The following is a 42883-nucleotide window of genomic DNA, read 5'->3' on the forward strand; positions in this document are numbered from 1 at the left end:
CAGCGGGTCTGCGGGCGGGGGTCGGCCGCCATCGCCGCTCCCGTCAGCCGAGCTCGGTCAGGGCCGCGGTCAGCTCGTCGGCGGACGGCGGGGTGCCCTCGATCGTACGGGCGATCCGGCCCTGGTCCATCACGACCACACGCCGGCAGCTGCGGACCAGTTCGTCGACGTCGGAGGAGACCAGCAGCACCGCGGCGCCGTTCTCGGCGGCATCGGACAGCTTCTCCCGCATCATCGCGCGGGCGTCGAAGTCGAGACCGCGGCCCGGCTCGTTGACGATCAGGACGTCCGCCTCCTGCGTCATCAGCTCGTCCAACAGGAGCATCTGCTGCTGGCCACCGGACAGGGTCGAGCCGACGCTCTCCGGCTTCTCGCCGTGTCGCAGTGCCCGTCGACCGCGGAGCCGTTTGGTGGCGGACTGCAACTTCTCCAGCGCGCCCAGGATGCCGGCGATCCCCTCGACCTCGGACTCGAAGCTCGAGTCGTCGGCCCAGCCACCGGTCATCATCGCGCGGGCGACGGAGCGCTTCCGCTCCTCGCCGGTCTCCTCGTCGGGCCCGGCGAGGTAGGCGATCTTCAGCCGCGCGGCGTCCTCGGGGGAGGCGATGGCGCGGTTGTAACCGTTGATCCGCAGCGTCCGGAAGGTGCCGGGGGCGCGGCCGTTGAGGGCTCCGACGACCGCGTCCTGACCCGCCCGGCGGCCGCCGGTGATGCCGAGCACCTCACCGGAGAAGACGCTGAACGAGATGTCGTGCACCGGGGTGCCGCTCGTCCCGGGGGCGCTCAGGCCGTCGATCTCGAGGACGATCTGCTGGGACTCATCGACCGAGTCGTCGGCGTACAGCCGCCCGTCGTCGGAGGCGATGGCCCGTCGCCCCTGGCCCGCCACCGGGGCCGGCGCCGCGGGCTCCTCGCGGTCGGGTGCCGACTCCCGGACGATCGCCTGCTCGGCCTCCGTCGCGACGGTGGGGGCCACCTTGGTCCAGGTCGTGCCGGGGGCACTGGGGCTGGTCGCCCAGGACGTCCCCGCTCCGCCGGCCGCAGGGGCCGAGGGCTGGTGCTGCGGCGCCCGGGTGGGCGTGAACGCAGAGGCGTACGGCTGCGTCGGGGACGACGTGGTGGAGGCGGGCTGCGTCGAGGCCGGCTGTGTCGAGATCGGTGCGGTGGAGCCCGGCGCGGTGTACGCCGGGGGAGCGTACGACTGCGGGGCGTACGCTCCGGACGGCTGGTGACCGGCGGCCGGCGGCTGCGGGTCGGTGGCCGCAGCGGCCTCCTCGCGGGCGAACTCGTCGTCCATCCGGTCGGGGAACCAGGCCCGCCGGGCCGCGCGGGTGCGCATGTGGGCGGCGATCTCCTCGGTCGTGACCCGACGCGGGTCGAGGACCTCGGGGATCCGGCCGTTGCGGACCACGGCGATCCGGGTGGCGACCGCCTGCACCTCGTGCAGCCGATGGGAGACGTACAGCACCGACCGGCCCTGCCGGGTGAGGCGGCTGATGATGAAGTGGAGCCGGTCGATCTCCCTGACGTTCAGTGTCGCCGCCACCTCGTCCATGATGACCAGCTGAGCGTCCTCCGCGAGGAGGCGGACGGCCTCCACCAGACCCTGCTCGGCGTGCGCCAGCTCGCCCAGCGGGGTGTCGGGGTCGAGCCCGACGGCGGCGTCGTCGAGCAGCCACTGGGCCGGGCGGACGAGCGCGCGCTGCGGACGATCGGCCTGGTAGGTGTTGCGGAAGATCGCCCGGGCGACGGTCAGCTCCGGGTCCAGGGTGAAGTCCTGCTGGATGATGCCGACGCCGCGCGACTGGGCGTCGAGGGGGTCCTTCGGCCAGTACGGTGCATTGTTGAGCCGCATCGTGCCACCGTCGGCCTGCAGCAGGCCGGAGAGCACCGACATCAGGGTGGACTTGCCGGCGCCGTTCTCACCGACGATGCCGACGATGTCGCCGCGGCCGACAGACAGGTCGACGCCGTCGAGGGCTCGATTGCTGCCGAAGGACTTGGTGATGCCGACGATGTCGAGGAGCGTGTCCACGCGTTGTCCTCCTGGGAAACTGGGAGCCGGGGAGCGGGGATAGGGAGCCGGATCGGGGAGCCGGGGCGCTTCGGAGCCGGTGTCCGCGGCGCTTCGGAGCCGGTGGCCGAGGCGCGCCACCCCGATCTGCCACCCCAATCTAACGGACGGGGAACGGTCAGTGATCCACGACCGGATCGTCTGCGACGGTGAGCACCTCGGCGCCGTCGTCGGTGACGACCAGGGTCTGCTCGAACTGCGCACAGATGCTGCCGTCCTTGGTGAGCACGGTCCAGTCGTCGTCCCACTGGTACCAGTCGTGGCCGCCGAGGGTGATCATCGGCTCGATCGTGAACGTCATCCCCGGCTGGATCACCGTGGTGGCGAACGGCGAGTCGTAGTGCGGGATGACCAGGCCGGAATGGAAGGCGGTGTGCACGCCGTGGCCGGTGTAGTCGCGGATCACGCCGTAGCCGAACCGCTTGGCGTACTTCTCGATGGTGAGCCCGATGACGTTGACGCGACGTCCGGGCTTCACCACCTTGATCGCCCGGTCCATCGCCGCCTTCGTCCGGTCCACCAGGTCGACCACCTCGGGGGCGACGTCACCACAGAGGAACGTGTAGCAGTTGTCACCGTGCACGCCGTTCTTGTATGCGGTGACGTCGACCTTGACGATGTCACCGTCCTCGAGCGGGCGCTGGTCCGGGATCCCGTGACAGATGACCTCGTTCACCGAGGTGCAGATCGACTTGGGGAAGCCCCGGTAGTTGAGCGAGGACGGGTAGGCGCCGTGGTCGCACATGTACTCGTGAGCGATCCGGTCGAGCGTGTCCGTCGTGACCCCGGGTGCCACCGCACGGCCCGCCTCGTGCATCGCGTTGGCGGCGATCCGGCTGACCTCGCGCATCTTCTCGATGGTCTCGGCGCTCTGCACGTCGGAGCCCGTGTACACATCGATCGTGGGGTCGTCCTTCGCCTTGTCGGCGTACTCGGGCCGGTCGATGCCGGCCGGCACATGGAGGACAGGGGTCACGGGATACTGCTTCATGGGCGTCACGTGGCACAGGTTACTCGGCGGACCATCCCGTTCCCGGTGACGAGTCGGGGTCGATCCCGAGTGGTCCGGGTACGACGCGCGACGGTCGGCCAGGAGGCCCGACGCGGTCACGACGGATGGAACGTACGACGGGTGGAACGTACGACGGGCGGGATGCGGGACGAGTGCCGGGACGGGTGTGGGCGGTGCGGGGCGGTGCCATGCTGGAACCGGGCACGTTGACGTGCCGCCGAACCTGCTGCAGGGAGGACATCGTGACCGAACTGGAGGACACCTGGTGGTACTGCATGAAGCACCACGCGGTGGAACGCTACGGAGGCTGCCGGGCGGCCGACCGTCTCGGGCCCTACGGGACGCGCGAGGAGGCCACGCACGCCCTCGAGCGGGTCCAGGAGCGCAACGAGGCCTGGGACGAGGACCCGCGCTGGAACGACGAGGACGAGGACGACGACAAGGACGACCGGGCGGGGCGGTGACGGCCGCCGGCGTGCTGTGGTCAGCGCCGCCAGGGGGTCGGCGAGTGGTCGTCCGGTCGCGCGTCGTGCCAGGGCCGGGGAGCCTCGGGCGACGACGGGCTCCGGGACGGGGCCGGTCGTGACGCCGACGTGGCCCCGGTGGGGCCCGACGTGGTCCCGGTGGGATCGGGCTCGTCCCGGGGCGCCGGGGTGTCGGTGAACTTCGGCATCCGGATCGTCGAGGTGTCCTCGTCCCACTGACCCACGGCGACCAGGGCGAGTCCGCCGCCCAGGGGCACCACCTGGGGGTTCGTCGCGGTCACGTCGGAGGGGGACGGCTCCGGTGGCGACACCTGGCCCACCGGCTCGACCAGGTGCAGCGGCGAGCGCTGATCGGCGGGGCCCGGCTGCCCGGTCCGGGTCGGGCCCCGGCCGGCGGTGACGGGGGGCGTACGGGTCGCCGGCTCCTGGAACCGGCGTGGTGAGGGTGCCGGCGGCATGGTCGTGCGGGGCCTGGCCGCCGAACCCTGCGGCCACGGTCGGGACGCCGACGCGGTGGAGGACGGGCGCGGGAACGACGAGGCACGCAGGGCCCACGGGCCGACCACCGTCTGCTCGGACGGTGTCAGCGTCTGCGGCGGTGTCTGTGGCGGCGCCTGCGACGGCGCCGGGGACCCGGGCCGGGACCCCGGCCCCGACGTGGACCGGGCCGGTCCGGACGAGGACCGGGAGGTGGGCACGGACACCGGTCGGGCCCGCCCCGGCATCGGGGACTGTGACCGGGGGCGGGGCAGGACGGCCCACGGCGCGGGACGTTCGTCCCGGCTCCGGCTCCAAGCCCGTAGGCGCCTCTGGGTCACGGCTCGACTGTACTCGGGGTGGCCGGGGGGATCGACCCACGGGGATCGACCGCGGACGTTGTTCCACCGGGCTGTGTATCACCGTTCACTCGGTCATTCCACTGGGCTGTGTATCACCGCTCAGTCGGTCATTCCACTGGGCCGGTCGACACACCACTGAAACACGATTAGCGGCAGACTGTCCGCATGGACAAGCAGACCGAGTACGTGCTCCGATCGCTCGAGGAGCGCGATGTCCGATTCGTACGTCTCTGGTTCACCGACGTGCTGGGGTTCCTGAAGTCCGTCGCGATCGCTCCCGCCGAGCTCGAGGGCGCGTTCGACGAGGGCATCGGCTTCGACGGGTCGGCGGTCGAGGGCTTCGCCCGCGTGTATGAATCCGACATGGTCGCCCACCCCGACCCGTCCACCTTCCAGCTGCTGCCGTGGCGCGAGGAGGCCGGCGGGACGGCCCGGATGTTCTGTGACATCCGCCACCCCGACGGGTCGCCGTCCTGGGCCGACCCGCGCTATGTGCTCAAGCGCGCCCTGTCGCGGGCCTCGGACATGGGCTACACGTTCTACTGTCACCCGGAGATCGAGTTCTTCCTGATCGAGGCGGAGCGTCAGACCGGCCGGGAGCCGACGCCGATCGACCACTCCGGCTACTTCGACCACACCGCCCAGCCGCAGGGCACCGACTTCCGCCGGGCCGCGATCACCATGCTCGAGCAGATGGGCATCTCGGTCGAGTTCTCCCACCACGAGGCGGGGGCGGGCCAGCAGGAGATCGACCTGCGCTACGCCGACGCCCTGTCGATGGCCGACAACATCATGACCTTCCGGGTGGTGGTGAAGGAGGTCGCGATGAGCAAGGGCGTACGGGCGACGTTCATGCCCAAGCCGTTCACCGACGAGCCGGGCTCGGGCATGCACACCCACATGTCCCTGTTCGAGGGCGACAACAACGTCTTCCACGACGCGTCGGCGGAGTACAACCTCTCCAAGACCGGGCGGCACTTCATCGCCGGTCTGCTGGCCCATGCCGCCGAGATCACCGCGGTCACCAACCAGTGGGTCAACTCGTACAAGCGTCTGGTGCACGGCGACGAGGCCCCGTCCTTCATCAGCTGGGGTCGCAACAACCGTTCCGCCCTGGTCCGGGTGCCGATGTACAAGCCGACCAAGGGCAGCTCGGCCCGTGTCGAGCTGCGCTCCATCGACTCGGCGTCCAACCCGTACCTGGCGTACGCCCTGGCGCTGGCGGCGGGCCTGGACGGCATCGAGCGCGAGCTCGAGCTGCCGCCGGAGGCCGAGGACGACGTCTGGTCGCTGACCGAGCGGGAGCGCAGGATGCTCGGCATCAGGACCCTGCCGCGCAGCCTGGAGGAGGCCATCGAGGTGATGGAGGGCTCCGAGCTGGTCGCCGAGACGCTCGGCACCCATGTGTACGAGTTCTTCCTGCGCAACAAGCGCGCCGAGTTCGAGTCCTACCGCCACCGGGTGACTGCCTACGAGCTCGACACGATGCTGCCGAACCTCTGACCCCTTCCCTCGGGGCTGACCCCTTCCCTCGGGGCTGTCGCCTTCCGCGCGGGGCGGTCGCCGTGGCCGGGCGATCAGGCGACCAGCGGCAGCAGCGGGGACAGATCGGTGCGCAGGCCCGACGCGCTGATCGCATGCCGGGCGACGGCGTCGGCCCAGTCGAGTCGCCCGCTCATCACCCGCAGGAAGGTGGTCGCGTCGGTCTCGACGATCGCCGGCGGCGTGCCCCGGGTGTGGGCGGGCTCGGGGACCAGCGCGACGCCCGATGCGGCCCGGGCGGGATCGCCGATCTGCACCGCCGCGTACGGCGGGATGCGGACCTCGATCGCCTTACCCGGGGCCCGGGCGGCGAGGATGTCGGCCAACGTACGGACCGCGCTCGCCGTCGCCTCGACGGGCGGGGCCGCGACCGCCCGCCCGCCCTGCCCGAGGACCCGGGCCAGGTCGTCGTGGAACAGCACGATCTCCAGCACCTGCACCCGCAGGAAGTCGAGCAGGCTGAGCTGTCCCGCGCCGGTGTCCACCAGCGGTGGCAGGTCACCGTCGAGCAGCCCGGCGACGAGGTCCTCGATGACCGCCACCAGGTCCTCGGCCGGTACGGCCGCGGTGTCGTGTCCGGCGGTGTCGTGTCCGGCGGTGTCGAGGACACCGTCGTGGTGGTCCCCGGAGGATCGTAGCTGGGCGGCGTACCGCTCCAGGTCGACCGGCCGGGTGGTGGTGGGGCGGGTGGCCGAGGGCGAGGTGGTCGACGGCCGGGCCACCGAGTGCCCGGTCGACGACAGGTGCAGGTCGCCCCTCACCTCGGTCAGCCGCCTCAGCGCCTCGGTGCACAGCAGGTGGATGTCCCGGTCCGGGTGGATCGGCAGGGCGTGCTCGGCCGGGGTGAGCCCGACGACGACGTCCGCCACGGTCCGCAGTGCCTCGGCGAAGGTACGACGCAGTTTCTGGGTCCGGCGCTGGGCCTTGATCGTCGATGTCACCGCAGCGACGCTACCCCGCGCGGATGACCGTGGCGTGGCGATGCGGCCGTGGGGGCCGAAGGGTGTGTCGTACGCTGCAGCCTGGGCCGGACCACCGGGACGACGACACGGCAGGACGTACGATGCGAGGCATGGATCGGCTGGAGACCACCGTCGGGCGACTGGCACGTCTCGGCTTCTCCGACGCCGGACGGGCCGAGCTTCTGCTCGGCGGCTGGCCCACCGGTGCGGAGGCCTGTCTCGAGCTGCTCACCGACGCCGCGGACCCCGACCTCGCCCTCACCGGTCTGCACCGTCTCGTGGAGGAGCAGCCCGACCTGCCCGCCCGGATGGTCGACGATCCCGACCTGGCCCGGCGTCTCGTCCACGTCCTGGGCGCCAGCCTCGGTCTCCAGCAGCACCTGTTCCGCTTCCCCGGCCACATCGACCTGTTGTCCGGTCCGCTGGAGCGGACCCCCGCCGCCACCCTGCGATCCCGGCTGCTGTCGGCCGTCGGGGCCGACGAGGCGTCCCCGGCACCGGTCGCGACCCGGCTCAGCGGCGACGAGCTGCGCGTCGCCTACCACTCGGCACTGCTGCGGATCGCGGCGCGTGACCTGTGCGCCGCCGACCCGGTGGCCATCCAGCCGACGATCTCCGCCGAGCTGTCCGACCTCGCCGACGCGGTGCTGGAGTCCGCCCTGGCCGTCGCCCGCGGCCAGATCGGCGCCGAGGAGGCGGCCCGGCTCCGGCTGGCCGTGGTGGCTCTGGGCAAGACCGGGGCGCGCGAGCTGAACTACGTCTCCGACGTCGACGTGCTCTACGTCGTGGAGCCCGCCCCGGCGCTGGACGGGGTGCCGCCGCTCGGCGGCGACGCCCTGGCGACCCTGGGGACCAAGCTGGCCTCGGCACTGCAGCGGGTCTGCTCGGCGCACTCCGGGGTCGGCACGATCTGGCCGGTCGATGCGGCCCTGCGCCCCGAGGGCAAGGCCGGCCCGCTGGTCCGTACGCTCGCCAGCCACCGCATGTACTACGAGAAGTGGGCCAAGGCCTGGGAGTTCCAGGCGATGCTCAAGGCCCGGCCGGCCGCCGGCGACCGGGACCTCGGCAAGGCGTTCGTCGACCTGGTCTCACCGATGGTCTGGCAGGTCGGCGGCCGCGAGGGGTTCGTCCACGACGTGCAGGCGATGCGCAAGCGGGTCGTCCGGCTCATCCCCGCCAAGGAACAGGGCCGCGAGATCAAGCTCGGCGAGGGCGGCCTGCGTGACACCGAGTTCACCGTGCAGCTGCTCGAGCTGGTCCACGGCCGCGCCGACGACCGGCTCCGCGAGCCCGGCACCCTGCCCGGTCTGCGGGCCCTGGTCGAGCACGGCTACGTCGGCCGCGAGGACGGCGCCGAGATGGCGGCCGCCTATCGCTTCCAGCGGACGATGGAGCACCGGGTGCAGCTCTACAAGCTGCGCCGTACGCACCTGCTCCCCGATGACGAGGCGGGGCTGCGCCGTCTCGGGCGGTCCCTGGGTTTCCGCCGCAAGCCCGCCGAGGACATCGTCAAGGCCTGGCGGGACAGCTCCCGGCGGGTCGTCGGGCTGCACCAGCGGGTGTTCTACTCGCCCCTGCTGGAGGCCGTCTCGCAGATCACCACCGAGGGGCTGCGGCTCACCGCGCAGGGCGCCGAGGACCGGCTGCGGGGCCTGGGCTACGCCGACCCGAAGGCCGCGATGACGCACCTCGCGGCGCTCACCCAGGGGATCACCCGGCAGGCGGAGATCCAGCGGCAGATCCTGCCGGCGATGCTCGGCTGGATGGCCGACGGCCCCAACCCGGACGCCGGGCTGCTGGCGTTCCGCAAGGTCTCCGAGGGACTCGGCCGGACCTCGTGGTACCTGCGCGCCCTGCGCGACGGCGGCGCCATGGCCGAACGGCTGGCGTTGGTCCTGTCCACCAGCCGGTACGCCACCGACATGCTGCTGCGGTCCCCGCAGTCGGTGCAGATCCTCGCCGATGAGGGGGAGGAGCTGCCCCGCCCGCTGGACAAGCTGGTGTCGGACTTCACCGCCGCCGCGCTCCGCCACGACGATGCCCGGTCCGCGACCGACGCGATCCGGGCGCTGCGGCGCGCCGAACTGCTCCGGGTCTCGATGGCCGACATCCTGCACCGGATCGACGTCGAGGGGGTCGGTGACGCCCTCGCCAACCTGGCCGCCGCGACGCTGGGTGCGGCCCTGCAGGTGGTCGCCCGGGAGGCGGAGCAGCGCGGCGAGCCGCTGCCGGCCATCGCGGTGATGGCGATGGGCCGGTGGGGCGGCGGTGAGATGTCGTACGCCTCCGACGCCGACTGCATGTTCGTGATGGAGGACGCCGACGACCCCGAGAGCCAGCGGCGTGCCATCGCCGCGGTCACCCGGTTGCGCGAGCTGCTCCATCAGCCCGGTGCCGATCCGGCGCTGGAGATCGACGCGGACCTGCGCCCGGAGGGCAAGGGTGGGCCGATGGTCCGCTCGCTCGAGTCGTACCGCGCCTACTACGGGCGCTGGTCCTCGACCTGGGAGGCCCAGGCGCTCGTCCGGTGCGCCGTCGGGGCGGGGGACCGGGCCCTCGGTGAGCAGTTGCTGGCGGTGGTCGAGCCGCTGCGCTGGCCCGAGGGTGGCCTCACCGAGGCGCAGGTCCGGGAGATCCGGCGGCTGAAGGCGCGGATGGAGGCCGAGCGGCTGCCACGCGGCGTCGAACGCTCCCGGCACACCAAGCTCGGGCCCGGCGGCCTCAGCGACGTGGAATGGGTCGTCCAGCTCATCCAGCTGCAGCACGCGTACGAGCATCCGGAGCTGCGGACGACGCGGACGCTGCCCGCGCTGCGGGCCGAGCGGGACCTCGGCCTGGTGTCGCACGCCGATGCGGCGGTGCTCGAGGAGGCCTGGCTACTGGCCAGCCGGATCCGCAATGTCATCATGCTGGTCCGGGGCCGGGCCTCCGACACGCTGCCGACCGACGGGGCGGATGCCGCGGCGGTGGCGGCGGCGATGGGGTTCGACGGATCGGGCCCGCTGAAGGCGCACTACGGCGAGGTCACCCACCGGGCGCGCGGCGTCGTCGAACGGCTCTTCTGGGGGGAATGACCGCGTCGATCTGCATCGGGGCGCCATGCCGTCAACAGGCACCGGGTGTCAACAGGTGCTGGGTGTCAACAGGCGCTGCGTGTCAGGTCACAGGCGCTGAGGTCAACGTGCACTGGGCACATGCATCGGGGGCCGTGCCCGACAGTGGTCGGAACGGCCCCCGATGACTGACGTCGGGATCAGGACTTCGCCTTGTGGTCGCAGTTCGGGCAGGTGCAGGCGGCTACAGTCGCTCCGCATCCGCACTCACACATCGCCTCGGCGTTCTGCGTGCTGTCAGCCATATGGTTCACCTTTCGCCGGAAATCTGCGTGGCTCAAGTCTGCCTCCGGTGGGGCGCGGCTGTCTGCAGAAACGCCCTGTTCGGCGTGACCGGATCGTGTCCTTCGTCACGGTCCGAGACGGGTGGGGCCGAGGTGGGTCGGTCGGCCCGCGGCAGGTCGATCCGAGGTGGGTCGGTCGGCCCGAGACGGGTCAGTGGACCCGCAGGTCGAAGCCGAGGTCGAGCACCGTCGCGGAGTGGCTCAGTGCCCCCACTGAGATGTAGTCGACACCGGTGGCGCCGTACGCGGCGGCGTCGGCCAGGGTCAGCCCGCCGCTCGCCTCGGTGCGGACCCCGGCCGGGCGCGCGAGCCCGACGGCGGCCCGCACCGTGGCCGGATCCATGTTGTCGAGCAGCAGCAGGTCGGCACCGGCCTCGATCGCCTCGGCCACCTGGGCCAGGGTGTCGCACTCCACCTCGACCGATATCCCCGGGGCATGACGGCGCACCGCGGCGTACGCGGCGGCCACCGAGCCGGCGGCGGCGATGTGGTTGTCCTTGATCAGTGCGGCGTCCCCCAGGCCCATCCGGTGGTTCACCCCGCCGCCGCAGCGCACCGCGTACTTCTGCAGGACGCGCAGCCCGGGCACCGTCTTGCGGGTGTCGCGGACCCTGGTCGAGGTGGCGGCCAGGGCGTCGGCCCAGGCGGCGGTCGCGGTGGCGACCCCGGAGAGCTGGCAGAGCAGGTTCAGCATGCTGCGCTCACCGGTCAGCAGGGTGCGCAGCGGCCCGGTGGCGGTGACCACCAGGTCGCCCGGCGCGACCCGGTCACCGTCGGCGCGTACGGTGCGGACCTCGACCTGGGTGCCCTCCCGGGCGGCCTCGGCGTGCAGCACCGCCGCAGCCACCGGGACGCCGGCCAGGCAGCCGGGCCGGCGGGCCAGCACATCGGCGGTGCCGGTCGCGGCCGCGGGCAGCGTCGCCTCGGAGGTGACGTCCGGCCCCCAGGAGAGGTCCTCGGCGAGCGTACGGTCCGCGATCTCGGCCACCAGCCGCGGATCGAGACCTGCGCCCGTCAGTGCGACGGTGACCTCCTGCGGCCAGGGGAACGGTTCGGTCATGCCAGGGCCTCCTGCAGGTGGATGGTCCGGGCCGGATGCCCGGAGGTTGTGCCGCTGCCCAGCGGCTGGACGGTGACGGCGGGGCTGCCGTCGGGGCCGAGGGCCAGGCACAGGTGGTGTTGCCAGTCCTCGGCAGGCTGCGGATGATCGGCGCGCCGGTGACAGCCGCGCGACTCGGTCCGCAGCATCGCCGCGGTGGCGACCAGCGTGGCAACGGTGTGCAGGTTCGTCATGTCGACGATGTCGTCGTCGAGCCGGACGTCGCTCGGTGCGGCAGGCCGCGCGTCGGCGTGGGTGCCCTCACTCGCGTCGGCGCCCGCACCACTTGCACCGGTGCTCGGGCCTGTGCCGGTGCCTACGTCGGTGCCGAGGGACGGCAGGTCAGCCAGCGCGGCCAGCGCACCGGCCAGGGCGGCGCCGGTGCGGGAGACCTCCACGCCGCGGTCCATGATGGCGCGCAGCCGGTCGCGGTGGGCGGGGTCGAGCAGCGTGGCGGTGCCGGGATGGGCCGACCGGCGCTCCGGGCCGGTGGTCCGCGGGGCGGGGGCGGTCAGGGTGCCGGTGCGCCAGGCGGCCGCCAGCAGCGCACCGACCCGGTCGCCGGCGACGAGCCCCTCGGTCAGCGAGTTCGACGCCAGCCGATTGGCCCCCTGGACCCCGGTCGCGGCGACCTCGCCGACCGCGTACAGGCCGGGCACGCTGGTCCGCCCGTCCAGGTCGGCGGCGATGCCACCGCACAGGTAGTGGGCGCCCGGGCGCACCGGGATCGGCTCGGTGACCGGGTCGACGCCGCGATCGCGGCACAGCTGCAGGATCGACGGGAACCGTTGCACCCAGGTGCGCTCGCCGAAGTCCCGGGCGTCGAGGAAGAGGTGCTCCTCCCCGGTGCGGGTCATGTGGGCCTGCATGGCGGCCGACACAACGTCGCGCGGCGCCAGGTCCGCCAGCGGGTGCAGCCCGGCCATCACCCGGCGTCCCGCGTGGTCCACGATCACCGCGCCCTCGCCGCGGACGGCCTCGGAGACCAGCACACCGCGGTCGCCGGGGACCCGGTGGGCGGGGTCGATCCACAGCACGGTCGGGTGGAACTGGGTGAACTCCATGTCGCGGACCACCGCGCCGGCCCGGTAGGCCATCGCGATGCCGTCGCCGGTCGCCACCGGTGGGTTGGTCGTCAACGGCCAGACCTGCCCGATGCCGCCGCTGGCCAGGACGACCGCGGCGGCCAGCCAGTCGCCGATCGTGCCGTCGTCCTGCCGCACCCGGACGCCGCGGGTCCGGCCCGCGGGGTCGGTGAGGATGTCGAGCGCCCGCAGGTGCTCCAGCACCTCCACCGACGAGCCGGGCGACCCGGCCGCCCGGCCCAGCGCGACAGCCAGCGCCCGCTCCACCTCGTGGCCACTGGCGTCGCCGCCGGCGTGCAGGATCCGGCGGGCGTGGTGACCGCCCTCCAGGTGCAGGTCGTACGCCCCCGAGTCGTCCCGGTCGAACCGGGCACCGAGCCCGACCAGCCGGCGGATCGCGGCGGGGGCGCCGTCGACGAGTTCGCGGACCGCGTGGGTCTCGCACAGGCCGGCCCCGGCGACGAGCGTGTCGTGCACGTGGGACTCGGCGGTGTCGGTGGTGTCCCAGACCGCGGCGAGCCCGCCCTGGGCCCAGTCGGTCGAGCCGTCGGTGAGCCCGGCCCGGGTGAGCAGCACGGCGGGGACGCCGGCGGCGGCAAGATGCACCGCGGCGGACAGCCCGGCGGCCCCCGACCCGACGATGAGGACCCCGGTCGAGCGCTGCCAGGCGGCCCGGGCCGTCGGGATGCGTACGGTCATCACTCACCCCGCCCGGAGCGGCCGATGGCGATCATCCGCTCGACCGCCGTGCGGGCCTTCGCCGCGATGTCGGGATCCACCTCGACCTCGTCGGTGCCGTCGCGCAGGCAGGTGAGGAGCTTGTCGGGGGTGATCATCTGCATGAACGGGCAGGCAGCCTTCGGGTTGACCGGCTCGAAGGTGGTGTGCGGGTTGGCGGCGCGCAGCTGGTGCAGCATGCCGATCTCGGTGGCGACGAGCACCTTGTCGGCGGTGGCGGTGCGGGCCAGGTCGAGCATGCCGCCGGTGGACAGCACGTGGGTCCGCTCGGCCGGCAGCTCGCCGCTCTCGGCGAGCCACAGGGCGCTGGTGGTGCAGCCGCACTCCGGGTGGACGTAGAGCTCGGCGTCCGGGTTGGCGTGCACCTTGTCGACCAGCGCGGTCGGGGAGATGTCGGCGTGGACGTGGCACTCGCCGAGCCAGACGTGGATGTTGTCCCGGCCGGTCATCCGCCGGACGTGGGCGCCGAGGAACTGGTCGGGGCCGAACAGCACCGGGGTGTCGGCGGGGATCGACGAGACCACCTCGACGGCGTTGGACGAGGTGCAGCAGATGTCGGTCTCCGCCTTCACCGCCGCGGTGGTGTTGACGTACGACACGACCACCGTGCCGGGGTGCTCGGCCTTCCACGACCGCAGCTGGTCGGCGGTGATGGTGTCGGCCAGCGAGCAGCCGGCCGCGGCGTCCGGGATCAGCACCCGCTTGGCGGGGGAGAGGATCTTGGCCGTCTCGGCCATGAAGTGCACCCCGCAGAACACGATGGTGCTCGCGTCGGACTCCGCGGCGATCCGGGACAGCGCCAGGGAGTCCCCGACGTGGTCGGCGACATCCTGGATCGGGGCCACCTGGTAGTTGTGCGCCAGGATCACGGCGTCCTGCTCGTCGGCGAGTCGGCGCACCTCCTGGCGCCAGGCATCCCACTGCGGGGGCGCCCAGGTGTGCCAGTCGGTACCGGGGTCGGTGATGGTCAAGGGGGTCGCTCCTTCGATCAGGTTTTCGACTATAAGGCGAAAACTGGGGGAACTGTAGCATGCGACACGTGGATGCTGACAAGGGGGGCGGGAGCGGTCCGCTGCGCGACGACGCCGGGGTGGCGAAGTACCGGCACGAGGCGATCGCCGCCGTGCTCCAGGTCCGGCCGGTGTCGGGGACGGAGGCGATGGCGCTCTCGGTCCTGGCCACCCGGCGGCGACGGGCGCCGTACGCCCGGCACTGGGCCCTGCCCAGCGGGCCGGTGGAGGTCGACGAGTCGATCGGGCAGAGCGCCCGGCGCCACCTGGCCGCCAAGGTCGATCTGGCCGAGGTGGCCCACCTCGAGCAGCTGGAGACCCTGAGCGACCCGGCCCGCGACCCGTACGACCGGACGATCGCCACCGCCTACCTCGGCCTGGTGCCCTGGACCAGTGACCCCGCCCTGCCGGCGAACGGCGGCTGGCTGCCGGTCGACGAGCTGCCGGCGATGGCCTTCGACCACGCCGCGGTGGTCTCGCACGCGGTGGCCCGGACCCGGGCGAAGCTCTCGTACACCAACATCGGCTTCGCCCTGGCCTCCGAGGAGTTCACCATGGCGCAGCTGCGCGATGCGTACGCCGCCGCCCTGGGCCACGAGGTGAGCGCCACCAACCTGCAGCGGATCCTGGTCCGGCGCGGACAGTTGGTCGCCACCGGGTCGCTGTCCGCGCCGGGCAGCGCCGGGGGACGGCCCGCGAAGTTGTTCCGCTTCACCAGCCGTGGGCTGGCCGTCACCGATCCGTTCGCGACGCTGCGGCCGACCGGGGTCGTGCACGGCTGAGTCGCCCGGGGTCGTACGCGGCTGGGCTGTCCGGGGCCGTACGCGGCTGGGCTGTCCGGGTGACGACCGCCACCCGCGGTGGAAGGATGGGTCCATGGCGGACGACGAGGTGGCCGACGATCCGATGCAGACAGAACCCGTGACCCGGGGACCCGCGGGCGGGACAACGCCGCGAGCCGGGGGCCTCGACGATGCCGACGCTCTGGACGGGGCCGACACTCTCGACGGGGCAACGGCGCCGGACGGGACCGCAGCGCCGGTCAGGACCGTTCCGGCCACCCGGGCGCTGACCGGACGATCGGGCTTCGGTGGGGCCCGTGCGCTGCGGGGCGCTCCCACCAGCGCCTTCGTGAAGGCGATCCGCAGCGGCAGGACCGACGTAGACCATGTCACGAGCGGGAGCAGGAGAGTGATGGGCACCAACGTGGACCAGACGAAGCCCGGCAACGGGAAGACCACGAACGGCAAGTCGGGCAAGTCCGGCAACGGCAAGTCGGGCAATGGCAAGTCGGGCAATGGCAACGGCAAGTCGGGAAACGGGAAGTCGGGCAACGGCAAGCCCAAGGTGATGGACCGCAAGGTCTACGAGGCCGAACTGCTGCGGCTGCAGGCCGAACTCGTCGAGATGCAGGAGTGGGTCAAGACCACCGGGCAGCGGATGGTGGTGATCTTCGAGGGCCGCGACGCCGCCGGCAAGGGCGGGGCGATCAAGCGGGTCAGTGAGTACCTCAACCCCCGGCTCACCGAGATCGTCGCGCTGCCGGCGCCGACCGAGCGGCAGCGGACCCAGTGGTACTTCCAGCGCTACATCCAGCACCTGCCCGCGGCCGGCGAGATCAAGCTGTTCGACCGCTCCTGGTACAACCGCGGTGGCGTCGAGCGGGTGATGGGCTACTGCACACCCGACGAGTACATCCGGTTCCTGCGGCAGTGCCCGATCTTCGAACGGATGCTGGTCGAGGACGGGATCATCCTGCGCAAGTACTGGTTCTCGGTGTCGGCCCAGGAGCAGTACCGCCGATTCGAGTCCCGGCTGACCGACCCGATGCGCCGCTGGAAGCTGTCGCCCACCGACATCGAATCGCTGACGAAGTGGGAGGACTACTCGCGCGCCAAGGACGAGATGTTCGTCCACACCGACCTGCCCGAGGCCCGCTGGCACGTCGTCGAGGCCGAGGACAAGCGGGCCGCCCGGATCAACATGATCGCCCACCTGCTCGCCTCGGTGCCGTACGAGCACGTCGAGCATCCGCCGGTGATGTTGCCCGACCGTCCCGCCTCGACCGGCTACCAGCGGACCGATCGTGAGCTCCAGCACGAGGTGCCCGACTACGCGGCCAGCCTGACCGACGAGAACATCCCCTCGCCATACGAGGATCCGGAGGACTTCCGGTAGTCAGGGCTTCCGGTCGCGCGGCCCCCGGGGCTGCCCTGCGCCGAACGGTCCGGGGCCGTCGACGCAGGGCAACCAGGACACAGCGCCCCGTCAGCCGGTTCCGGAGGCCTCCCGGCGATCGTGTCAGGAGATGCGTTCGGTGGTCCGGTCGGAGAACACGTGCACGGCAGCGGGATCGACCAGGATCCGCACCTGTGCGCCGGTCCGCGGCAGGCGACGGGCGGCCATCCTGACGACCACCCGGGGGAGGTCGAGGTCCGACGAGCCTGCGGCTGCATCGGCCGCGACCTTGCCGTAGAGGTAGGAGTCGGCCCCCAACTCCTCGACGGTCTCGGTGTCCAGCAGGACGCCGGCGCCGGTGTCGGACAACCTGGCGGCTTCCGGGCGGAAGCCGATGGTGAGAGAGGACTCGCCGGCGGCCCTCGCGAGTACGTCGCGGGGGATGTCGATCAGGTGGTCGCCGACCATCAGGCCACCTTCGACCACACGCCCCTGGATGAGGTTCATGGCGGGGGAGCCGATGAATCCTGCGACGAAGATGTTGGCCGGCCGGTCGTAGAGCGCCAGTGGGGAGTCGACCTGTTGCAGGATGCCGCCCTTCATCACGGCGACCCGGTCGCCCATCGTCATGGCCTCGACCTGGTCGTGGGTCACGTAGACGGTGGTGACGCCGAGGCGCTGCTGGAGGGCGGCGATCTGGGCGCGGGTGGTGACGCGCAGCTTGGCGTCGAGGTTCGACAGCGGTTCGTCCATGAGGAAGACCTTGGGGTGGCGGACGATGGCCCGTCCCATCGCCACGCGCTGGCGCTGGCCGCCGGACAATGCCTTGGGCTTGCGGTTCAGGTACTCCTCCAGACCGAGCAGCTTGGCAGCTTCCGTGACACGGACAGTCCGCTCCTCCTTGGGGACCTTCTGCATCTTGAGTGCGAATCCCATGTTCTCGGCGACCGTCATGTGCGGATAGAGGGCGTAGTTCTGGAAGACCATGGCGATGTCGCGATCCGCCGGTGGGACATCGGTGACGTCACGGTCACCGATGAAGATCTGGCCGGCATTGACTTCCTCGAGTCCGGCGAGCATCCGCAGAGAGGTCGACTTGCCGCAGCCCGACGGGCCGACCAGGACGACGAATTCTCCGTCACCGATCTCGAGGCTGAGGCCGTCGACGGCGGGGCTGGTCGCCCCCGGGTAGATCCGGGTGACGTCACGGTAGGTGACTGTGGTCATGTGCTGATGTCCTTCCGATGGGCAGGTACGTGCCCGACGATCCGAAAATGGAATGATCGAAGTGAATGATCCGGGTCCTCGAGCGGACCCCTGACAGTGGGCCTCCGCGGTGGCAACAGTGCGGAGGGGGGAGTGTTCAGTTCCCGGCGAGGCTCGGCACACCGTCGCTGATCTCGGTGCGCTCCTGTTTCATCGCATCCCCCGACGCCTGCCGCAGCACGACGCCGGTGCGGGGGCCGACCTCGACGGCTCCGGTGATCCCGGCTCCGGTCAGGACGTCCGTGCCGATGACACCGCTGACCACCTTCGGCTCGTCGGAATGGTTGAGCAGGAACAGGTGCCGTCCGCGCCGCACGGCCTCGACCCCGGCGGGCGGGATCAGGGCCTCCGGGGCCAGTCCTCCTCGACGCTCCAGCTCTGCGATCAGGTCGTCGCGGCCGTCCTCATCCAGTTCGGCGGCGAGGTACCAGGCCTCGCCGGTCCCGACCCGGCGGCGGGTGATCGCCGGGAGTCCGTCCACATCGACACCCCGGAAGCTCGCGAGGACCTCCGCCGAGTCCACCGCGATGCGCTCGGCCCACCGGTCACTGCGCAACGGGCGCCCCTCCGCGGGCCGACGATCGAGCCACCGTACGGTGCAGTCCGTTCGCGCGGTCACTGCTCCGCAGATCCGTGCCGAAGCCCCGACGGGTTCCCCCCCGACCGGGCCCTCGCCGCGTGGGATCAGGTCGAGCACCCGTACGCCGAGCAGCTTCGCCAGCGGTCCCAGGTAGCCACCCAGATACGCGCGACCGTCGTCGCGCAGGTAGCCGGAGCCGTGCGTGACGAGGACCGTCGAGCCGTTCCGGACCGCCTCGGTGAGGGGCGCGGCGGCCCGATCAGCACCGAGGAACAGCGAGGGGACCACCACCAGGTCGTACCCGGTCAGATCGGCGTCCACCTGGACGAAGTCAACGGTGTAGCCACGCTCGAACAGCGTCGCATGCCACCCGGCCACGGTCTCGAACGCGTCCCACTGCACCGGTCCGATCGCCGACTCGAGCGCCCAGGCGTTCTCCCAGTCCCAGACGATCGCGGTGCGCGCGTGGACCTCGGAACCACTGACGTCACCCAGTTGCGCAAGCAGCCGTCCGGTCCCCACGACGTCCGTCCACACGGTGGACTCCCGGCCGGCATGCGGAACCATCCCGGAGTGGAACATCTCCGCCCCCCCGGCGGATTGCCGCCACTGGAACTGGCAGACGGCGTCCGCGCCGTGAGCCACCAGATCCAGGCTCCACAGCGCGAACTGCCCGGGGCGCTTCGGCGCGTTGCGGGCCCGCCACTGCACGGCTCCGGGTGCCTGCTCCATCTGGATGAACGGTCGACCGTCCCCCAATGAACGCGCCAGATCGGCCTCCAGCGTGAGATGGCGTGCTGCGCGCGGGTCGGACGGGTCCGGATAGCTGTCGTTGCTGACGACATCCACCAGCTTCGCCCACTTCCAGTAGTCCAGCCCGGGGAGCAGGCCGAGGAAGTTGGTGGTGATCGGGACGGCCGGGGTGATCTCCCGGAGGATCCGGACCTCGTTCTCGAAGCATGCGAGCACCGCGTCGGAGGAGAAACGTCGCCAGTCCAGGCGATGGGCCGGATTGGCGAAGCTCGGGGTGGGGCCGGGCGGCATGACCTCGCGCCAGGCGCTGTAGTGCTGGGACCAGAACGAGGTGCTCCAGACACGGTTCAGCTCCTCGAGGGTGCCGTAGCGGAGCTCCAGCCATGTCCGGAACGCCGCCGCGGACTCCTCGTCGAAGCTCTCCGTCACGTGACAGCCGTACTCGTTCCCCACGTGCCACATCGACAGCGCCGGATGTGATCCGTAGCGCTCGGCCATTGCTGTGACCAACCGAGCACAGGCAGCGCGGAAGGTGGCACTGCTCGGGTTGTACTGCTGACGTGAGCCCCAGCGGAGGGGCGTGCCGTCGGCCGTCACCGGAAGCGTGTCGAGATGGTTCCTGCCCAGCCACGGCGGGGGTGAGGCGGTGGCGGTGGCGAGGTCGACGGCGATGCCGGCGGCGGCGAGTCTGTCCATCACCTCATCGAGCCACCCGAAGTCGAAGGTCCCCTCCTCGGGCTCCAGCCGGGCCCAGGAGAAGACCGCGGGGGTCACGATCGTGACCCCGGCCTCCTTCATCATCGCGATGTCGTCCTCGACGACAGCTGATGGCCATTGGTCGGGGTTGTAGTCCGCCCCGAAGTGAATCCCCTTGAACAGCCCGTACACCGCCGGCAACCTCCTTGTTGAGCCGTAGTGGAACGCGCGGCCTACTGCCGCGTAACACCACCTTGGTCATGAGTATCACGTCCTTAATGTTTGCGCAACCATCCAGAATGGTCCCGTTGGGGTGTTGTCACGGGGCCTGGGGAGGGTCGTCCGAACCGCGTGACTGAGGGGGATCGTACGGATCCGGTCGAGGTGGGGCCAGGGGTGGCGTCACCGGCTTGGATGTGTCAGGATGGTTGCGTAAACACTCCGTGGCCCGTCCGGGCCGGCTTCAACGAGGAAGTAGACGGTTGAGATGGCAACAATCGTGAGCAGTGGTGTCGCGGCCGGCGACACGGGTCCTTGTCCGAACAGACCCCGTAGAAGAGACTGGCGGGGGTGGATCTTCGTGGCTCCCTTTGTCGTCATCTTCCTCTTCGTGTTCGTCGCCCCCTTGATCTATGCGGCCGTTTCAAGCCTTTTCGCCTATCGGGCCTTCCAGGGCGAGACGGTTTTCGTCGGGATCGGCAACTATCTGAAGCTCTTTCAGGACGGGCTGTTCTGGGCCGGACTGTGGCGGGTTGTTCTTGTCCTCGCGGTCCAGGTCCCGATCATGCTGCTCATTGCGATGTTCGTCGCGATCGCGATTGACTCCGGACGCCTGCACGGAACGAACTTCTTCCGGCTGGCAATATTTCTTCCGTACCTCATTCCGACGGTTGTCGCCGCGTTGATATGGGGATTCATGTACGGCACCAACTACGGACTGGCCAGTCAGATCAACGTGATCTTCGGTACCCAGGTCAATCCGTTCGCGCCCCAGTGGATCCTCCTGTCGATCAGCAACGTGATCACCTGGACGTATGTGGGGTACAACATGCTGATCTTCTACTCGTCGTTGCGTACGATCAATACCAGCCTCTATGAGGCCGCACTGATCGACGGGGCGAGTGAATGGCAGATCGTCCGGTACATCAAGATCCCGCACCTGCGCGGATCCATCGCCATCACGTTGATCTTCTCGATCATCGGGACCTTCCAGTTGTTCAACGAGCCGAGCATCATGCAGAAGATGGCTCCCGCGGTGATCACGAACTCGTTCACACCGAACATGTACGCATACAACCTTTCATTCGGCTCCGGACAACAGGAATATGCGGCAGCGCTGGCCATTGTGATGGGTGTCATCACGGTCATCGTGGCTTACATCGTCCAGCTTCGAGGCCTCAATGCGAACGAAGGAAAGGCGTGAGTCGGATGAGTATCTCAGCCAGGTCGTCCATCAGGCCGAATAGCGCTCGCCGCGTCGTCGGAGTGCCGCGTACGAGCGTGAGGAAGCGCCCGACCCCCTCCCCGAATCAGCGCAAGAGCTGGTTGATCACCTGTGTCACCGGGTTCTTCCTCGTGTACGCGCTGTTTCCCCTGGTCTGGCTCCTCATCAACTCCATGAAGAACAGACAGGATTTTGTCTCGACCTTCGGGTTTGCTTTCGGTGAGAAATTCTCGCTGTGGCAGAACGTCGTCGACGTTTTCACCTACAACAACGGTATGTTCGGGCGATGGCTCCTCAACACGTTGTTGTACGTGGTGGTCGGCGGAGGTGGTGCGGTCTTCCTCGCGGTGTTCGCCGGTTACGGGCTCGCGAAGTACCGGTTCCCCGGGCGTGGTGCGGTCTTCATGATTGTGATGGGGGCGATCGCGGTTCCGATGACGGCGCTGGCGGTGCCGACGTTCCTCATGTTCGCCAGGATCGGCATTACGAACACCCCTTTCGCGGTGATCATTCCCTCTCTGGTTGCTCCGTTCGGTCTCTACCTCATGTACATTTTCAGTGCGGAGTCAGTTCCCACCGAAATCCTCGAGGCGGCGCGGATGGATGGCGCAAGTGAGCTGCGGACCTTCTTCCAGGTGAGCCTGCCGCTCCTGACGCCCGGCATCGTCACGGTGTCACTCTTCACGGCGACGACGACGTGGAACAACTACTTCCTGCCGTTGATCATGTTGAAGGACCCGAAGTGGTACCCGCTCACCATCGGATTGAACCAGTGGAATCAGCAGGCATTTATTCCTGGGGCGGAACCCGTCCAGAACCTGGTGGTGATGGGGTCGCTGCTGACCATCATCCCCTTGATCGTCACCTTCCTGTTCTTGCAGAGGTACTGGCAGGCCGGTCTCTCTGCGGGAAGTGTCAAGGAGTAGCGGCTCAAGTAGCGGATCCGCCAGAAATATTCGTCAGCAAAGAATCAAACTGCACAACAAAGATGTTGATGCAAAATGAGAAAGGTAAATCATGCGATTCAGCACCATGAAGCGTGCCCTCGCGGGAACGGTGGCGGCTGGGGTGACCCTCGCTCTGGCAGCTTGCTCGGGGGGAGGATCGCCGAACTCGACCACAGCCGCGCCCTCATTCGACGCCAACAAGCAGTACAACGTGTCCGTGTGGGCGTGGGAGCCCACGATCCAGCAGGACTCGAACGTCGTCAAGGCGTTCGAGAAGCAGTACCCGAACATCAAGGTCGCCGTCACGAACAGTGGGGGGCCTTCCGATGAGTACACGTCGCTGTCGAATGCGCTCCAGGCGGGGACCGGTCTTCCTGATGTCGGGCAGATCGAGTACTACGCGCTTCCGCAGTACGCCATCGGTAGCAACCTTGCCGACCTGACACGGTTCGGTGCCGGCGATCTTCAGGGCAAGTACACGACCGGCACGTGGAACTCCGTCAACCAGACCACGGCCAAGGGAGTCAAGGGCGTCTACGCTCTGCCGGTCGACTCGGGCCCGATGGCCCTCTTCTACAACGAGGCGACGTTCAAGAAGGCGGGTATCTCTGCGCCGCCGACGACGTGGGACGAGTTCTACCAGGACGCGGTCAAGATCCATGCGCTCGGTTCGAACTACTACATCACGACCGATTCGGGAAGTGACGCAGGCTTCCTCACCTCGCTCATGTGGCAGATGTCTCCCGGAGCCTTCAAGACCGATGGTCAGAACGTCAGTGTCAACTTCAGTGACCCGGGATTCGCCAAGTTCGTGGAGACCTGGCAGAAGCTCATCGACAACCATCTGATCTCGACCTCGGTCGCCAGCTGGTCGGATGAGTGGTTCAGGGGTCTCGGCGACGGCTCGATCGCCTCGCTGCCCATCGGGGCCTGGATGCCGGCGAACCTGCTTGCTCACGCGCCGGCCGCCAAGGGGAATTTCCGAGTGGCGCCGATGCCGTCCCTGGACGGAAAGCCGGTCAATTCTGAGAACGGAGGCAGCTCGCTGGCCATCATGTCCAAGAGCTCCCCGGACACCCAGGTTGCCGCGTACAAGTTCCTCGACTTCGTCAGCAATGGAGAGGGCGCCAAGCTCCGTGTCCAGGCCGGCAACTTCCCCTCGCTGCAGGCAACGCTGGATGACCCGTCGTTCCAGTCCTCGACCGGCGACTACTCCGCGCCGGACCTGCTCGGGTACTTCGGTGGCCAGCAGTACAACCAGGTGTTGGCCCAGTCGGCCAAGGCCGTGAACTCGGGTTGGAGCTACCTGCCCTTCCAGGTCTCGGCGAACTCCAAGTTCGCCGACACGGTGGGCAAGGCCTACAACGGCTCGGGTACCCCGCTGTCCAAGGGGCTCTCGGACTGGGCGGACGCGATCGTCGCGCTCGGCAACGGGCAGGGCTACAAGGTGACGAAGGTCGGCTGACCTCGGTCGGACCGGCAGGTCCGCCGTGGATGACTGAAACACTGAAGAGGGATCCGCACCATCCGGGTGCGGATCCCTCTTCGATTCCGTGTGTTCTTCGATTCTGTACGAGTCGATTCTGTGTGATGGGCGGGTCTCCTGCGCGACGGGAGAGTTGCTCGAACCCGGCCGCAGATCACCCTAAATTTTCGGCACTGTGGTGGACTGTCGCACGATGAGCTGGGTCGAGACGACTTCCTGTCGGGGTACCAGGTCGCCGTTGGCCACCGCGCTGAGCACCATGCTCGCTGCCACGTCTCCGACGATCGAGAAGTCCTGATCAATGGTGGTCAATGGTGGCCACAGGTACTCTGAATCGGCGATGTTGTCGAACCCCACGATCGAAACGTCGCCGGGGACGTCCTTCCCGTTCTCCCGGAGAGCCCGGATGAGGCCGAGGGCCATCGAATCATTGGCCGTGAACACCGCTGTGACATCATCACGGTTGGCGAGTAGTCGTCCGGCTGCGTAGCCGGACTTCGCGGTCCAGTCGCCCGGAATAATACGACGATCGTCCAGTCCGTTGGCCAGCATGACCGCTCGCCAGGCATCCTCGCGGCGGCTGGCCGCGAATTCGGTCTTCGGACCCCGGACGTGCCAGATGTTTCGGTGTCCCAGTTGGACGAGGTGCTCGGTGGCCAGGGTGGCCCCCTGTTCCTGGTCGACGTCGACAGTGGGCAGCTTCAATTCGTGGCCGGTCGAGCCGATGATGAGGACCGGGAGACCGGGGGGAAATTCTGCCTGGGCGCTGTCGATGAGCCCGGCCTCGAAGAGGAGGATGATGGCGTCCACAGCTTCGTCGGCAAGACGGTTGAAGGCACCGGAGATACTCTGCTCCGTACGATCCGGCGCGACGATGAGATTGACGGAGAACCCACGGCGCATCAATGCCGACGACAGTGAATCAACAGTCCGGATGTTCCCGTAACTGCTCAGCGTGAAGGTGATGATGCCCACCGAGTTGAATCTCCCACGCTTCAGCGCGCGGGCGGCTCCGTTGGGACGATAGCCGATGTGGCGCATGGCCTCGACCACCCGTTCGCGGGTCTTCGCCCGCACCCCCGATTCGCCATTGGCCACGCGGGAGACCGTCTGGGCCGAGACCCCGGCAACACGCGCGACATCCGCCATCGTCGGCCCGCGCTTCGCCACGTCGACTGTTGAGTCGTCGATGCGGGACGAGATCTCATCGAACACGTACACTCCGTCGTCCTTGTCGATACCGCCCATGACATTCGATTATCGTCGGCAGTTCGTGTTATCGCAAACACCTGAGGTCTGTGCATGCCACGACGGACGGCAGCGCGGGCCGCCATCGAGATGATGGCGGCCCGCGCTGGACGTCCTGCGGACCTTCCGCGGACCGGTCCTGATCCTGGGAAGGAGGTGGCCAGGGATCAGATGTCGAAGTACATATCGAATTCGTACGGGTGGGGCCGCTGACGCAGGGCGGCGATCTCGCCCTCCTTCAGCTCGATCCAGGTCTCGATCAGGTCCGCGGTGAAGACGTCGCCGGCGAGCAGGTACTCATGGTCGGCGCGCAGGGCGTCGAGGGCACCCTCCAGCGAGGCCGGGACGGTGGCGATGTCGGCGTGCTCCTCGGGCGGCAGCTCGTACAGGTCCTTGTCGATCGGCTCCGGCGGCTCGATCCGGTTCTGGATGCCGTCGAGACCGGCCAGCAGCATGGCCGAGAAGGCCAGGTACGGGTTGGACGACGGGTCGGGGCAGCGGAACTCGACGCGCTTGGCCTTCGGGTTCGGGCCGGTGATCGGGATGCGGATGCAGGCCGAGCGGTTGCGCTGCGAGTAGACCAGGTTGACCGGAGCCTCGAAGCCCGGCACCAGGCGGTGGTACGAGTTCGCGCTCGGGTTGGTGAAGGCGAGCAGCGACGGGGCGTGGGTCAGCAGACCACCGATGTACCAGCGGGCCATGTCGGACAGGCCGCCGTAGCCGTTCTCGTCGAAGAACAGCGGCTGGCCGTCCTTCCACAGCGAGGAGTGCACATGCATGCCCGAGCCGTTGTCCTCGAAGACCGGCTTCGGCATGAAGGTGGCGGTCTTGCCGGCCTCCCACGCGGTGTTCTTGATGATGTACTTGAACTTCATCACGTCGTCGCCGGCGGCCTGCAGCGTGTTGAAGCGGTAGTTGATCTCCTGCTGGCCGGCGTTGCCGACCTCGTGGTGCGCACGCTCGAGGATCAGGCCGGCGTTCTCGAGGTTGCGGACCATGTCCTGACGCATGTCGGCGAAGTGGTCCACCGGCGCGACGGGGAAGTAGCCGCCCTTGGTCTTCACGTGGTAGCCGCGGTTGCCGCCCTCGCTGGCGGTGCCGGTGTTCCAGGCGGCCTCTTCGGAGTCGATGTGGTAATAGCTCTCGTGCGCGTTGGTGTCGTAACGCACGTCGTCGAAGATGTAGAACTCCGCCTCGGGGGCGAAGAAGGCGGTGTCGGCGATGCCGGTCGACACCAGGTACGCCTCGGCCTTGCGCGCGATGTTGCGCGGGTCGCGGCTGTACGGCTCCTTGGTGATCGGGTCATGGACGTAGAAGTCCACGACCAGCGTCTTCGCCTTGCGGAACGGGTCGAGGTAGGCCGTGGTCGGGTCCGGGAGCAGGGACATGTCCGACTCGTGGATCTTCTGGAAGCCCGTGATCGAGGAGCCGTCGAACGCCAGACCTTCCTCGTACGCGTCCTTGTCGAACGACTTGGCGGGCACCGCGAAGTGCTGCATCACGCCGGGGACGTCGCAGAACCGGACGTCGAGTACCTCGACGTCCTGCTCCTCGATAAAGGCCAACAGGTCGTCAGCTCCCTGGAACATAGCGCCTCCGAAAATGGTAGGTAGTGGTGAACTGCGTGCTCAGCCTAGGAATGACGGATTTCTCGGCCGTTGCGCGAGTATTGCGGACATGTTACGGCTGGCGTGCCGGGGCGGATCCGCGGGGGTGGGAACGCTCGGCGCCCGGGTACCCTGTCCGCGTGACGAACAGCGTGGCGGGGGAGACCCCTGACGAGGAGTATCCCGGCAGCGCCCTCGGGCTGCCCGCCGACGGGGCGGGAGCGCTGGCCACCTGGGGTCAGCGGGTCACCGCCCTGGTCGTCGACTGGGCGGTGGCGATGCTGCTCGCCGTGCTGGTCACCTGGGGTGGTGTGCTGTCCAGCACCGGCCCGGCGAAGTTCGCCACCCTCGTCATCTTCTTCCTCGAGAAGGCGCTGCTCACCGGCCTGACCGGGTCGAGCCTGGGCCAACGGCTCGTCGGGATCGGTGTGACGCGCACCGACGGCCGCCCGATCCCGTTCGGCGTGGCGATCGTCCGCACCCTGATGATCTGTGTCGTGATCCCTGCCGTCGTCATCGGGACGGACCGGCGCAGCCTCAACGACATGCTGCTGCGCACGGTGGTCGTCAAGCGCCGCTGAGCCGCCTCGGGGGTGTCAGCACCGAGACGGTGTCAGCACCGAGACGGTGTCAGGACCGAGACGCCACGCCGGTGTCCAGGACGACGGTGTTCAGGACGACTGGACGTACGCGACGAGGTGGTCCCGCTCGCTGCGGAGCTCGTCGAGATGGGCCTTCACGACGTCGCCGATGCTGACCAGCCCACTGAGCCGGCCGTTCTCGACCACCGGCACATGACGGACGCGTTGGTCGGTCATCATCGCCGCGAGCGCCTCGACGTCCTCGTCGGGCGGGCAGGTGCGGACGTCCCTGGTCATCAGATCGCTGATCGGCGTCTCGGGAGCGACGACCCCGAAGGCGTGGGAGATGTCGCGTTCCGAGACGAGGCCGGCGATGGCGCCGGTGGGGTCGGTCACGACGACGCAGCCGATACCGTGGTCGCGGAGCACGTTGACGGCATCGGCGACTGTCGCGGTCACCGCGAGGGTGAGCACGGTGTTCCCCTTGCGTCGGAGCAGGTCGCGGATTTTCATGGCTCAGATTAACTCGACACTTCTTCTGTGGTCCAGATCACATTCCTGTGAAGTTCGGGGCGACCCGCCCGGCGCTCGTCGCGGCGGTGGCCCCCCGCCCGAGTAGGCTGCGTCGAGCCTGGGAAGCACACCTCCGCAGTGTCTTCGGGGTCAATGGGGGCTTCGCGGACCGGTGCGTGTGCTGACCGGGATCGACCGGCACCACCAGCCAGGAGGTCTCAACACAATGTCCACTGAAGCCATCGACAACGAACTCGACAAGGCCAGCACCATCATCCGCACCGCGTGGGGGGTCGGCGGGCTCGTCGCCCTCGTCATCGGCGTCCTGCTCCTTGTCTGGCCCGGCAAGACCGCAGACGTCGTCGCGGCGATCATCGCCATCTACGCCATCGTCACCGGTCTGGTCTACCTCGGCCTGGGGATCTTCGCGAAGCGCTACGGGGTCTGGGTCCGGATCGGTCATCTCGTTCTCGGCGCGCTGTTCATCGTCGGCGGTGTGATCGCCCTGGCCAATCTTCGCGCCACGACGTTGGTGCTCGCCGCCGTGCTCGGCATCACCATCGGCATCCTGTGGATCATCGAGGGTGTCACCGCGCTGACCCTGCTGCGTGGCGTGCCGTCCAAGGTGTGGGTGATCATCTACGCCGTGATCACGATCATCGCCGGCGTCATCCTGTTGTTCTCCCCGATCTACGGCGCGCTGGCGCTGTGGTGGCTGCTCGGCATCTCGCTGGTCGTGATGGGAGCGATCCAGATCGTCCGCGCGCTGCGGTTCAGCGCCGAGCGCCTCTGATCGTTCACCGGCGTCTCTGATCGTCGACATCGTTGTGGGGCCCCCGAACGGGGGCCCCACCACGTGTTTCCACGACGTGTTGGTCTCTCCGGCGGATCGCCGGACGGGCGGGGGCTGCCGGTCCGGCGCAGGAGAGGCACATCGGACCGCCGTCGTACCGCGTCGGTCTGCTGCTCGTCCGGTCGGTGGTCCCTGTCGTGCACCGGCCGGCCGGCGTCACCCGTTCGTCGTCGACCCGTCGAAGAGCATCGACAGTTCCAGCCAGCGCTCCTCCAACGACTCGGCCTCGTCCTCCCATCGGCTGATGGAGGCCATCTCCGCGGCGAGCCGCTGATAGTCGGACTGGTCGAGACCGGCGAGCTTCGTCCGGGCCTCGGTGGCCCGCTGGCGCAGCCGCTCGACCCGCCGCTCGAGGGAGGAGAGTTCCTTCTCGGCCGCACGGAGCTCCCGGCCGGAGAGGACGCCCGGTGCTGTTGCCCCGGCCGTGTCACGCTCGGGGGCCCGATCCGGCGTCCGATCCGTCACCGGCCGGTCGGCCGCTGTGGTCTCCTGGTCGGCCCGCAGCTTCAGGTACTCGTCGACCCCGCCGGGAAGGTGCCGCAGCCGTCCGACCCCGTCCGGTCCCGGGAGGATGGCGTACTGCTGGTCGGTCACCCGCTCCAGGAAGTAGCGGTCGTGGCTGACGACGATCAGCGTGCCAGGCCAGGAGTCCAACAGGTCCTCCAGGGCGGCGAGCATGTCGGTGTCGAGGTCGTTGGTCGGCTCGTCGAGGATCAGTACGTTGGGCTGGTCGAGCAGGATCAGCAGCAGCTGCAGCCGGCGCTGCTGGCCGCCCGAGAGGTCCTTCACCGGGGTCGAGAGCTGCGCGCCGGAGAAGCCCAGCCGCTCCAGCAACTGGGCCGGGGTGAGCTCCTGGGCCCGGGCCCCCGACCCGAGCGTGTACGTCGTCCGGAGCCGGCCGATGACCACCCGGACCGGTTCGTCGAGGTACTCCTCGAGTTCGTCGAGGCGCTGGGTGAGGGTGGCGGTCCTCACCGTGCTGCCGCGCTTGACCCGGCCGCCGGTGGGCTGCACCGAGCCGTCGATCAGGCCGAGCAGGGTCGACTTGCCGGCGCCGTTGACGCCGAGGATGCCCGTACGTTCCCCGGGCGCCAGCCGCCACTCGACGTCACGCAGCACCTGCCGGTCGCCGTACGCCACCGAGGCGTCGAGCAGATCGACCACGTCCTTGCCGAGCCGGGAGACCGCCAGGGACTGCAGCGCGACCGTGTCGCGGATCGGCGGGACGTCGGCGATCAGGGTGTTGGCCGCCTCGATCCGGAACTTCGGCTTGGAGGTCCGGGCCGGTGCCCCGCGACGCAGCCAGGCCAGCTCCTTGCGGGCCAGGTTCTGCCGGCGGGCCTCGCTGGCCGCCGCCTGCCGGTCGCGTTCCACCCGCTGCAGGATGTAGGCGGCGTACCCGCCCTCGAAGGGCTCGACGATCCGGTCGTGCACCTCCCAGGTGGCCGTGCAGACCTCGTCGAGGAACCACCGATCGTGGGTGACGACCAGCAGGCCGCCGGCGTTCGGGGCCCAGCGGCCCTTGAGATGCGCGGCCAGCCAGGTGATCGCCTCGAGGTCGAGGTGGTTGGTCGGCTCATCGAGGGCCAACACGTCCCAGTCGCCGGCGAGCAGCTGGGCCAGCGCGACCCGTCGGCGCTGACCGCCGGACAGGGTGTCGAGGCGGGCGTCCCAGTCCAGGTCGGCCACCATCCCGGCGATGATGTCGCGGATCCGCGGGTCGCCGGCCCAGGTGTACTCCGGCGCGTCACCGACCACGGCGTGCCCGACCGTCTCCTCATCAGGCAGGGTGTCGGCCTGGTCCAGCACGCCGATCCGGACGCCGTTGCGGACGGTCACCCGGCCCCCGTCGGGCGTACGCCGCCCGGCGAGCATGGCGAGCAGGCTGGACTTGCCGTCGCCGTTGCGGCCGACGATGCCGATCCGATCGCCCTCGTTCACCCCGAGGGTGACGGCGTCGAAGACCAGCTTGGTCGGATATTCCAGGTGGAGGCCCTCGGCCCCGAGCAGATGCGCCATAGCCACTCAAGAGTAGTCAGCGGACGGCACCGGTGCCCATCCGGGCCGGTCCGCTCGTACGGCGCCCGCTCGTACGGCGCCCGCTCGTCGGCGTGTCCGGCAGGTGCCGTACGGAGAGCGTCCACGGGCCGCTCGGGCGACGCCGGTTCGAAGGACGCCGGTCAGGCCAGCGCCCGGTCGGTAGGAGCCGGCGGGCTCAGCGGCCGCGCAGTGCGCGCTTGCTGCCCTTCACCTGGCGGGCGTTGGTGGGCATCGGCCCCTTCGGCATCGGCACCCGGGGACGGACGGCGTCGAGGGCCTTCACCCGCGAGGTGACCTCGGTGATCTGGTACTTGTCCAGCGACTTCGGCAGCTTGCGGATGTGCTTGGCGAGGTCGTCGAGGGACACCTGGCCCTCCTTGTCGCCCATCTGGATGACCCACACCGGCAGGTCGGAGATGAGCTGGGCGTGCTTGCGCTCCTCGGAGGCGAGCAGCGTCCGGAGCCGGCCCGGCTCACCCTCACCGATCAGCACGACGCCGGAGGGGCCGATCACCCGGTGGACGAGATCCTGCTGGCGGGTGCCGGTGATGCCCAGTTCGTGCGTCCACACCTTGTCGTTGAGCATGCCGAGGGCCGCGGCGGCCGAGCCGACCTGCCCGCGGGCCTGTTCCAGGGTGGCCTTCTTCATCCGCTGGGTCAGCACGAGGACCGCCAGGGCGAGGCCGGCCATCGCCCCGGTGATGATCCACAGCACGTACCCGCCGCGGAGCAGGACAGCGACCAGCACGGCGATCAGGATCGGCACCACGAAGGCACCGATCATCCATGGGGTGAGCTGCTTGTCGACCTTGGCCGTCGCCTTGTAGGCGTACGTGATCTGCTTCCACCAGCCCCAGTCGCGGGGGTCGTCGCTGTTGCGGCGGCGTTGCTTCTCGGCGCGGTGTGCAGCCTTCTGCTTCGCGGCCAGCTCCTTGGCGGCCTCACTCTTGGCCATCAGTCATCCCTTGCTGTCGTCGTGCTGTCGGATCGGTGGACGTACGGTCGGGCCCCGGACCGGGGTGAGGCGTACATCGCGTGGCGCGGCGCACGAGCCGCACCGTATGTGTAGCAGACCGGTGTACGTCGCCGGCGGCCGGTCCGCCGGTCAGGGGCGGTCAGCCCCGGTCACCGCTGGTCGGGTTGACGCCATGGATCTTCATCACCGCGCCGCCGTTGCCCCGGGCCTCGGTGGCCTGGCGGTAGAGCCGCCCGGCGCGGTAGGAGGAGCGGACCAGCGGGCCGCTCATCACGCCGGTGAAGCCGATCGCGCGCGCCTCGTCGGCGAACGCGTCGAACCGCTCCGGGGTCACCCAGCGGTCGATCGGGTGATGGCGCTCCGAGGGCCGCAGGTACTGGGTGATGGTGATGATCTCGGCGCCGGCGTCGTGCAGGTCGCGCAGGGCCGCGGAGACCTCGTCATCGGTCTCGCCCATGCCGAGGATCAGGTTGGACTTGGTCACCAGGCCCGCGGCCCGGGCCCGGGAGAGCACATCGAGGGAGCGCTCGTAGCGGAACGCGGGGCGGATGCGCTTGAAGATCCGCGGGACCGTCTCGACATTGTGGGCGAACACCTCGGGGCGCGCGTCGAACACGGTCTGCAGCGCGCTCGAGTTGCCCTGGAAGTCGTCGACCAGGAGCTCGACGCCGCAGCCGGGGACCAGCTCGTGGATCTGGCGGCAGGTCTCGGCGTACAGCCAGGAGGCGCCCTCGGGGAGGTCGTCGCGGGCGACACCGGTCACGGTCGCGTAGTGCAGGCCCATCTTCACCACCGACTCGGCCACCCGCCGCGGCTCGTCACGGTCGTACGCGGACGGCCTGCCGGTGTCGATCTGGCAGAAGTCGCAGCGCCGCGTGCACTGGTCACCACCGATGAGGAAGGTGGCCTCGCGGTCCTCCCAGCACTCGAACTGGTTCGGACAGCCGGCCGACTGGCACACCGTGTGGAGCTGCTCGGTCGTGACGAGGTCCTTCAGCTCACGGTAGTTGGGGCCGAACCTGGCGCGGGTCCTGATCCACGGCGGCTTCTCCTCGATCGGGGTCTGCGCGTTGCGGACCTCGAGGCGGAGCAGCTTGCGTCCCTCTGGTGCGATGGTCACCCACCGGAGTCTACCTGTCACCCGGGTGGGTGGGCCGTTCCCCGCCGGGGTGCTGGACATCGGACGGACAGACCCGTACGACACGGCGGGGGCGGCGGCATGCCGCGCCTGGGGTGTCGCGCGATCGGACCCGTACGTGACTCTCGGGTCAGACGGTGAGCCCGTAGGTGACGCCCGGGGTGGCGGGGCGCCGCACGTGTGCGGTCTGCGGGTTGTACTCGTGTTCCTCGCCGACGTCCGGGGACGCCTCGTACGGCTGGTAGGCCAGCATCTCGTCGAGGTGTGGTCGCACCATCGCCGCCAGCTCGGCCAGGCTGGGGCAGGAGCCGAGCTCCCGCGCGATGCTCGTCACACCGGCGTCGCGGATGCCGCACGGGATGATCCGGTCGTACCAGCTCATGTCCATGTCGGCGTTGAGGGCGAAGCCGTGCATCGTGGTCTTGCGGGAGACCCGGATCCCGATCGCGGCGATCTTCCGCTCCGGCTGGGGCACGATGCCACGCGCCGGGTCGCCTGCGGTGGCGCCCAGCCAGACGCCGGTGCGATGCGGGACGCGGCCGGCGGTGATGCCCAGCTCGGCGAGGGTGCGGATCAGTGCCTCCTCGAGGCGCCGGACGAAGTCGACCACCCCGATGCCGTTGGCCGGCAGCTTCACGATCGGGTAGCCGACCAGCTGGCCCGGGCCGTGGTAGGTGATGTCACCGCCGCGGTCGACATCGATCACCGGGGTGCCGTCGACGGGCCGGTCGGCCGGGTCGGTGCGCTTGCCCGCGGTGTAGACGGGGTTGTGCTCGAGCAGCAGGACGGTGCCACGGTCGCTGCCGTCGACGACCCGGGCATGGATCCGCCGCTGGAGTTCCCAGGCCTGGTCGTAGTCCGTCTTCTCCGTACGATCGGGCCACAGCCCGAGGGTGCGGTAGGTGATGCCGAGCGGGGACACGACCGAGACATCGGCCCCGGGAACGTTGATCGGGGAGACGGGCATGCGGCCGAGTGTACGCGCCGGGTCGGCTCCGACCCGGCTCTCGCACCGCCTCCGGGACAGCCGTCCGGGCGCGGCCACCCGTGGCCCGGCACCCCGGTACGGGCGTCCCGGACACGGCGTCCTCGGCACGCCCCGGCGCCGCCGCCCGCAGGCGCTGTCCGCGGGGCGTGTCGTAATCTGCGGGTGTGCTGATGATCGGGCTGACCGGCGGGATCGGATCGGGCAAATCGACCGTGGCCCGCCTCCTCACCGACTGCGGGGCCCTGGTGATCGACGCGGATGCGCTGGCGCGAGAGGTCGTCGCGCCGGGGACACCCGGTCTGGCCGCGGTCCGGGACCGTTTCGGGGCCGGGATCGTACGACCGGACGGGACCCTGGATCGCGCCGCCCTGGGTGCGGTGGTGTTCGCCGACCCGGCCGCCCGGCGCGACCTCGAGCGGATCACCCATCCGCTGATCCGTACCCGCACCCGCGAGATCATCGCCGCGGCTCCGGTGGACACGATCGTGGTGCACGACATCCCGCTGCTGGTGGAGACCGGCGTCCAGGCGCACTACCACCTCGTCGTGTCCGTCGACGTGGACACCGAGGAGCGGGTCCGGCGCCTCGTCTCCTCCCGGGGCATGACCGAGGCCGACGCGCGTGGCCGGATCGCCCACCAGGCGTCCCGTGAGGAGCGTCTGGCCACCGCCGACGTGGTGATCGACAACAACGGCGCGCCGCAGGCGCTCGAACCGCAGATCGAGGCGTTGTGGCGGCGCGCCGTGACCTTCGAGGACCACCTGCGTCGGCGCGAACCGGTCCGCCGGCCCGAGCGGCCGGTGCTCGTCGTCGCTGATCCGGCCTGGCCCGACCAGGCGCGCCGGCTGCTGGGGCGGCTCCGCTACCGGCTGGCCCCGCTGCTGGGCGAGGACCTCGCGCTGCACCACATCGGCTCGACGGCCGTGCCCGGCCTGGCCGGGGCGGACGTCATCGACCTGCAGATCGGCCTGCCGTCACTGCTAGACGCTGATCGGGCGGACGTCCGCGAGGCGCTGGATCAGCTGGGGTTTCCCCGCGACGAGGGGGCCGATGGGGATCCGGCCGACACCGCGGGGGGGTGGCCCGAGTGGTTGCACCTCTCATGCGATCCCGGCCGGATCGTCCAGCTCCGGCTGCGCCCGGTCAGCTCGCCGGCCTGGCGATGGGCGCTGCTCCGCCGCGACTGGCTGCGGGCCGTGCCGGACGTACGCGAGGAGTACGCGCGGTTGACGCGTGAACTGGCGGCACGTGAGGCGACCACTGTGGCGTACGCCCGGGCCGAGGAATCGTGGTGGCGGGCCGACGCCGCCCGGGCGGAGGAGTGGGCCTCCGCGACATCGTGGCGGATCCCCGCTGCGTGAGGGCCCCAGGAATGACCGGCTCGTCGGATGAGCCGTCCCGCCCGGGCGCGAGCCTCCGAAACGGTGCGAGCCTCCGAAACGGCACAGGGCCCCGGGATCATCCCGGGGCCCTGTGCCGTCGTCTCGACGAGGGTCAGGCGTCCACGCCGAACTCGGCGCCGAAATCGCCGTCCTCGAGGCGGTCCTTGATGGCCACCAGGAACCGTGCCGCGTCGGCCCCGTCGATGATGCGGTGGTCGTACGACAGGTTGAGGTACATGATGTCGCGGATCGCGATGGTCTCGCCGAGGTGCTTGTCGACCAGCACCACCGGACGCTTGACGATCGCGCCGGTGCCCATGATCGCCGACTCCGGCTGGTTGATGATCGGGGTGTCCCAGAGGGCGCCGACCGAACCGTAGTTGGTGATCGTGAAGGTGCCACCGGACAGCTCAGCCGGGGAGACCTTGCCCTCACGGGTCCGGCTGCCGATGTCGGCGATCGCCCGGGCGAAGTCGGTGACGCTGAAGTCACCGGCGTTCTTGAGCACGGGGACCATCAGGCCCTTGGGCGTGTCGACGGCCAGGCCGAGGTTCTCAGTGGCCGGGTAGGTGATCGTCTTGTCGTCCATGTTCACGGTCGCGTTGACGATCGGGTACTTCTGCAGCGCCTCGATGGCGGCCTTCGCGATGAACGCGAGGTAGGTGAGGCCGACACCGTACTGGGCCTTGAAATCGCTCTTGACCTGGGCCCGGATCCGGGTGATCAGGGTCAGGTCGACCTCGACGGTCGCCGTGAGCTGCGCGGCGACGTCCTTCGAGTCGCGCATCCGACGGGCGATCGTCTGGCGGATCCGCGACATCTTCTCGGTCGTGCCACGCAGCGGCGAGACTTCGTGGGCGGTTCCGGCGGCGGCCGCCGCGGCCGGGGCCGCCGGGGCGGGGGCGGCCGCCGCCTTGGCTGCCTCGAGCACGTCCTGCTTGCGGATACGGCCACCCACACCGGTGCCGGTGAGGGTCGACAGGTCGACGTTGTGCTCAGCCGCCAGCTTACGGACCAACGGCGTGACGTACGCGGCCTCGGCGATGTCACCACCGGCCGCGCGCGGCGCGACCGACCTGGTCGGAGCCACCGGAGCCGGCGCGACGGGAGCTGCCGGAGCAGCGGGAACCGGAGCAGCGGGAGCGGCCGGGGCCGGGGCGGCGGGTGCTGCCGCGGGGGCCGGTGCTGCCACGGGGGCCGGTGCTGCCGCGGGTGCGGGAGCGGCGGGTGCTGCGGGGGCGGGGGTGGCGTTCGCGTCGCCGATGATGGCGAGGACTGCGCCGACCTCGACGGTCTCGTCCTCGGCGACGCGGATCTCGAGAACGGTGCCGGCGACGGGGGAGGGGACCTCGGTGTCGACCTTGTCGGTGGAGATCTCGACCAGCGGCTCGTCGACGGCGACGGTGTCGCCGACCTTCTTGAGCCAGGTGGAGACGGTGCCTTCGGTGACGGATTCGCCGAGGGCGGGGAGGGTGACCTCGGTGCCTTGGGCGGGCCCGGCCGGCGCAGCGGGAGCCGTCGCGACGGGAGCAGCCGGAGCCGGAGCGGCGGGAGCAGCCGGAGCCGGAGCGGCGGGAGCCTCGGCCACCGGGGCGGGGGCCGTCGGCGCCTGGGCAGCGCCGGCCTCGCCCGGCTCGCCGATGATGGCCAGGACTGCGCCGACCTCGACGGTCTCGTCCTCCTGCACCCGGATCTCGAGAACCGTGCCGCCCACCGGGGATGGGACCTCGGTGTCGACCTTGTCGGTGGAGATCTCGACCAGCGGCTCGTCGACGGCGACCGTGTCACCGACCTTCTTGAGCCAAGTGGAGACGGTGCCCTCGGTAACGCTTTCCCCCAGGGCCGGGAGAGTTACAGAAGTCGACATGATCGCTTTGGACTCCTTCGGAACGGTGACGACGCAGTCAAGTACGTCGTTACCCTACCCGCAGGCGCCCGCAGCGGGAACGACGTTCCGACGACTCACCGGGGGCGTCCTGCGGCCCGGCACACCGGGTGTCCGGGCCGCCTCACCTGCTCGTCACTCCATGGTCAGTGCGAGCTCGACCAGGGTGCGCACCCCGGCGCCGGTGCCTCCGACCGAGAGGTACCCCTCGGCGCCCCCCTCGCGCCAGGCCGGGCCCGCCACGTCCAGGTGGGCCCAATTGCGCTCGCCCGCGAAGTGCTCCAGGAACGCTGCGGCCACCTGCATGCCCAGGTAGCCGTCGGTGCCGGACGAAGCCATGTCCGCGTACGGGGTGTGCAACTTGTCGCGGGCCTCGTCGGTCAACGGCAGCTGCCACATCGTCTCGCCGCTCGCCTCCGCCGCGTGCAGCAGCCGCCCGGCGACGACGTCGCTGCTGGCGACCAGCCCGATGGTGTTCAGCCCGAGGGCCCGCATGCAGGCGCCGGTGAGGGTGGCGATGTCGACCACCAGGTCGGCGTCGTCGTCCGTGGACGCCGAGAGGCAGTCGGCCAGCACCAGGCGGCCCTCGGCGTCGGTGTTGGTGACCTCGACCGTCGTGCCGTCGTGCATCGTCAGCACGTCCGAGGGCCGGTAGGCGGTGCCGGACGGCATGTTCTCCGCCATGCCGGCGTACGCCACCACCTCGACCCGCAGGCCCAGGTCGGCGATCGCCCGGGTGGCGGCCATCACGGCCGCCGCACCGCCCATGTCACACTTCATCGTCATCATGTGGCCGGCCGGCTTGATGTCGATGCCACCGGCGTCGAAGGTCATGCCCTTGCCGACCAGCACCAGCTTCTGGGTGGCGTTGGCCGGGGAGTAGGCGGCGCGGACCACCCGCGGGGCGTGGGCCGAACCGCTGCCGACGGCCAGGATGCCGCCGAAGCCCTCGGCCGCCAGCTGCTGTTCGTCGCGCACGCCGACCGCCACCGGTGCGCCGTCGAACCACTCGGTGACCGCCGCCGCGAACGTCTCGGGATAGAGCAGGTTGGCCGGGGTGTTCACCCAGTCGCGCGCCCGGGCGACGGCCGTCGAGACGGCCACGGCCAACCGGGTCGCGGCCGCGTGGTCCTCGGCGTACGCGTCGAGCACGACGATCTCGGCGATCCGGGCGCCGGCGGGCTCACCGACCGGGTGGATCGGCTCGTACGTGCCGAGCAGGGCACCCTCCGCCACGGCCCGGACGGAGTCGAACACCGACATCGGCATGATCACCGCGTCCTCGTGCAGAGACACCGCGACCCGGACGGCGTCCCCTGCGCCGACGCCGGCGGCGATGCCGCGCAGTGCGGACCCCGCTGCCCGGCGCAGCAGCTCAGGGGTCGGCGCGCCCGTGCCCAGCCCGACAGCGATCACCCGGGAGCCGCCCGCGAGGCGGCCGAGTGCGGTGATACTGCCCACCGTGGTCCGCTTCTCGGCGCCCACCGCAAGGAGATCCAGGTCCAGGGCCGAGGTGTCGATCCCGTCGGGCAGACCGTAGACGGTGCCCTGGTCCGATGACAGTCGCGTCCCCACGACCAGGTAGTCGATCCCGTCAGGGAGTTCCTCCGCCAGGCGCAGTCCGGGCAGGGTCGTGATGTTCACCGTGGTACCTCTCACGTCGACAGTCGTACGTGTCCTCCGGGGCGGTGGCCCGGGACGTACGTCGGTGCGACGGAGTCACCGCGCACCGTTCCGCCACGCTAGTCGGCCGCGCCAACCCGGGGGCCGGTGGGTCAGGCGCTCAGCGCCATCGGCCCGTAGACCAGGGTGTTCCCGTCGAGCAGGCTGACGGACTCGACGCCCGCCTCGTCCAGGTCGGTCCAGTGCTCGGAGAACCACTCCTCGGCAGCGGCCTGCGTGGCGAAGGTGGCGGTGAGGCCGAGCTCCGCGGCGGTGTCGTCGTCGAGGGCGGGGTCGGTGGTCCAGCTGAACGCCATGGTCGTCTCAGATCTTGTCGCCGCGATTGACCCGGGGGGCGGGGATCCGCCAGCGGCGGATCTGCAGGCACCGGTTCATCCCGTACATGAACAGCCCCTTCTTGGGGTAACCAGGGTGGCGCTGCTCGAGGAGCCTGGTGAATTGGCGCCACATGATCGTGATGTCGACCAGGACCGCCAGCACGATCAGGTAGAAAGCGATCATCACGTAGTTCGCCAGCGACGGGTTCTTGCCCACGATCAGGCTGGTGGCCAGGGTGAGCAGGAGCAGGGGCATGACCACCTCACCGAGCCGGAAGCGGGAGTCGACCACGTCGCGCATCAGGGTCCGGCCGGGATCGGAGTCACGCTTGGCCAGCTGCTCCTGCCGCATCCGCCGATCGCTCTCCGCGTCTCGCCGACGACGCTCCTTCTTCGTCAGCGTGGGGTTGACGCGGGCACGACGCGCGGCCTCCGCTTCCTTGCGGGTGGGGGTGGGGCCCTCCTTCTTGCGGTGCGCGGTGGGGGTCGGCGGTGCCGTCTCCGTTGCGTCCGTCTTGGCGGAGTCGTCCTTTTTGCTGAACAGTCCCACGTCGGTCCTTCTCGTCCGTTGCCGCTTCCCGGACGCACTCAGGTGGCGTACGTCCTGCCCCGGTCCAGCGCCCGTCGGGGAGACGGCGCATGGTCCGACCCCAAGACTAGCCGTCCGCGCCTGCCGGAGCGCACACCGGACGGCCGTCGTACGACCTGCAGCACGGGGTGGCCGACGGTCGGCACGGGATGATCGACGGTCGTCCGGGCGGCCGATCGCTCGGACCTTGCCGGGCCGTCGGCCCTCCGGGACCTCACCCCCTGGGCCCGGAACTGCAGTGTCGGGGTCTCGTGTCGGGACACCTGACCCCCTAGGCTGGTCGGCGTACGCACGACCCGAGTGCCCAACGGAAGGACCAGGGACCGTTTATGAGTGGCATCTTCCAGAGAATCTCGACGATCTTCAACACCAAGGCCAACAAGGCTCTTGACCGGATGGAAGACCCGCGCGAGACCCTCGACTATTCCTACGAGCGCCAGCTCGAGCTGCTCCGCAAGGTCCGCCGGGGTGTCGCCGACGTCGCGACCAGCCGCAAGCGGGTGGAGCTCCAGGCCAACCAGCTGGGGCAGCAGGTCGACAAGCTCGACCAGCAGGCCCGCCGGGCCCTGGAGATCGGCCGTGAGGATCTTGCCCGTGAGGCGCTGACGCGCAAGTCGGCGCTGACCTCCCAGCTCGCCGACCTGCAGGCCCAGCACGCACAGCTGCAGGAAGAAGAGGAGAAGCTCGTCCGGGCCTCCCAGCGCCTGCAGGCCAAGGTCGACGCCTTCCGGACGAAGAAGGAGACGATCAAGGCCACCTACTCCGCCGCCGAGGCGCAGACCCGGATCAGCGAGGCCTTCTCCGGGATCGGCGAGGAGATGGGTGACGTCGGCCTGGCGATCCAGCGCGCCGAGGACAAGACCCTGCAGATGCAGGCCCGGGCCGGCGCGGTGGACGAACTGCTCGCCTCCGGCGCCCTCGACGACGTCACCGGATCGGCGCAGGACGACCTCACCCGCGAACTCGACCAGTTGGCCTCGACCTCCCAGGTCGAGAACGAACTTGCCGCGATGAAGCAGCAGCTCGCCCTCGGTGGCGCGCCCGCCCCGACCCAGCAGGCCATCGGCCAGGGCAACGGCGTCGTCGGCCAGCCGCAGCAGCTGCCGCCGGGACACGCCCAGCAGGTCCCGCCGACCCAGCAGGCCCCTGCCCAGCAGGTGACCCAGGCCCAGCAGATCCCCACCCCGGACCAGCAGTGGACCGTCCCGGCGCAGCAGCTGCCCCCGCAGCTGCCGGTGCCGGACCAGCCCTTCGGCCAGCCCACCCCCGCGACCCCGGAGTCGCCGCGGCAGGAGGAACAGCAGTGATCGTCCGTATCCTGAACGAGGGCCAGTTCCGGCTCTCCGACGAGGCGCTCGCCTCGCTCAATTCCTTCGACGACGACGTCGAGCAGGCGGTGAACGCCGACGACCAGGCCGCGCTCACCACCGTGCTGCACGCCCTGCTCGACGATGTCCGGGCCCGGGGGGAGCGCGTGCCCGACGACGCGCTCGCCGACTCCGACCTGATCCTCCCCGACGCGGAGGCGACCGTGGCCGACGTCCGGGCCTGGCTCAGCGACAGTGAAGAAGGGCTGATCCCTGACTGATCCGGCGGCCGGGGATCGCACGCCGGAGGATCGGCCGGCCGGCCGGCGCCGCCCGCTGCGGGTCGCCTTCGTCACCGATCGGATCGGAGCGCTGTCCTCCGCCGAGGCGGGGGCGGCCCTCGCCACCGGATGGCGCTCCCGACGCCCCGACGACGACCTCGCGGTCGTACCGTTCGGAGCATCGGGCGCCGGCCTGGCGGAGGCGTACGCCGAGCTGTCCGGGGTGCCGCTCGGCCTGTTGCCGTCCGGTGAGCCGACACCCTCCGGTGAACCGACGCCGCGCGGAGCAGCCGTGACCGACCCGGGCCGGCACCCGGCGCCCGGCGGGCGGACGGCACCGGGGCAGACCCTGCTGCTCGAGGTGGCCACCCCTGACACCGTCCTGGTAGGAGTGGAGACCGCTGCGCCGCAGGGCGGGACGGGTCTCGACACCAGCCGGGACGCGAGTTCGCGGGCCTGGGGCGAGGCCATCGTCCGAGCCGTCTCCGGCCGCGGCCACGTCGGCACGCTCGTCGTCGACCTCGGCGGCTGCTCCGCCCGGGACGGCGGCGCCGGCCTGCTCGGCGCGCTGGGTGGCGCGGCCGATGTCCCGCTCGACCGAGGGGTCGCCGGACTGGCCGGGATCACCACGCTCGACCTCACCGCGGCCCGCCGTACGCTCGCCGGGGTCGACCGGCTGGTCGCCGTGGTGCCCGCCCGCCAGGCCGATCGAGTGCTCCTCGGCATGCAGGGTGTCACCTCCCTGCACGGTGCGGCACTGCGGGAGGAGGGGCTTCCCTGGGATCCCGCCGACCTGCTCGCCGCCGACGCGAGCCTGGGACGCCTCGCCGCACTGGCCGCTCCGGGATTCACCGATGCTCCCGGGCTCGGTGCCTGCGGTGGCGTCGCGTCCGGGCTGGCGGCCCTCGGGGCCGCAGTGATGTCGGGTTCCGAGTGGCTGGCCGGCGAGGCCGACCTGCGGGCGACGCTCGGCGCCGCCGACGTCATCGTCACCGGGACCGGCGCGTACGATTTCGCGCACCGCGGTGGGGAGACGGTCGGGACGGTCGTCGAGCTCGCCGCGGCGGCGATGCGACCGGTGGTCGCGGTCGCCGCCTTCGTCACGATCTCCGCGCGTGAGATGCGTGCCCACGGCCTCGAGGCGGCGTACGCCGTGCGCGAGGGGGTGCCGGGGCAGACCGTCGACGTCACTCCGGAGGACCTCGTCCGGATGGGGAAGCGGGTGGCCGGCACCTGGGCCGGCTGACGTGGCGACCCCGGCCGGGGCCGTCCAGGACGGGTCCGGCGCCCGGATCGGGGGGTTGGAAGCCCCCGAAGGTCGGCCTAGACTGATGACGCGGTTGCCCGGTCAATCAGATCGCCGGACGACCGGAAACCACACCGGATGACACGTCGGAATGACACCACGCCGGGACGACAGCACACCGGAACGACAGGCAGATCCGCACGCGTGACGGGTGGGACGGCCGGAGGAGAAGCGATATGACCGTGCAGAACGAGACCTTGGCCCAGGGCATCATCCTGACCAGCGGCGCCGCCGCGAAGGTGAAGGCACTGCTGGAGAACGAGGGCCGCGACGACCTCGCCCTGCGCATCGCCGTGCAGCCGGGCGGTTGTTCCGGCCTGCGCTACCAGCTGTTCTTCGACGAGCGCGAGCTCGAGGGTGACATCGTCAGCCAGTACGACGGCGTCAGCGTCGTGACCGACCGGATGAGCGCGCCCTACCTGTCCGGCGCGACCATCGACTTCATGGACACCATCGAGCAGCAGGGCTTCACCATCGACAACCCGAACGCGCAGAGCTCCTGCGCCTGCGGCGACAGCTTCCACTGATCCGAGCCTGTTGCAGCACGTGCCGGATCCCGGCACGTGTGCCACCCGGGGCCCCGTCCGTCAGGACGG

Annotated in this window: 34 protein-coding genes and 1 pseudogene; 15 read left to right on the plus strand and 20 right to left on the minus strand. The window is 70.2% G+C overall.

All coding sequences use genetic code 11. The annotated features are described in order from the left end of the window. Nucleotides 1-43: 43 nt before the first annotated feature. Both VB059_RS08435 and map read right to left on the minus strand, forming a co-directional pair. Nucleotides 44-2035 carry an ATP-binding cassette domain-containing protein gene (locus VB059_RS08435; RefSeq protein WP_323421571.1) on the minus strand — a complete coding sequence of 664 codons (1992 nt, stop codon included), beginning with the start codon at nt 2033-2035 and terminating at the stop codon, nt 44-46. A gap of 157 nt (nt 2036-2192) precedes the next feature. After that, entirely contained in the window at nt 2193-3074 is an 882-nt protein-coding gene (gene map, locus VB059_RS08440) for a type I methionyl aminopeptidase (protein ID WP_323421572.1), read from the minus strand. 254 nt (nt 3075-3328) lie between these two features. Here map and VB059_RS08445 point away from each other — a divergent pair, with 254 nt between their 5' ends. After that, nucleotides 3329-3550: a hypothetical protein gene (locus tag VB059_RS08445; protein ID WP_323421573.1), complete on the plus strand. Its 222-nt coding sequence runs from the start codon at nt 3329-3331 to the stop codon at nt 3548-3550. Nucleotides 3551-3570: 20 nt separating this feature from the next. On the opposite strand, the gene VB059_RS08450 is transcribed toward VB059_RS08445, so the two are convergent. Further along, the gene (locus VB059_RS08450) at nt 3571-4029 is read right to left on the minus strand and encodes a hypothetical protein (protein ID WP_323421574.1); all 459 of its coding nucleotides are present in this window, start codon (nt 4027-4029) and stop codon (nt 3571-3573) included. Nucleotides 4030-4575: 546 nt separating this feature from the next. Between VB059_RS08450 and glnA (VB059_RS08455) the strand changes: the two genes are divergently transcribed. Beyond that, complete coding sequence (gene glnA, locus VB059_RS08455) at nt 4576-5913, plus strand: type I glutamate--ammonia ligase (protein WP_323421575.1); 1338 nt, start codon at nt 4576-4578, stop codon at nt 5911-5913. A gap of 74 nt (nt 5914-5987) precedes the next feature. On the opposite strand, the gene VB059_RS08460 is transcribed toward glnA (VB059_RS08455), so the two are convergent. Next, the gene (locus VB059_RS08460) at nt 5988-6893 is read right to left on the minus strand and encodes a sterol carrier family protein (RefSeq protein WP_323421576.1); all 906 of its coding nucleotides are present in this window, start codon (nt 6891-6893) and stop codon (nt 5988-5990) included. Nucleotides 6894-7024: 131 nt separating this feature from the next. On the opposite strand from VB059_RS08460, the gene VB059_RS08465 reads away from it, so the two are divergent. Continuing rightward, nucleotides 7025-9988 carry a bifunctional [glutamine synthetase] adenylyltransferase/[glutamine synthetase]-adenylyl-L-tyrosine phosphorylase gene (locus VB059_RS08465; protein ID WP_323421577.1) on the plus strand — a complete coding sequence of 988 codons (2964 nt, stop codon included), beginning with the start codon at nt 7025-7027 and terminating at the stop codon, nt 9986-9988. Between the two features lie 474 nt (nt 9989-10462). Here the strand turns inward: VB059_RS08465 and nadC are convergent, their stop codons facing one another. Genes nadC through nadA form a run of 3 tightly spaced genes read right to left on the minus strand, consistent with a single transcriptional unit; the run spans nt 10463 to nt 14204 of the window. Next, nucleotides 10463-11371, minus strand: coding sequence for a carboxylating nicotinate-nucleotide diphosphorylase (gene nadC / locus VB059_RS08470; protein ID WP_323421578.1), 909 nt, complete (start codon nt 11369-11371; stop codon nt 10463-10465). Beyond that, nucleotides 11368-13194: an L-aspartate oxidase gene (gene nadB / locus VB059_RS08475; RefSeq protein ID WP_323421579.1), complete on the minus strand. Its 1827-nt coding sequence runs from the start codon at nt 13192-13194 to the stop codon at nt 11368-11370. Before nadB ends, nadC begins: the two co-directional genes overlap by 4 nt. Further along, complete coding sequence (nadA, locus tag VB059_RS08480; protein WP_416339528.1) at nt 13194-14204, minus strand: quinolinate synthase NadA; 1011 nt, start codon at nt 14202-14204, stop codon at nt 13194-13196. Before nadA ends, nadB begins: the two co-directional genes overlap by 1 nt. 59 nt (nt 14205-14263) lie before the next feature. Between nadA and VB059_RS08485 the strand changes: the two genes are divergently transcribed. Together VB059_RS08485 and ppk2 are read left to right on the plus strand one after the other, a co-directional pair. Further along, nucleotides 14264-15025, plus strand: coding sequence for an NUDIX hydrolase (locus VB059_RS08485; protein ID WP_416339529.1), 762 nt, complete (start codon nt 14264-14266; stop codon nt 15023-15025). Between the two features lie 412 nt (nt 15026-15437). After that, complete coding sequence (gene ppk2, locus VB059_RS08490; protein ID WP_323421581.1) at nt 15438-16421, plus strand: polyphosphate kinase 2; 984 nt, start codon at nt 15438-15440, stop codon at nt 16419-16421. Nucleotides 16422-16544: 123 nt separating this feature from the next. Here the strand turns inward: ppk2 and VB059_RS08495 are convergent, their stop codons facing one another. Both VB059_RS08495 and VB059_RS08500 read right to left on the minus strand, forming a co-directional pair. Further along, entirely contained in the window at nt 16545-17648 is a 1104-nt protein-coding gene (locus VB059_RS08495) for a sn-glycerol-3-phosphate ABC transporter ATP-binding protein UgpC (RefSeq protein ID WP_323421582.1), read from the minus strand. A gap of 136 nt (nt 17649-17784) precedes the next feature. Continuing rightward, the gene (locus tag VB059_RS08500) at nt 17785-19908 is read right to left on the minus strand and encodes a beta-galactosidase (protein ID WP_323421583.1); all 2124 of its coding nucleotides are present in this window, start codon (nt 19906-19908) and stop codon (nt 17785-17787) included. A 295-nt stretch (nt 19909-20203) separates the two neighbouring features. Here VB059_RS08500 and VB059_RS08505 point away from each other — a divergent pair, with 295 nt between their 5' ends. The 3 genes from VB059_RS08505 to VB059_RS08515 all read left to right on the plus strand — a co-directional run bounded on the left by VB059_RS08505 (nt 20204) and on the right by VB059_RS08515 (nt 23572). Continuing rightward, nucleotides 20204-21139, plus strand: coding sequence for a sugar ABC transporter permease (locus tag VB059_RS08505; protein ID WP_323421584.1), 936 nt, complete (start codon nt 20204-20206; stop codon nt 21137-21139). Nucleotides 21140-21216: 77 nt separating this feature from the next. Beyond that, entirely contained in the window at nt 21217-22086 is an 870-nt protein-coding gene (locus VB059_RS08510) for a carbohydrate ABC transporter permease (protein WP_323421585.1), read from the plus strand. Nucleotides 22087-22177: 91 nt separating this feature from the next. Then, on the plus strand, nt 22178-23572 hold the full coding sequence (locus VB059_RS08515) for an ABC transporter substrate-binding protein (RefSeq protein ID WP_323421586.1): 1395 nt from the start codon (nt 22178-22180) through the stop codon (nt 23570-23572). Between the two features lie 180 nt (nt 23573-23752). On the opposite strand, the gene VB059_RS08520 is transcribed toward VB059_RS08515, so the two are convergent. Together VB059_RS08520 and glnA (VB059_RS08525) are read right to left on the minus strand one after the other, a co-directional pair. Further along, nucleotides 23753-24841 (minus strand): LacI family DNA-binding transcriptional regulator, encoded by a 1089-nt coding sequence (locus VB059_RS08520; protein WP_323421587.1) that lies wholly within the window; start codon nt 24839-24841, stop codon nt 23753-23755. A gap of 167 nt (nt 24842-25008) precedes the next feature. Further along, the gene (gene glnA, locus VB059_RS08525; protein ID WP_323421588.1) at nt 25009-26430 is read right to left on the minus strand and encodes a type I glutamate--ammonia ligase; all 1422 of its coding nucleotides are present in this window, start codon (nt 26428-26430) and stop codon (nt 25009-25011) included. Nucleotides 26431-26588: 158 nt separating this feature from the next. Between glnA (VB059_RS08525) and VB059_RS08530 the strand changes: the two genes are divergently transcribed. Continuing rightward, a complete protein-coding gene (locus VB059_RS08530) occupies nt 26589-27029 on the plus strand; it encodes an RDD family protein (protein ID WP_323421589.1) in 441 nt (146 codons plus the stop codon). Between the two features lie 90 nt (nt 27030-27119). Here VB059_RS08530 and VB059_RS08535 read toward each other — a convergent pair whose 3' ends face one another. Then, nucleotides 27120-27542 (minus strand): CBS domain-containing protein, encoded by a 423-nt coding sequence (locus tag VB059_RS08535; RefSeq protein WP_323421590.1) that lies wholly within the window; start codon nt 27540-27542, stop codon nt 27120-27122. A gap of 226 nt (nt 27543-27768) precedes the next feature. Here VB059_RS08535 and VB059_RS08540 point away from each other — a divergent pair, with 226 nt between their 5' ends. Further along, nucleotides 27769-28335, plus strand: a complete 567-nt coding sequence (locus tag VB059_RS08540) for an HdeD family acid-resistance protein (protein ID WP_323421591.1) — start codon at nt 27769-27771, stop codon at nt 28333-28335. Between the two features lie 216 nt (nt 28336-28551). Here VB059_RS08540 and VB059_RS08545 read toward each other — a convergent pair whose 3' ends face one another. The 4 genes from VB059_RS08545 to lipB form a co-directional block, all read right to left on the minus strand. Further along, entirely contained in the window at nt 28552-30420 is a 1869-nt protein-coding gene (locus tag VB059_RS08545; RefSeq protein WP_323421592.1) for an ABC-F family ATP-binding cassette domain-containing protein, read from the minus strand. Nucleotides 30421-30610: 190 nt separating this feature from the next. Further along, nucleotides 30611-31390, minus strand: coding sequence for a DUF4191 domain-containing protein (locus VB059_RS08550; protein WP_323421593.1), 780 nt, complete (start codon nt 31388-31390; stop codon nt 30611-30613). Nucleotides 31391-31550: 160 nt separating this feature from the next. After that, nucleotides 31551-32531, minus strand: a complete 981-nt coding sequence (gene lipA / locus VB059_RS08555; protein WP_323421594.1) for a lipoyl synthase — start codon at nt 32529-32531, stop codon at nt 31551-31553. A 148-nt stretch (nt 32532-32679) separates the two neighbouring features. Next, entirely contained in the window at nt 32680-33516 is an 837-nt protein-coding gene (gene lipB / locus VB059_RS08560; RefSeq protein WP_323421595.1) for a lipoyl(octanoyl) transferase LipB, read from the minus strand. A gap of 191 nt (nt 33517-33707) precedes the next feature. Between lipB and coaE the strand changes: the two genes are divergently transcribed. Beyond that, nucleotides 33708-34898, plus strand: coding sequence for a dephospho-CoA kinase (gene coaE / locus VB059_RS08565; protein ID WP_323421606.1), 1191 nt, complete (start codon nt 33708-33710; stop codon nt 34896-34898). A gap of 133 nt (nt 34899-35031) precedes the next feature. On the opposite strand, the gene sucB is transcribed toward coaE, so the two are convergent. The 4 genes from sucB to VB059_RS08585 form a co-directional block, all read right to left on the minus strand. Then, nucleotides 35032-36786, minus strand: a complete 1755-nt coding sequence (gene sucB / locus VB059_RS08570) for a 2-oxoglutarate dehydrogenase, E2 component, dihydrolipoamide succinyltransferase (protein WP_323421596.1) — start codon at nt 36784-36786, stop codon at nt 35032-35034. Between the two features lie 153 nt (nt 36787-36939). Further along, a complete protein-coding gene (locus VB059_RS08575; protein WP_323421597.1) occupies nt 36940-38448 on the minus strand; it encodes a leucyl aminopeptidase in 1509 nt (502 codons plus the stop codon). Nucleotides 38449-38579: 131 nt separating this feature from the next. Next, nucleotides 38580-38783: a hypothetical protein gene (locus tag VB059_RS08580; RefSeq protein WP_323421598.1), complete on the minus strand. Its 204-nt coding sequence runs from the start codon at nt 38781-38783 to the stop codon at nt 38580-38582. 7 nt (nt 38784-38790) lie between these two features. After that, on the minus strand, nt 38791-39354 hold the full coding sequence (locus VB059_RS08585) for a DUF3043 domain-containing protein (protein ID WP_323421599.1): 564 nt from the start codon (nt 39352-39354) through the stop codon (nt 38791-38793). Between the two features lie 368 nt (nt 39355-39722). On the opposite strand from VB059_RS08585, the pseudogene VB059_RS08590 reads away from it, so the two are divergent. The 4 genes and pseudogenes from VB059_RS08590 to erpA all read left to right on the plus strand — a co-directional run. Next, nucleotides 39723-40472 (plus strand): annotated as a pseudogene (locus VB059_RS08590) (PspA/IM30 family protein); the annotation flags it as partial. Nucleotides 40473-40696: 224 nt separating this feature from the next. Next, nucleotides 40697-40981: a PspA-associated protein PspAA gene (gene pspAA / locus VB059_RS08595; protein ID WP_323421600.1), complete on the plus strand. Its 285-nt coding sequence runs from the start codon at nt 40697-40699 to the stop codon at nt 40979-40981. A 91-nt stretch (nt 40982-41072) separates the two neighbouring features. Further along, the gene (locus VB059_RS08600; RefSeq protein ID WP_323421607.1) at nt 41073-42227 is read left to right on the plus strand and encodes a glycerate kinase; all 1155 of its coding nucleotides are present in this window, start codon (nt 41073-41075) and stop codon (nt 42225-42227) included. Between the two features lie 236 nt (nt 42228-42463). Then, nucleotides 42464-42814, plus strand: coding sequence for an iron-sulfur cluster insertion protein ErpA (erpA, locus tag VB059_RS08605; protein WP_323421601.1), 351 nt, complete (start codon nt 42464-42466; stop codon nt 42812-42814). Nucleotides 42815-42883: the final 69 nt, after the last annotated feature.

Source organism: Raineyella sp. (assembly GCF_034933565.1).
Classification (GTDB): domain Bacteria; phylum Actinomycetota; class Actinomycetes; order Propionibacteriales; family Propionibacteriaceae; genus Raineyella.

Bases quoted from the DNA above. Each gene is read 5' to 3' on its own strand.
- VB059_RS08540 (WP_323421591.1), top strand. From the start codon at position 27,769: ATGTCCACTGAAGCCATCGACAACGAACTCGACAAGGCCAGCACCATC.
- VB059_RS08485 (WP_416339529.1), top strand. From the start codon at position 14,264: ATGCGACACGTGGATGCTGACAAGGGGGGCGGGAGCGGTCCGCTGCGC.
- ppk2 (WP_323421581.1), top strand. From the start codon at position 15,438: ATGGGCACCAACGTGGACCAGACGAAGCCCGGCAACGGGAAGACCACG.
- nadC (WP_323421578.1), bottom strand. From the start codon at position 11,371: ATGACCGAACCGTTCCCCTGGCCGCAGGAGGTCACCGTCGCACTGACG.
- VB059_RS08515 (WP_323421586.1), top strand. From the start codon at position 22,178: ATGCGATTCAGCACCATGAAGCGTGCCCTCGCGGGAACGGTGGCGGCT.
- VB059_RS08580 (WP_323421598.1), bottom strand. From the start codon at position 38,783: ATGGCGTTCAGCTGGACCACCGACCCCGCCCTCGACGACGACACCGCC.
- VB059_RS08535 (WP_323421590.1), bottom strand. From the start codon at position 27,542: ATGAAAATCCGCGACCTGCTCCGACGCAAGGGGAACACCGTGCTCACC.
- lipB (WP_323421595.1), bottom strand. From the start codon at position 33,516: ATGCCCGTCTCCCCGATCAACGTTCCCGGGGCCGATGTCTCGGTCGTG.
- VB059_RS08465 (WP_323421577.1), top strand. From the start codon at position 7,025: ATGGATCGGCTGGAGACCACCGTCGGGCGACTGGCACGTCTCGGCTTC.
- VB059_RS08495 (WP_323421582.1), bottom strand. From the start codon at position 17,648: ATGACCACAGTCACCTACCGTGACGTCACCCGGATCTACCCGGGGGCG.
- coaE (WP_323421606.1), top strand. From the start codon at position 33,708: ATGATCGGGCTGACCGGCGGGATCGGATCGGGCAAATCGACCGTGGCC.
- VB059_RS08450 (WP_323421574.1), bottom strand. From the start codon at position 4,029: ATGCCGCCGGCACCCTCACCACGCCGGTTCCAGGAGCCGGCGACCCGT.
- VB059_RS08550 (WP_323421593.1), bottom strand. From the start codon at position 31,390: ATGGCCAAGAGTGAGGCCGCCAAGGAGCTGGCCGCGAAGCAGAAGGCT.
- sucB (WP_323421596.1), bottom strand. From the start codon at position 36,786: ATGTCGACTTCTGTAACTCTCCCGGCCCTGGGGGAAAGCGTTACCGAG.
- erpA (WP_323421601.1), top strand. From the start codon at position 42,464: ATGACCGTGCAGAACGAGACCTTGGCCCAGGGCATCATCCTGACCAGC.
- VB059_RS08505 (WP_323421584.1), top strand. From the start codon at position 20,204: ATGGCAACAATCGTGAGCAGTGGTGTCGCGGCCGGCGACACGGGTCCT.
- VB059_RS08520 (WP_323421587.1), bottom strand. From the start codon at position 24,841: ATGGGCGGTATCGACAAGGACGACGGAGTGTACGTGTTCGATGAGATC.
- glnA (WP_323421588.1), bottom strand. From the start codon at position 26,430: ATGTTCCAGGGAGCTGACGACCTGTTGGCCTTTATCGAGGAGCAGGAC.
- glnA (WP_323421575.1), top strand. From the start codon at position 4,576: ATGGACAAGCAGACCGAGTACGTGCTCCGATCGCTCGAGGAGCGCGAT.
- nadB (WP_323421579.1), bottom strand. From the start codon at position 13,194: ATGACCGTACGCATCCCGACGGCCCGGGCCGCCTGGCAGCGCTCGACC.